Below are 46,848 nucleotides of genomic sequence, written 5' to 3'. Positions count from 1 at the left end.
CGTGATGGGCCCGGTCATGCGCAAATCCTACCTCGAATACAAAAATGACGAGTGGGAACGATACCACCAGTCCGTCACAGACTGGGAAGTCCAGGAATATCTGAGACTGTACTAATCTTATGAAATTTAACGCCCCGGTGATAACCAATCATCGGGGCGCATTGAATCCAGCAGTGAGTTTAGCGATGACAACGGAATTTCAGATTCTCGAACTGGGAGATTTCCCGCTTTTGTCCGGTGAAGTGCTGAAGGACGCCAAACTCGCCTATCAGACCTATGGTACGCTGTCGCCCGCGCGGGACAATGTCATCGTGCTGCCGACCTTCTATACGGGTACCAATTCGCGCAATGAAGGATTCTTTGGGCCGGGTCGGGCAATCGATCCGGCGCGGCATTTCATCGTCAGCCCGAACCTGTTTGGCAATGGCCGCTCATCCTCACCTTCGAACACACCCGCGCCGCAGGACGGCCCGCGTTTTCCTCTGGTGCAGATGTGGGACAATATCGCGGCACAGCACCGGCTGATCCACGACCATCTGGGCATCGAACAGATCGCTCTGGTGGCGGGCTGGTCGATGGCGGGGTGCCAGTCTTACCAATGGGCCGCGCAGTACCCCGATATGGTAAAAGCAATTTTGCCGTTTTGCGCATCGGCAAAAACCTCGCCGCACAACTTCGTATTCCTCGAAGGCGTCAAGGCCGCGCTGTGTGCTGATCAAAGCTGGAACGGGGGCGATTACGACAGCCCTCCGGTTGCGGGGCTCAAGGCATTTGGAAGGGTCTATGCAGGTTGGGCGTTCTCGCAAACCTTCTATCGGGAAGGTTTGTACAAACAGCTGGGGTTCGAGACCATCGAAGACCTGCTGCTGGATTGGGAGGTTGACCATGTCGAGGGCTGGGATGCAAATAATCTGTTGGCCAAACTTGCGACTTGGCAAGCAGGCGATATCTCGGCGGGGCCGCTTTACAATGGTGATTTCAATGCGGCGCTTGGCGCGATCACAGCCCATGCAATCCTGATGCCCTGTGCGCAGGATCTATACTTTCCCCCCGAAGACAACGCGATCGAGGCGCGGCACATGCCGAATGCCGAGTATCGCCCCTATGACTCGCCTTGGGGCCACTGTGCTGCCAATCCCGGCAACGATCCTGGATTCACGGCTGCGCTGGACGCAGGTATTCGCGAGCTTTTGCAGGAATGAGGTAAGCAAGGGCATAGGTGATAGTAACCGTCTGCCTGTTCAGCCGAACGCCTGAACAGAGCGAACTTCATGGCCGCTGACCTGCGCAGGTAATAGGGCGTTGGACAAGTTGGCCATGGCCAGCCTGAAAGAGGTTGTCACGGTTAAGGAAATCGATTTGATGTTTCGATAGTTTCGCCCCTATGATCAGGATTTGGATGCGGCGCCGCATGCCTGACGTAATAGAAGGAAGCGTTTGTGAACTTATCGCGAAAGCCAGGGTCGGAAAAACCTTCCCGCAACCGAGGCACGCATTCGGTCGAAGAACGTCTGAACAGCGAAATCGTTCAGATGCTCGAATTGGACGGACGGATGCCGTTTTCAGAAATCGCGCAGAAACTGGGCGTCTCTGAAGGTACTGTACGCAACCGCGTCAACGCCATGAAGGATGCGGGGCTGTTGCGAATTGTTGCAATCGCCGACCCGGCCGCGTCGGAATACAAAGCCGATGCGATGGTCTGCTTGAAGGTCGCCCCTGGCACAACCCCGCAAGCGGTTGCCGAACGACTGGGTGCGGTATCGAGTGTGGTTTATATCCTGTGGGTCACGGGACGGTTCGATCTGATGGTTGAGCTGGTCTGCGATGAACCGGATGACCTTGCGATTTTTCTTGAGGAACACATTCACGGTGTCGAGGATATTGTCGATGCTGAGGTGATGCTGGGCCTCAAGAACTTCAAGAACCAGTTCCTGCTCAAGCGCAATTGGGAAAACCAGCCCAAAGTTTAGCGGCGGCGAACGGATCAAATCTCGTCGGGGTCTTGCCGGGCTTCTGATCGCATAAGAGCCGTTATTTCCCGCTCGCATTCAAGGTAGCCGGGCAGGGCAATCAGTTCTTCCTTGCTGTGCAGTTTGATGCCTTTTTTGAACTCCAGATTCAGCGTGGTTTTCAGCCGTCCCGGATTGGCGGACAAAAACACGATCTTGTCGGCCAGAAAAATGGCCTCCTGAATGTCATGGGTGACAAGCAGGATGGTGGTATGTGTTGTGTCCACGATCTCCAGCAGCATTTCCTGCATGTGCCAGCGTGTTTCGGCATCCAGCGCGCCAAATGGTTCATCCATCAGCAGGATTTCGGGCTCGTTTGCCAAGGTCCGAGCAATGGCAACGCGCTGTTTCATGCCGCCTGAAAGGGTTTTGGGATAAGCGTCCCGAAACCGGGTCAGATGCACCAAATCCAGAAATTTCTCGGCGCGTGCGTAGCGCTCGGCTTTGGGAACGCCGTTCAGCTTCATGCCGTATTCAACATTCTGGATGACGGTTAGCCAGGGGAATGAGGTATAGCTCTGAAAGACCATGCCGCGTTCGCGCGCCGGCCCCAGAACCTCGTGCCCTTCAAGCTGGACCATGCCGCTGGTGGGATCTTCCAGCCCGGCCACGATATTGAGCAGAGTGGATTTGCCACATCCGGATGGTCCCAGCAGGACACACAATTCGTTCCGATTGACCGAGAAAGTCACGTCGCGCAATGCTTCGACAGTTCGGTTTTTGCTGCCAAAGGTTTTGCAGACATTCTGAGCGGTCAGGATTGTGTCGTCTAACGGCATGGCAAATCTCAGTGGTTCCAGATGACTATCGGGCGGTTAATAAACCGCCCGTGTGTTGCACGCTCAGCCTCGATAGCCGGCGTCATACAATTCGCGGTGCAGGTCGCATTCGATACCGGTTTCGGGCGGATTGACCTTTTCAATCAGGCTGAATTTGACCCACCATTCGCTGACCAGTTTCCAATGATCGGCCATTTGACCGTTGGACTGATCAAACGGGGGGTTCCCCGGTGCAGCCCCACAGAATTGCGCGGCCTCCATGAAGTCATAGACGTAAAGGCCCCCATCCGTGCGGCTGCCATCCTTGCCAAGAACCAGTTCGACATCCGCGACGCTCATCTTCATTCCATCGGCGATGATCTGATTGCCCTCGGTCGGGTTTTCCTGCCACCACGCGATGGCGTCATACAGCGCCTGGAGGGTCATTTTTGCGGTGTCCCGGCGCTCAGTCACGAACTTGTCGCTCATGTACAGGCCGTCGGCGATAACGCCCTGCTGCAGCCAGTATGGCTCGCGCGACTGGGCCAGGACGCTGGACCCCTCCAATGCCTTGAGCGTATTGGCTCCGTATGGCTCCCAGAATTCGGACGCGGCGATCGAGCCGCCGATCATCGCGGCAAAGGCGTCATCCGCGATGATGTTGCGATATGTCACCGAGTCAAAGGCCACCCCGTTCTGCTCCAGCCACATTGCCACGAAGATTTGCGACAGGCCGCCTTCCAGGACGGCGACTTCCTTGCCGACCAGATCCTCGGCGCTGCTGATGCCCGGAGCTGCCACGATTTTGTCAGTGCCATAGGACAGGTTGCCAAAGGCCACCAGTTTGATCGGCAGCCCGCTTTCAATGCCGACGGGGGTGAATTCAACGGTCGAACTGACGACATCCATCTGATCCGCAGCGACCAGATTGAAGCTTTCATACGGGTCCTCGATTGCCTGGTAGTCGATGTTCAGATCCGGCGCGAGGCCCTTTTCGATAGCTATGTACCAAAACCCGTATCCCGGCCAGGTGAAGCCCGATATCTTAACGTCTTCCGCCGCTAATGAGAGTGTCGGTGTCAGTGCCAAGACTGCGCCCGCTGCTGCGCAGCGTAGTTTTGCAAACTTCATTGTCTTCTCCTTCTCCTGTTGGCTGACAGCACCCAGCGTCTTCCGCGCTTTGGGTTCGGTGTGAATGGTTCAGGTCTTCTCCTCGAGATAAGGGAATGCGACCCGGTAAAGTTGTCTGAGCAGGAAGTCGAACAGCAGGCCAAGAATGCCTATCACCAGAATTCCGGCCATGATCTGATCCACATGCAGAAACCGTTTGGCCCGCATCATCATTGCGCCGATACCTGCGTCGGCCGCGGTGATTTCGGCGATGACCAGATAGGTCCAGCTGACGGCCAGCATCTGTCGCATTGCAATCATGATGTTCGGAAGCGAGGCGGGCACGACGACCGTGCGCAACACTTGAATTCGCGATCCGCCAAGAGTCATGGCTGTTCGGATCAGGTCGCTCGGGACTGCCTTGACGTGATCCATAATGAGCGTGATCAGAAACCAGACGACGCCAATGAACAGCAATGACAGCTTTTGCATGTCACCCGCGCCGAACCACATCAGCAGCAACGGGATGAATGACGGTGCGGGCAGGTATCGCCATGCGGAAACAAAAGGGCTGAAAAAGGCGTCGACCACACGGAAGGTACCCATAAGAATTCCCAGCGGAACCGCGACAGTACATGCCAGCGCAAAACTAAGGACCACGCGCCAGACGCTGATCAGTACGTCGTTGAGAAATCCGTTATCGGCAAACAAGGTATAAAGCGCCGACAGCACTTTGCCGGGACCGGGTAGCAGAATGGGGTTTGTCCATTCCTGCCTTACCGCCAATTCCCACAACCCGAAAAACAGCAGCCAGACAAGCAATCCCAGGCCGATCGACCAAGAGAATGGGATATCTCTTTTGAATTCGAAAACTCTCCGGCGGCGTACCGGGCGTGTCGGAGTTTTCCCTCCGGACGACATCCGCCTTTGTTCTGATGGATTGGTGACTGCTTCGCCCACAAAATCATCCCCCGCCTAATGCACCAGAACCGCGAACGTGTCCTGCTGTCGAAATAACAATATGATGAATCCACAAATTTGGAAACGAAAAATTTCAGTATTCGCAACTTAGAGGTATTGACTTAGCGCTAAGTGGCACTTGTATCTTCTATTAATGCTGAAACGGTAAACTTTGCGCAGCTTGCTTTCCCGCTTTGGCCCGCAGGGCTTTTGTCGCTGATCGACAAACCCCAAACCGTGAAGTCCGAACAGACAAATAGGGGAAAATTGTGAAGGCTGGACAATGGCTTGAAACCTATCTGGAGGGCTGGCGTACCGGAAAGGGCGCTACCAGCCTGACGGCAACCGTTCATGATTTTTATTATGACGACCCGGCAAACGGGCGAATCGACCGCGACGGATTTGTCGAGTTTGTGGAGGACTTCAAACGACTTGGGGCAGAACTGTCCGGAGGCAAAGTGCCGACGCCGTTTCTGGAATACACAGACATCGTGATCGGTAATACGAATCCCGCAACAGCATGGTGTTGGTGGCGGGTCTGCGGAACAGACTTTCAGGGGGCGGCCGTAATCCGGTTCAGTGACGCGGGGGTGATATCGGAACGCATCGCATATTTTACCTCTGACCCTGTCCCAACCCCAATTCAGGGCTTCAAGCACAACGAGGACTGAGGATTACCAAAATCACCTGTGTTGGGCACTCGGGCACCGTACAGGTCAAATTGAGCGAACAATGCCTCAGATTGTCAGGTATGAGGTGACTGGCCCATATCCTTTTACAATCAGGTCCCGGGTTTCAAACAGCCCCCCGGCCTGACCGACTGCATTTTTCGTGGCTTCTGAAATTTGAATGCGGCCGGGCTCTCCGGTCGCTTCTAGTCGGCTTGCAAGATTTACGGTTTCTCCCCAGACGTCATAAACGGACCGGGTCTGGCCCATCAGGCCCGCGATCACGGGGCCGGTGTGAATACCAATTCGAATGGTCAATCCCGCACAGGTGTTTTTGGCCTGAGGCATCACCTTGATCATATCCCTAGCGAAAGCCAGAGTCGCCTGCGCGTGATCGGGACGGTGCAAAGGTATGCCAGCGGCGGTCATGTATGCGTCCCCGATGGTTTTGATCTTTTCGATTCCGTGTTTCACTGTCAGTTCGTCGAAGGCCAGAAAGACCTCGGCCAATTCGTTCAGCAGTTGGATCGGATCACTGCGGGCCACCAACGGGGTGAAATCCACTATGTCCGCGAATAGGATCGTGGCGCTGTCGAAACGATCGGCGATCCGCGTCTCTCCGGCTTTCAGTCGCTCGATCACTGGATCGGGAAGCATGACCCGCAACAGCGCATCGGCGCGTTCTTTTTCATGTTCGATCCGGTCCACGAATTCCTGCTCTTTGCGGCGCCACACCAACTTTTCAAGGCAGGCGTCCACACGGGCGTGCAGCAGAATCGGGTCAATCGGTTTGGGCAAGTAATCCTCTGCCCCAGCGATGATACATCGCGCAATGGCATCGGTTTCCCGCAATCCCGACACCATGACAACGGGCATTTCACTAAGTTCCGGCTTACCTTTTAAGGTCTCCAGAACGACAATGCCGTTCACGTCCGGCATGAGTATATCCAGCAGCGCCAGATCGAAGCTTTCGTGGTTCAGCGCCTCAAAGGCTTCGGCAGCTGAACCCACGGCAAGCACGCTGTGGCCACGCTGCTCCAGAAGGCGGGTCAGGATGTCCCGATTGGCCGGAGTGTCGTCAACCACAAGGATGCGTCCGGTATGTGTGGCCTGACTGTTTTCACCTTCGGCCAGAATACGCTCCAGCCCGGCCGCAAGCGCCAGTTCCCGTTCTCGGTCGTGACTATCTCCATCGGCTGTGTCGTCAATCTTGGCTGCAAGATTTCGCGCTTCTTGCAGGAGTGCTGAAAGATCATTTCGGGCTGGGGGACTGATTGTCTCCTCAAAGTCCTCCAGCACCATTTCCCCGTAGCCGATGATGGCGTTGGTCAGGTTCCGAAGATCATGGCGCAGCTTTTTCTGCGCGTCCGGATCACCTTCCAGAGTGTCACCCGCCGCCGCCAGTTCTTCTAGTCTTTCGTTCAGGCCGTTCACCGCGTCAGAGATTTTTTCAAGATCCGGCAGCGCCGCATGTGGCCCTTTACTTGCAACGGCCTCGTGCAGCAGTGTCTGATAACCCAGGATAGCCTCGGCTGGTTCCGCCAGATTCCGGGCGAGGCGCATCGCGAAAGTCAGCTCTCCTATCCTGCTCTTACTCATTACGGGTCCTTCTGGCTCAGCAGTGAGTTGATGATTTCAAGCAGGCCGGGAAGCTCGATAGGTTTCGTGTAGAACGCGTCACAGCCGGCGGCCAACGCCATATCGCGATCACTGGTCAGCGCATGGGCGGTCAGCGCAACAACCGGGATCGATGCGGTGGTGTCATTGGCTTTTAGGCGCTTCGTCGCTTCATGGCCATCAATCCCCGGCAAGCTGATGTCCATCAGGATCAGATCGGGCCGGGATTCAGAGGCAACAGTGACACCTTCAAGACCGTCTTGGGCCGTTTCGATTTCAAACCCTTTGCGGGCAAGCCGTCTGGACAGCATGTCAAGATTCATGTCGTTATCCTCAACAATCAGGATCTTAACCATGATCGGCCACCTTTTCAGTCTGGTTCAGGTCTTTCAGGTGTCGCTGCAGGGCCGCGATCAACTCGGCGCGCCCGCCGGCTCCCTTGCGAATGACATCGCTTGCATGCGCCTTGAGCCAATCCAGCTCCTGACGTGACAGATCCTTGGACGTGATCACGATGACCGGCAAATCGGCCAGATCGCTTTGCCCCCTTAATGCCCTGAGAACGTCGAATCCGTCCTGCTCAGGCATCATGATGTCCAGCAACATCAGGGTAGGGCGTCTTGTCTGCAGCTGCGTCAGGGCACGGTGGCCGTCCGATGCCTCGTGCACGCGCCAACCCTCACGCACCAGTATGCGTCGAAACAATGTTCTGGTTGATGCATCGTCATCGACAATCAGAACATCGCGTGGATTGTTGCGGGCAATTCTGTTGAGCGTCGATACCAGTTGTTCTGCGCTGATCGGTTTCGTCAGATGCTCAACCGCCCCAAATGCAAGCCCCATGTCGCGGTCCGGAACGATGGTCACCAGAATGACCGGGATTTCGCACAAATCCGGGTCGCTTTTGATTTCCTTGAGTAAAGACCAACCGTCGCGGCCGGGCATGATTACATCCAGTATGATCGCATCCGGTTTATGCGCTCGTATCAGCTCCAACCCCATGGTTGCGCTGTTGGCCAACAAGGTGGCGTATCCCTCGCGCTGGACGATCTCCGCCAGCGCCGCCCTTGCGGGCTCTTCGTCGTCAATGATCAGCACAACACCCTGATCAGAACAGACAGGCTGGGATGTCTCCTCTGTGTCGACAGGGGTTTCAACAGCTTGGGCCGGAATTTCGAATGAAAACGTTGATCCGACACCGGCTTGGCTTTGGACGGTGATTTCCCCACCCATCATTTTTGTAAATTGCTGTGCAATCGCCAATCCCAGCCCAGTTCCCCCAAAGTCCCGGGTGGTCGATTGTTCCGCCTGAACAAAGGCGTCAAACAGCCTTTCTGTCTGTTCCGGCGTCATGCCGATGCCTGTGTCGGCAACGGAAAACCGATACCAGGTCAAACCGTCCTTAATGAACTGGTCGACATTCAAATCAATGCGCCCCTGCTTGGTGAATTTGCTTGCGTTGGACAGCAGATTGAAAAGGTTCTGGCGCAATTTGGTTTTGTCCGTCTCAATCTCGCCGTCGTCCAGTTCGAGTTTCACGCCCAGCTTGTTGCCATTCTTGTCGACCAGAGGTTTCACGGTGGCCACGACTTCTTCAAGCAATGACCTGAGCGAAAACGTCTCCACGTACAGTTCCATCTTGCCAGCTTCGATTTTGGACAGGTCGAGCACATCATTGATCAAAGCCAGAAGGTGGCGCCCGGATGACATGATCTTTTCCAGATCCTCGCGCGCTTCGCCAAAACCCATGTCGTCGGCATCTTCGGCCAGCATCTCGCTGTAGCCAATAATCGCGTTCAGTGGCGTGCGCAGCTCGTGGCTCATCGAAGCAAGAAACTGGCTTTTGGCACCGCTGGCGGCGACCGCTTCCAGTCTGGCATCCTCAAGCTGTTGCTGTTTGGTCTTCAGATCAGAAATATCGCTGAACACTGTCACCGTTCCGCCATCGGGCGTCTTGCGCTGGGACACGCGTACCCACGAGGGGCCAATCGCAACCTCACGGGAACCCTGCTGGCCCGCGCCATGCAACCGGAACTGTTCAGCGACCCACTCCTCTTCTGAGAGTTCACCCAGATCGTCCAGACCGTGCGCAACACGCGCTTTGAGCAGCTCGGAAAAGCTGGTTCCCGGTACCAGCATATCCTGCAAGGGGGCATACATTGCCCGGTATCGCTCGTTGACCATGACAAGCTGATCATTCGCGTCGAAAAGCACAAACCCGTCGGGGATCGTTTCGATGGCGGTCAGGATTGTGTTGCGCTGCTCGCGCGCTTCCTTTTCCAGCGATTTCAGCCTGTGCTGACTGTCTCGTAAAACCCGCAGGGCCTGACTCATCCGCCCCATTTCATGAGGCCCTTCCGGTGGAAGGTCGACATCGTGCTGACCACTTATCAACGCGTCAATCGCGGCACTGTTGGCCTGCATCGGTTTCAATATCGACCTCAGAACGATCCATGTCAGGCCCGTGCCCGCGACCACGATTACAGAGCATGCAAGGATGGCACGTCGCAACGCACGCCGCTCTTCTTCGGCCGCCAGCCGTTGCGTTTCGCTTGCTTCGGCTGACAGATTCTGCACCAACTGCGACAGGGCCTGATCAACCGCATCGCTACCCAGCCGGGCCTGCGCCAGCAACGTGTTGCCGATAATCCTGTTCCCATCGGTATAGGCATCAGCAGCCTTCAGCGCGTTGTCGTAATACGCTACCGCACCCTCCTGAATTGCAGCCGCAACATCAGGAGCAAACTCTGAAATCTGCTGAAGCCGGAGTTCGAATTCGTCGCGCGCAGCTTCAGCTCTTTTTTCCGAAAGGGTCAGAAGGCTTACGGATAGGTCCGTCAGCCAATACCGGATTTCGCCGAAATATCGGTCCGCCTCTGCGGCAACCTCAAGCCTTTGCACATCCTGATTGATGATTTTCATACGGTTCTGACTGCGAGTCAGATCCAGCGCCATAACCAGAGTACTGACAACTAACGTAACCAAAAGCCCGGCAGACAGCGCGCCGATGCGCACCGGGATCTGGTTTTCAGAAACCCAGGACCATCGGTTTTTGGATTGCTCACCCGAATTCATTTGAACAGGATGATCGAGATGGCCCCGGCCAGATCACCCACTGAACCGCCTTCTTTGGGGAAACCGGTAACGTCGGTCTCACCCGCTGGTGACCCGTGGCATGCCAGACAGGACTCGGAATAGTATTCGGGGATAAGCATTCGGAAGGCCGGATTGCCGTCAACCTCTACCTCTTCCGAGTACGCTTTGCCTGTCGGCCAGTCAGTGCTTTTGAATTTCCCCTCAATGACATTGTTTTCCCAGTCGTCAGGGCGGGCCACGCGGTTACGCACCAGATTTTCCGGGGCGGTGACTTTCACACGCGCCACCGTGTCCATTTTATCGCCAAAGTTCTCATTCACCTGCCGCGCAAAAGCCGCCGGAATGAAACCTTTGAAAGCAATGTCGGGCGCGTTGATCACATCCTGAGAGTCGTTGACCACTTCGACCATTGCGGCAAGCTGTGCTTCGGTAAGCTGGCGCTGCACAGGGCTTAGATCGTCATTCAAAGGTGGCGCGCCGTTCGCCTCGATAAAATTCTCGATGACGAGGGCACGGAATTTCTCCCCGGAAAGGCCCTTGTCTTGCTTCCCGGGATCGTTGATCAGGTCCTGATTGTTGGATACGACGCTTCGCCCGGCGCGCAGAACCGCAGCAAGATGATTGCCGATATCTATTGATGTGGTTGGATCGTTCGCGTGTACCGGATGTCCGGCACTCAGAAAGAACAAGCCTGAAATTGCGGCTGTTACGGTCGATCTACGCATCCTCCCCTCCCGTTGTCAGATCAGATAACGCGTGTCAGGGCACCCTAAGAAATGAATAAATCGCGCCCCGGAATCCGGCTGGCACATAATACGATGGGTGTCCGTTCGCGCTGCATAATTGTCATAGCAATAGCACGTCCTGCCGGATTTGTCGCCTGACGAAGACTGCGGCCATCATTGGTCCCTTGCGCGGAGACAGTATCAAGGCCCTGTGCTACGAATGAACGTCCGGCCAATAGACCTGGGCTTAAGACGCGCCACATCCTTGCTGCAGTGGACGATCACACCCGAAACAAAGTGGCGCCAGTTGCCAGATTCATCCTTATCCGCCTAGAGGTTCAGATGAGACCGGTCCGGATCATCGTGACCCGGAGAACGCCCGGCATCGCGCAAGTCCTGAACAAATAGCTCGACAGCGCGCCGGTGAACCTGTGCAGATCGGGTCGCAAGATAGAAGGTTGAACTCCAGTTTTCGCGATCGGCCCTGAGTTCGCGGAACCGGTCATTTTCCATCCATGCCCTGGCGAAGTGAACCGGAAGTAAACCCAGATAGTGCCCGGTTTCGATCAACAGTGCCATTGCCTCCATATTGGCGACCGTCACTTCGGACCCCGGCGCGCCGAAATCGTGTGAGCCAAGCATGTCATATGACAGCTGACAACGCGGGTACTGCAACAGATCTTCTGATCTGACTTCCGATGCTGGTACGTCAAACAGGGGGTGGTTCCTACCGCAATACAGTCGGTGCTCTTCGGTGCACAGCAGTTCATATGTCAGATCGGCAATCTGGTTGCGAAACGGAGCGACGGCGACGTTGAGTTCACCCGTGATCAGCTGTTGTGTCAGATCTGTCGGTGAGGCCACGATAATTTCCAACCGGACTTCGTTCGGTCGCGCAAGAAAGCGCTGTAGCGCATCCGCGAGCCGCAGCTCGGGCAGGCTGTTCACCGCATCCACGATGCCAATGCGCAAGTCACCGGTGACGGTATCCCTCAACTCCAGCAGTTCCGCGTCAAAATCCCGGGCGCTGCGCAGTATGTCGCGGGCTTTCTGATACGCAATTTCCCCGCGCTCAGTCAGTCGGAATCCGCCACGCCCGCGCTCGCAAACCCGGTAACCAAGAGCCGCTTCCAGGTCGCGGATTCGGATGCTGATGGCGGACTGCGTAATGCCAAGTGCATATTGTGCATCGGTGAATCCTCCGCAATCCACCACTGATACAAAAGTCTCCAAAAGTGTGTTTCGCAGCAGTTTCAAGGGCTTTCATTTCCGTGGGGTAAATCTGATCCGATAACATAAAAACGATTTATGTGAACATTAGCAAGATGATATTTTTTTATGCAAGATTCCGTGGTTTTTTTGATCGTGATCCAAACTCACAAAGATCAATGGGAGGAACCCAAATGACATTTAACCTCAGCCATGTGAAAACCACTGCTGCTGCCGCACTGCTCAGCATGGCGCCACTTGCCGCACTGGCCGAAGACTGGAAATTCGCGATCGAAGAAATTCCGGGTTCGATCATGGATGCCTATGCGCAAGAGTTCAAATCGCGCATCGAAGCAGCCACCGACGGCGAAGTGACTGTGACCGTCTATCCGATGGGCACGCTGGGCACGCCAACCGAAACGGTTGAACAAGCAGCCGATGGCGTCATCCAGTTCACCAACGTCTCGATCGGCAACCTGGGCACCGTGGTGCCGGAAAGCCAGGTGTTCCTGCTGCCTTATCTGCTGCCGTCCGACCCGGTGGCGATCTCGAACATTCTGAGCAGCTCGGAAACCATCTATGGTCCGCTGAATGAAGATTTCCGCAAGCGCGGTCTGGAAGTCATGACCATGTATTCCGAGGGCCCGCAGGTCTGGACCACCAACCGCGAGATTCGCACGCCGGAAGATTTTGACAACTTCAAGATGCGCGTAATGGTGTCGCCGATCCTGCTGGAAACCTACAAGAACATGGGCGCCAGCCCGACGCCGCTGCCGTTTGGCGAAGTGTTCGGCGCGCTGCAGCTGGGTGCTGTTGACGGTCAGGTCAACCCGATCCCGACCATTGAAGAGATGAAGTTCTACGAAGTTACCAGCCACCTGATCTGGGCCGGTGAGCAAGAGCTGGTGACCACCGTTGTCGCGGGTTCGGACTGGTTCGAAACCCTCAGCCCCGACCGTCAGCAGCTGGTGCGCGATACCATGGCGGATATGACCGGCTTCATCGATGGCGTCGTCACCGACTTCAACCAGAAGCGCCTGGACATCATCAAGGAAGCCAAGCCCGACATCGGTCTGGTGGTTTTGACCGAGGAAGAGCGTGACGTCTTCCGTGCCCAGAGCACCGATACTTCTGCCGCCTATGTCGAAATCGTCGGCGACCGTGGTCAGGAACTGCTGGATGCGCTGCAGGCCGAACTGGCAGGCAACTGATCCCAAGCACTTCTACCACTCACTCAAAACCACTGCCTCACGCGCGATGTTGCGCGTGAGGTCCACTAAAGGGGGGACACCATGCAGACCGGTACTTCCACTCCTTTCGGCTTTTTGGGAAAGATAGACGCCGTCATTGGACGGATCGAAGTCTGGATCCTGAGCTGGGGGATCATCCTGATGGCCGCGAACACCATCGCCAATGTCTTTGGCCGGTATGTGTTCAACCAGTCCATCTATTTTTCCGAAGAACTGAATGAATTCCTGATCGTGATCGTCACGTTCATGGGCTTGGGATATGCCACCCGCAAGGGGATTCATATTCGCATGTCCGCGATCTATGACGCGCTGCCCATCAAGGCACGCAAGGCGCTGATGGTTGTGATTGCCGCGACGACCGCCGTCGTGATGGCGGTGCTGGCCTGGTACGCTCTGGAATATGTTCAGAAGGTCGCGTCGCGCGGACGGATCACTCCGGCGCTGCAGATGCCGCTTTACCTGACCTATGTCTGGGTGGTGGTTGGCCTGACGCTGGCCTCGTTCCAGTATTTACTGACGGCAATCCGAAACCTGAATTTCGCCGAGGAGGAGGTCTATGTCTCCTACCTTGAGGTCGACAGCTACGAAGATCCCGAAACCGCTGCGGCGATCCAGCGCTACGAAGAATCCACGGAAGACTCCACGGGGGCAGACAAATGACCGAATTGATGCTGGCCGTAATGATCCTGCTGTTGCTGGCGGGCTTTCCGATGAAAATGCCGCTGATCTCGGCGGCGGTGCTGGGGTTCCTTGTCTACTTCCCCGACATGAACATGCAGATCCTGATCCAGCAGATGATCGGAGGGGTAAAACCCGCCGCGCTGATCGCGGTGCCGATGTTCATTCTGGCCGCCGATATCATCACGCGGGGCCATTCCGCGAACCGGCTGATCGATCTTGTGATGAGCTTTATGGGCCATATCAAGGGCGGGTTGGCGATTTCCGTCACCTCGGCCTGCGCGCTGTTCGGCGCGGTCTGCGGCTCGACCCAGGCGACCGTTGTGGCCATCGGTGGGGCGATGCGGCCCCGGATGTTGAAGTCGGGCTATAGCGACAGCTTCTCGATCGGCCTGATCGTGAACGCCGCCGACCTTGCCTATCTGATCCCGCCCTCGATCGGCATGATCATCTATGGTGTGGTCTCGGGTACGTCGATCTCGCAGTTGTTCATCGCGGGTATCCTGCCAGGGCTGCTGATCGTGGTACTGTTCTCGGCCTATTGCATGGTTTACGCATACCGCCATGACATCCCCGTGCTGCCGCGCGAGGGTTGGGGGCAGCGTTTCACCGCTCTGCGCAAGGCGCTGTGGCCGATGGGCTTTCCGGCCATCATCGTCGGCGGCATCTATGGCGGTGTGTTCTCGCCGACCGAAGCCGCCGCGATCTGCGTGCTTTATGCGGTTGTGCTTGAGGTGGTGATCTTCCGCTCGATCAAGCTGAGTGATCTGTTTGACATCGCGCTGTCCACCGGCGCCATCACCTCGGTCGTGTTCATCCTGATCGCGGCGGGTGCGGCGTTCAGCTGGACGCTGAGCTTTGCGCAGGTGCCGCAGGCGATCATCGAAAGCCTCGGGCTCAAGGATGCCGGACCGCTGATGACGCTGATCGCGATCAACATCGCCTTCTTCATCGGCTGCATGTTCGTGGATTCAATCGTTGTGATCCTGATCCTAGTGCCGATCTTTGCGCCGATGATCAAGGCTGCGGGTCTTGACCCGGTGCTGGTCGGCGTGTTGATTACACTACAGGTGGCCATCGGAGCCGCGACACCGCCCTTCGGCTGTAACCTGTTCACCGCCATCGCCGTGTTCCGCCGCCCCTTTGTCGAGGTGGTGCGCGGGGTGCCGCCCTTCCTGATCATCCTGCTGATCGTGACCGGGCTGCTGATGGCCTTCCCTCAAATCGCGCTGTTCCTGCCGGAACTGGCCTATCGTTAAACCATAAGAAACGGAGATAATCATGTCGGGACATGGATATGAAGCCGGTCGTCTGAACCTGCCTTTTGTCGGCATCTCAACCTTTGGCAAGAAGCCCTATGTCGAGAACTGGGACGAGATCGACGCCGATGTGGCGATCCTTGGTGCACCGTTCGATTTTGGCTGTCAGTTCCGCTCGGGTGCCCGGTTTGGTCCGCGCTCGGTGCGCGAGGCCTCGACCCTGTTCAGCTTTGGTCACGCAGGGGCCTATGACCACGAGGATGACGCCACCTATCTGGGCAGTGACGTGCGCATCGTCGATCTGGGGGATGCTGATATCATCCACACCAAGACCGAGGAAAGCCACGCCAACATCGAATACGGTGTCAAAAAGATCCTCGATGCCGGTGCCATACCGGTCACCATTGGTGGCGACCATTCCGTCAACATCCCCTGCATCAACGCCTATGCCGAAGATTGTGCCGAAAATGGCCCGATCCACGTGATCCAGATCGACGCGCATCTGGACTTTGTCGATGAGCGTCACGGCGTCACCGTCGGCCACGGCAACCCGATGCGTCGCGCCATCGAGAAAGACTATGTCTCGGGCATGACTCAACTGGGCATCCGCAACGTGTCCTCGACCGCGAAAGAGGGCTATGACGACGCCCGCGCCCGCGGTTCGGACATCCTGTCGGTGAGGCAGGTGCGCAAGCTGGGCACCGAAGGTGTGCTAGATCGTATTCCCGAAGGCAGCCGGTACTACGTCACCATCGACATCGACGCCTTCTGCCCCTCGATCGCGCCGGGCACCGGCACGCCCAGCCATGGTGGATTCCAGTATTACGACGTGCTGGAAATCCTACAGGGACTGAGCAAACGCGGCGATGTCGTGGGCATCGATCTGGTCGAGGTCGCCCCGGCCTATGATCCGTCCGAAAGTACTCAGATTCTTGCGGCGCAGTTGTTGCTGAACTTCATCGGCTTCATCTTCCACAACAAAAAATAAACTCCCTCCCATGGCGTTTGTTTCGTGCAGATGCCACGGTTTCCCGGTCCGCAGCCCACCTGCGGGCCGGGATTTTTTGGGAAATGCTGTCGATATTCGCGACTAATGCAATCAGGCTAAATCGGACTGAATCGGTGTCACGCGGCCCAAGGGCTCTGACATACCGGGCGCCGACGCGAGGATGGGGCTGCCTTGTACCAGAAATCTGTCTTTCGGCGCGCTGATGACCTGCCCACCGGCCTCGGAAATCATCGGGATCGCCGCAAAGGCATCCCAGGCATTCAAATGCGCCTCATAATACCCTTCGGCCTGCCCTGTTGCGACGGCCAGAAGGCTGATCGCGGCCGAGCCGTTGCGGCGGTATTCCATGCCTTGATCCAGCAGAGACTGGATGAGTTGTGTGTGATCCGCCACCGGGCGCCGTGCAGACCAGCCCAGCATCAAAAGCGCGCGGTTCGGGTCATCACAGTCTGAGACACTCAGGCGTGTTCCGTTCAACCATGCGCCACCTCCGGTCGAAGCCCAGGCCAACATGTCCAGATCCGGTGCGCAAATCACGCCCAGCGGGATCTGTTCGCCGTCATAATAGGCAATGCACACGCCCCAGTCGCGTTGTCCGCGCATGAAATTTGCAGTGCCGTCAATCGGGTCCACAACCCAAAACGCGGTGCTGCTGCCGGTTACACCGTCTTCCTCACCCAGCATGGCATCAGCGGGCCAGGTTTCGGCAATCCGGCTGCGGATCAGGTCCTCGACCGCGCGATCCGCAAAAGTGACGAAGTCCTGTGGGCCTTTTTCGGCAATGAATTCGGCGCTTTGGTCGTTTCGCAGGTGGACAGCCAGCGCGGCGGCCTCTTGCGCAAGGGTTTTGGCGAATTCAAGGCGGTTTGTGATGTCGTTCATGTCAGCTTCCAACTTTGGCCAGAACGTCAGACTTCAGAAACCGCTCGATGAACAGCATGAAGCCAACCGATGGCACAAGAAGAACAAGCGCGGTGATGGATGCGATCTGATAGTTACCCTCCATGGACGCCGTGAACAGCAATAGCGGCATGGTCGTGATGTCCGGCACACCGACAAAGAAGGTTCCGGTGAATTCATCCAGCGAAATCAGAAAGACAAAGATTGCGCTGGCCATAAGCCCGGGCAGGGCAAGCGGCAGGGTCACTGTCCGGAAAACGGTGAAGGGTGAAGCACCCATGTTTGCGGCGGCTTCCTCGAGCTCGCGGTCGACGGCGGCGAAAGCGGCGGTTGCGATCCAGACGGAAAACACCAGCCCCTGAATGGTGTGCACAAGTACCACGCCCGTATAGGTGCCGTTCAATCCCAACCCATAGAAGATGCGTGCGATGTTCATGTGCACGGCAATGGAAGGAAACGCCTGCGGCAGGAGAAACAGAAGCAGGAAAAACGCGCGCCAGGGCAGGCTGCCACGCCCCAGTGCCAGCCCGGCGGGAATGGCCACAGTCAGCGAGGCCAGCACCGTGAACAGGGCGATCAGAACCGAACTCCACAGTGACTCCATGGCGTTGCCCTGCGGACGGAACACGCGTTCCCAGAAGGAAAAGCCGTAGCTTTGCGGCAGTTTGGCCGGGAAATACCATGTCTCGGCCACGGACCAGATCAGCATATTGGTGATCGGGCCAAAGATGGCAAAAGCCAGCAGCGCCAGAATGATCGCGGTAAGAGTTGAACGCAGGATGGTCATGCCGGTTTTCCCCCTTCACGGACGCCCTGACGAAGATAGACCCACGCGATTACGGCGGTCATGGCGTATGAGATGAACCCAAGGGCGTTGGCGACGCCATAATCGGAATAGGCATTGATGCGCCAGGCCATATCCACCGTAATCATGGTGGGGGTCTGAGCATTGATCATCATCGGCACGGACAGGACCGACATCATGACAACATAGGACAGGATCAGCCCGACCATCAGGGTGGTTGCAACCTGTGGCACGACGATTTCCAGCAAGATGCGGAACCGGCCTGCACCAAGATTGCGCGCGGCTTCGATCGTTGAACGATCAAGCGACGCCATGGCGCCTGCCACCAGCAAGGCCACGAAAGGCGTTTGCTTCCAGACAAACGTGATGACGATGCCGCGCCAGTCCAGATAGCTTGCGGCCTGCAGCGGCTCCATCAACCCGGTAGAGACGATGATGTTGTTCATCATTCCGTTCTTGGCCAGAAAAGTGCGCATCAATTGTGCCGCTACCACAAACGGAATGAACAGCGGCCAGCGGTATAGCCAGCGCAGAACAGCCAGCGCCACCCGGTTTTCGCCCAGCGTCAGATAGCCACCGATGGCAACGGACAGCACACCGATAATAGCCGTTGAAAGTGTGACGATGATCAAGGTGAACAGAATGTCATTGGAATAAAGGCCAAAAGCCTTGATGAAATTCTGGAGGCCCCAGCCGCCCTGTTCCTCATCCTTGAAGGCCCAGATCAGCGAATATCCGAGCGGATACAGAAACAGCAGCCCAAGCAGCACCATCGCAGGGGCGACCAGTATCAGTGAAGTTTTGCGGGTGATCATACGTCTCGTCCGAAGATTTGAGACGCGGGCCCCTGGGAGGGTGGGCCCGCGTCATGGTTTCCACGAGGGGGTCTATTAGTTGGAAACCTTCAACTCATATGCTTCACGGATGTCGTCAAAGTAGGGACCCAGCGGGAAGGGCTTGCCTTTGGCGGCCAGATCCTCGGGGGTCACGTCGGTAAACAGCTTGTCCCAGACTTCTTTTTCCAGCGATGCTTCGACGTGCTGGGCATCGATGCCCGGATACCAGTTAAAACGTTTGACGATACCTTCGGCCTGCACATCGGGGCTGGTTGCCAGTGCGATGAACTTGCGGGCTGCATCGGCATTCTCGGCCTTGGCAGGAACTGCATAATAGTATGGCTGGCCCGGCATACCCGGTTCCGGCAACAACAGCTTGAGGTTCGGGTTCAGGCGGCCATCTGCTTGCCAAGTGTAGAACATGTCGACCCAGACCGGGCCCATCACGATCTCACCACGATTCATCATATCCAGCGTACCGGCATTGCCCGGTGTGAAGGTGACATTTTCGTTGAAGGCTTTCAGATCGGCCAGCGCCTGATCCCAGCTGTTTTTCAGCTCGGGGTCATAAGGGCCGTTCATCAGCTGTTCGGTGTTGCCCGCATAGGCGTACATCCACGCGGCAGTAAAGGCCACGCCCGACATGCCGTTCTTGATGCCATTGTAACCGAACGCGCCCTTGTTTTCGGCGGTCCAGGTTTTCAGTTCGTCAAAGCTGGCGGGCGGGTTAGCGACCAGATCGGGATTATACGCAATGGCGGTCTGGCTGTGGAACATCGGCATGACATAGCCCGTAACATCGGTGCCAAGCGCAGTTTTCGAGGTGTCGCGCGTTGCCAGTTTACCGGTGTCGATGTCGTCCACATATTTCTGCAGCAGACCTTCGGTCACCATTTCACCGGTCTTGAGCTGGGTCATCACCACGACGTCGGTGTCCCATGCTTCGTTGCCGGATTGCGCCTTGATCTTTTCCAGAATGGCCTGGCTACCGGCGTTACCGGGGCCGGTGCCGACTACGTTCACTTTCCAGCCGGGGTTTTGCTCTTCGAACAGGGGGCCAAGGTAATCGGTCACGTAATCGACCATGTTCTGGCTGCCGCCCGAGGCGACATTCAGCACGTTCTCGGCCTGCGCCGCGCCTGCGGTGACCAACGCGATGGCCGCCGAGGCGAAAAGGTTTGCAATCTTGGGTGTCATGGTGTTTCTCCAGAAACTCAGAGGTGTGTTGCGGCCTGGGTCGCCGCCTCGGGTCCGGTCACGGCTGTCTGGGACTTTGCAGGAAACAGACTTAGCGCCGTGGCCGGTACGCACACATCGACAGGGCTGCCGATGGGCATCTTAGCGGGATCATCCGCCATGATCCGGGTCTCGCCGACCTGAATCTCATGGCGATAAACCGATCCCAGATATGAATGTTGTACGACGGTTCCGGGCAGGCTCAGGCAATTGTCCTTTGCTCCGCCAAGCCGTGCCGCATCGCTGTGAAACAGAATGTCGACCGCGCCACTGGCAGGGTCCGGGAAATGCGCCCCTGATTGTCCCTGGTTAGCGATTGGCAGCCGTTGCGACCCTTCGGCCAGGTTCAGCTCGACCGTGCCTCCATCGACATTTGCGTGACCGTGAAGGGCATTCCCCGCTCCCATAAATCGCGCCACATAAGGGTTGGCCGGGGTGTGAAACACCTGCTCGGGTGTGCCGACCTGTGCGATGCGACCCTGATTCAGAATGACAACCCGGTCTGCCATCGACATCGCCTCTTCACGGTCATGGGTGACAAGGACGGTGGTCAGGCCCAACCGCTGCTGCAGGCTGCGGATCTCGTGCCGCATGTTGGCACGAATACCGGCATCAAGGTTGGAGAGCGGCTCATCCAACAGAAGAACCGGCGGATCAATGGCCAAAGCGCGGGCCAGCGCCACCCGTTGCCGCTGTCCGCCGGACAATGCACCGATCTTGCGGTGGATCAGGTCGCCAAGTCCGACCAGTGTCGCCATTTCCTGAACCCGGTCGGCAATTTGCGCCTTGCTTTTCCCGCGCAGCTTCAGCCCGTATCCGATGTTCTGCGCCACGTTCATATGCGGCCACAGCGCGTAGGACTGAAACATCATCGCCATCCCGCGCTGTTCGGGCGTCTTCCGACTCATGTCGCTGCCGTCGACAGTGATCGAACCGCCCCGAACCGGGACGAAACCTGCCAAGGCACGCAGCAATGTGGTCTTGCCGCAGCCGGACGCGCCCAGCAGCGCGATGAATTCCCCGGCCTGCACGTCCAGATCGATATCTGACAGCACATCCTGCTCGGCATATCCCACCCGCAGACCGCGCAAGGAAATCCCTGCTCCAAGGGTTGCTGAGGCGTTTTCGTAGTCGGCCGGAGCAAGGTTCATTTTGCGTCTTTCATATTTCTGCTACAAATTTTGTGCACACGTGTTCATATAACGGTAAGAAATGACACCTTTATGACGCAAGCCCGAATTTCGGATAATTGAAAAAAGATGCATCTGCAGATGGAAATGAGACCCGACTGAACGATGGAGACACGCAAAGATTCCAAACCGCGCCGCATCACTGCGGAACAGGTTGCGCAGGCCGCAGGCGTTTCGCGTTCGGCGGTGTCCCGTGCATTCACGCCCGGTGCCTATCTGGACAAGGATAAGCAGGCCAAAATTCTCAAGGTTTCCCAAGAGCTTGGCTATCGTCCGAATGCGCTTGCGGCCGGGTTGCAAAGCACCGGTCGATCCAACCTTGTGGCCATCGTGACGGGCGATCTTGTCAACCATTATGACAGTGAAATTCTGGCCAAACTGATGCAGGGATTGCATGCGATGGGCAAGTGGCCGGTGGTCCTCGGCGGATCTGAAGAAACTTCGGAGGCCGAGATACTCGGGGTGCTGGCCTATCCGCTGGATGCACTGATTCTACGTGGTGGCAGCGTCGACGAATCAGTTGCGACTCACTGCGCCAAACTGAATATCCCGCTGATCGTGTCCGGCCGCATCATGCAAGCCGAGCGTGTCGACAGTGTTTGTTGCGACAATGCGCGAGGTGCAGAACTGGCAGTGGCCGAGCTGATTTCACGCGGAAAAACCAAGCTGGGGTATCTGGGCGGACTGGAACATCTTTCATCAGATCAGGAACGCAAAGCGGGTTTTGAAAATGCCTTGCATCAGGCCGGCCTGCAACCGGTTGCAACCATCCATTCCGATTTCAGTTACAGGGGCGGTCATCAGGCCCTGACGGAGCTGCTGACTGCGGGGACAGATCTGGACGGCTTGTTCTGTGCCAACGATGCGATGGCACTTGGGGCAATGGCTGCGGCGGGCACGGACTTTGGCTGCATCATTCCGGACGATTTGTCGATCATTGGTTTTGACGACATCGCCATGGCCCGCTGGCCGGATTTTGAGCTGTCTACCGTTCGCAACGATATGGATCAGACCGTTTCACACATCCTGCGCATGTTGGGCGAAAGGTTGGACCATCCCGACAAGGCAAGTGAAACGGTGCTTATCGCACCGGAATTTATCTCTCGAGGAACACATTGAAAATGAAGGCAGATGTTGCGAGTTTTTCCGTCTGGATGGTACCGGATGAACCGGATCTGACGGACCTGCATACCTGGATCAAGAACTTTGGGGATACCAATTCCACACCGGTGTTTCTTCCCCACATGACTTTGATGGGCGATCTTGCGGGCGGTGAAGCGGAACTGTCTGAATGCGTGCGCTCCATTTCTACGGGGTTTTCAAGTCACACCGTGACTGTAACGGGAGTCGGCATTCAGGATCTGTTCTTCAAATCCTTGTATCTGGAATTGTCGCAGCCACCTCAGCTTGTCCGCGAACAGGCTGCATTGGCGCAGGGCTTGCCATCCTCCCAGGTTCCGGGGGCGTTTAAGCCGCATATCAGCATGGCATACGGACCGATTGCGGCGGAAACAAAAGCGGATGGCGCAAAGGCGTTGGGCCGTTTTCAGGGCAAATCCCTGCGCTTTTGCCAATTGCATCTGGTCAGGTCCAGTCAGACCGTGCCGATCGAGGAATGGAAGATCCTGAAGACATTCGATCTTGGGTAGTTCGAGTTCTTTTCTCTCCAACCCGTGCTTTCACCGGTCTGCCGGACTAATAACAACAACCTGTCCGGTGGGTGAAATCGGCCTGTCGGGCAAAGGACGCAGGCAGAATTGCCCCTGTACAAAGTCCAGCCATGTCATGTTGACCGTTCCATCCTGTTGCAACACGGGAACCGGACCTTTGGCCCGGTGCGCATTGGGAGAGAGCCGGGTCAACCAACCTTTCAGGTCTGCCTCAGTCATCGGTGCAGGGCGATGGACGGTTTGTGTGAATTCCGGTGACGGTTCCGCATCAGGAACAATCGGAGGGTCCACACGACTGCTGGTCCGAATGAACTCGTGCAGGTTTGCCACTAAAGGACGAGCCATCAGGCCGCGTTCAATGCCCGTACCGCTGCCGGGGCGGTTCACACTCAGCGCCTGTGCCTGATCTGTCTGCTGGCGGAAAAGGGTTCCGACAAATTTGTCGCTTGCCAACTGCCGGGCACGCGAGAGGTTCACGACGGTCAGACAACGGGCCGGTTGCACACCTGCGATACCGTGCAACAAGCTGGCAATACGGGCAGGCTGTGCAACACCACTGGCCTCGACCACCAGCAAATCGGGTCTGTTGGAAACAGCCGTTTGCGCCGCGCCCAGCAGGTCATCACCGATGCTACAACAGGCGCATCCATTGGTCAGCGCAATCGTGTCCGTTCCGGTTGCGGCAATCAGTTCTGCATCCAGATTGATCTGCCCAAAGTCGTTTACCAGCACCGTCGCGCGCAGCCCTTGTGGGTCTGTCAGAAATTCGCGGATCAAGGTGGTTTTCCCGGCACCCAGATAACCGGAGACGATTACAACGGGCAGCATCGGTTCAGCTTTCACATAGATGCACTGCGCCTTCGAACACAGTGGCATGCACCCGGATATTGCGGATGGTTTCGGGTGCGACCTTGTATGGATCATCATCCAGAACAGTGAAATCCGCCGATTTGCCCGCCCGGACGGATCCGATACGTGCCTCCTGTCCCAGAACATAAGCCGCGTCTATTGTGATGGCGCGCATGGCCTGATCGACGCTGATCCGTTCGTTCATACCCAGTACTGCGCCTGATTCAGCGATTCTGTTGACGGCGACCCAAACACTGGTGAGGGGCCGGGCCGGGGCCATGGTAAAGTCGGAATGCAGGGCGAACGGAACGCCTTCGCGCGCCAATGATCCGAGCCGCGCCATCTGACTTGCACGTTCGTGACCAAGGCTGTGCCGCCAGTATGCTTCACCCAGCTCGTGCAGATAGTAGATGTTGGCGGAGACCAGTGCCCCCAGCGCCTTGATCCGGCGCACCTGCTCTTCGGTCGCGACACCGAAGTGTTCGATGGTAAAGCGGTGATCGAAACGGGGGCGTTCGAACTGCAGCTTGTCCAGCACATCCAGCGCCAATTCCACCCCCAGATCACCGGTACAATGCACGTGTATCCGATAGCCTTGGTTCCAATAGGCGCGGGCGGCGGCTTCGAACTGCTCCGGGGCGGTCAGCCATTCGCCGTGATGTCCGTCTATAAAGCCGGGCTTCTGCACCTGCATCAGTTCCGAGAAGAAGGCGCCATCGGTGAACAGTTTTACATGTTTGTCAAAGCGCAGCCGATGGCTGCCCCGATCGCACAGCGCCTCAATCCGGGCCAGCGCGTCTTCGGGCGTGCCGGTGAGCTCGGCCTCGGGAATACCACGGGGGATCATCTGCACCCGGAACGGTGCCTCTGCCTGTTCGATGGCATAGCTGTAGGCCTGCCATTCAAGTTCGAAATCGAAAATACCCCAAGCCATATCCCCAACGGTTGTGTGACCACCCGCATGAAGCAGCTTTTTCAGGTCATCCAACCCACGCCCGAACCACGCCGGTGCAAACAGATGTGGCCGAAGCGCGTTCAGCGCCACAGCGCCTCCGGTTTCAAAGAAAACGCCCATATCGGCGTCGATCTGCGGATGATCTTCCATCATCTGCCGGCCCAGCCCAAGCAGATCGATGGCTGCGTCGTTCATGATCAACTCGTGAAAGGACCGGTGCCACAGGATCACAGGGGTATCCGGTGCGATCCGGTTCAGGTCAAGCCGACCCACGATGCCGTGCCAACTGCGGTGATATCCATAGCTGACAAACAGCTTTTGTTCCGGGTCCCGCTCGTCAACCGCCTCTGCCAGAGCTGCCAGATAGTCTTCATTTCCACGGGTGGCTGCCACCTTTCGTGGTCCCAGATCCCATTCGAAGGCAGTGATGAAATGACATGGCAGGATGGTCGCCCCTAGCGAAGGGTGCAGATGCGGATCGATGAAGCCGGGAAACAGGATCTTGTCGGCAAATTGCTCGTCCACCCGCACCTCGGCCCCGTCAAGCCAGGGCTGCATATCTTCAATCCGCCCGGCCTCAAGTATGATGCCGTCACGAACGGCGACAGCTTCGGCCACTGGATTGGAACGGCTCATCGTGTGGATACGGCGGGCGGGATATATGGTTATGTCGGACATGGGCAATTCCTCACAGCAGGGCAAGCGATAGGGCAGGGACAAAGGACACGATCAACAACCCCACCAGCATCAGCGCGATAAACGGCAGCACGCCACGCGTGATCAGGCCGAACTTTTCCCGGAAAGCGGTCATGGCGACGATAAGGTTGATGCCAACTGGCGGGGTCAGCAGGCCGATCTCCAGGTTCACGGTCATGATGATGCCCAGATGCACCGGATCGATTCCGTAGACCCGGCCAAGTGCCAGCAGCAGTGGGGCGAGGATCAGGATGGCCGAAACCATGTCCATCACGCATCCCACGATCAGCAGCAGCACATTGACCGCCAGCAGGAACGTGATCTTGGATGTGATGAAGGTTCCGATCCAGTCCGCCAGATAGGTAGGCGCCTGATGCGTGGTCAGCAGCAAGTTCACCGAAAGGGCAATGGCCAACACAGGGAAAATTGTGCCCATCATTACGGTGGTTTCAACGGCTATGTCCCGCAGATCCGGCAGGTGCAGTTCCCGATGCACGAACAGCTCGATCACCACCGCATAGGCCAGCGCCACCGCTGCGGATTCAGTGGGTGAGAAATAGCCCGAGTAAATTCCGCCAAGCAGGATGACAGGCATCAGCATCGACCAGACGCCAGTGCGAAGCGCAGTAACCAGTTCACCGGCCGAAAAGTTTTGCCGGGGCAGATGGCGGTTCACAATCAGCGAGTACCCAGCCAGAAGGCTCATCAACAGCAGGCCCGGCAGGATACCAGCCGTGAAAAGGTCGATGATCGAGGTTTCGGTCGCGATGCCATACAGGATCATCGGGATGGAAGGTGGAATGATCACCCCAAGCGTTCCGCCGGATGCCAAAGCACCCAACGAAAACTTTTTGTCATAACCCTGCGCCAGCAGGGCCGGGTAAGCGATGGAACCAACGGCAATCAGCGTTACCGCTGACGACCCGGAAATCGCCGCGAAAACGGCGCAGGTCATAACTGTTGCGATTGCCATACCGCCGGGCAGGGGGGCGGTCAGGGCTTTCATGATCCCGATCAGGCGCGCGGCGATCGCGCCGCGACCCATGACTGCGCCGCAAATCAGGAACAGAGGGATCGACAACAGGACTTCTTTGTCCAGTGCGATCCACATGTCTTCGACCACATACAGCAGTTCTGCATCGCCCCAGACCAAATGGATGAAACTGCCGACAACCAGAAGAACGACGACCAGATTCACCCGCAGGGCCAGCAGCGCGACGGTCAGACCGAATAAGATAAGGGCGTAGGTCATTCCGAACTGACTTCCTCGGGGCGAAGGGGGGGGTAAAGCGCGAACAGCGCATAGCGCAAGGCCGTTGCGGCAAAGGCGTAGGGGACGATCAGATGCAGGTACCAAAGCGGGATGTCGATGACACGGGCCATGTCTTGGAATTCTCGCGCCTCAAGTACGAATCGCACCCCGATCCAGGCGAATGTCAGCAGAACCGCAGTCATAAGCACATCGCCCAGCCGGGTCGCTGCCTCTGCGAACCGGGTAGGGATCAGGCCATCGGCAAACCGGGGCCGCAGATGGCGGCCCTGTGCGGCCGCCAGCCCGAGACCCAGAAAACCGGTGACAATCATGATATAGACCGACACGCGCTGCGCACCGTAGATAGAGGTGCCAAACAATTCCCGCAGCGCGACATCCAGTATCAACAGCGTTGCCACGATGGCGTAACCAGCCACTGCGACTGTGGATTCCAGCGCGAATACTCCCGCCAGAATCCGAGTGGCCCAGTTTGGAGGCGTCATTCGTCGCAGGCTGCCTTGGCTTCAAGAAGCTCCGGCCACAGCTCCTCGGCCTTCCCGCCAAGACCGGTCACAAAAGCAGGCCAGTTCGGTTCGACCTTGTCCTTCCACGCGGCGCGCTGTTCGTCAGTCAGGTAATGGACGGTGCCGCCTTCGGCATATTTGGAAACCATGCCATCACCCAATTCGCGGATCGTGTCGCGCATCGCCTGTGTGTCGGGCAGGCTGTCGCGCAGAATCTGCTGCTGTTCCGGCGTCAGCTTTTTCATCGTGCGGTCCGAGATGAACAACCCGCCGGCCTGATGCATGTTGTAGGACATCATCAGGTGAGGCGCCACTTTGCCGATCCCGAAGGCAATGTAAGAGATCGAGGCTGACTCACCACCTTTGACCAGGCCGGTCTGTAGTGCAGCGGGCGTTTCTGCATAAGGCAGTTCGGTGCCGTTGGCGCCAACCGAGTCCCAGATCAGGCGCGACATGTCATGCGGCGCGACCCGGATCTTGTAGGCTTCGGCCGACGCGACATCGGACAGATCGTCCTGCGCATAGTTGTGTACCCATCCGGTTTCACCCCATTGCAGCAACTCGACATTCTTTTCGCCGATCAGCTCTTTCATCTTTTCGCCCAATGGGCCGTCATAGACGCAATCGACGGTTTCGGTCTTGCCAAACAGAAACGGCGTGGACATCAGCGACAGCTCAGGCACGTAGGCACTGATCGCGCCACCCGACAACGAGGCCGCATCAATTCGCCCGCGCTGGACCTGCTTGAACGTGTCATACTCGTTTCCCAGCTGGCCGGACGGGAAGATAACGATGTCGATTTCGCCTTTCGAGGCGGCTTCGACGTTTTTCTCCCAGGCTTCCAGATGAGTAATCCAAGGTGTCCCTGCAGGTGCGACCGAGGCCAGCCTGATCTCGACCTGGGCAAGCGCACCAGTTGCCAGACATCCGGACGCAATCGCCGCCGCCATCAGATTTTTCATATTCGTCTCCCTGTCCAATTCAGCTGGGCCCGAATGTCGGACCATCAATATTAGAAGTTTTATTCTATTTATTGAAATCGTCTGATTAATCTGCTTTTGTCAAATAAAATCTTAGCGGGATGCCAGAGAAAGTGACCGAGAACCTATCGGATAAAGGGTACAAACCGGCCAAACAGGCGCGCAGCCGACGTACAGAACAGAAGTTTCTGCAAGCGGCTGAGGTTGCTTTTGTACAATCTGGTTTTGCGAAAGCCCGGGTGGCGGATATCATCTCGGCTTCGGGATGTTCGACGGGGTCATTCTACCATCGGTTCGCAGACAAACGGGACCTGTTCGACGTGATGCTGGAGCGCCACTACGAGGCTCTGGCAACAGATTCCCGGACTATGGATCTTTCACGGGCCACGCACGGGGATGTCAAAACCCTGCTGACCCACTATGCCACCGTCTCGTTTGAAACTGTGTTCGAACACAGAGGCTTTTATCGCGCTTCTTACGAAATATCAGCACTGGACCCTTCGGTTTGGGAACGTCTGCAAGGTTTGACGATGCTGGCAGGTGAACGTTTTGCCAAAGTCGCCGAAGAGTACTCAGATGAAATTCCGGCCCAGGACAAACCGCTGGCCATGAAACATGCGGTTCAGGTCATCATCACCATGGCCGTCCATATTTCATTGGGTTCCGGCCCTCTGTTCCCTGCGGATAAAAATGGGTTGAGAGAGGTGGTTGTCAAAGCCGCTTTGGGTGTTCTGAAGTGAAGGATTGAGTTGTGGAAGAACAGCGAGGAGCAACTGCTAACGCTCTCAACATTAAGCTGTTTATCAACAGCTTAATGTGGGTGCCGGTCGCTAGTCTCGGCAAGCCATGGCCCTTGAGAACGTCATCTAAAACTTAGAAAATCCAGGGTTCCGCCTTCTTCAAGTGTTTCCATATCGGCGGGCAAAATCGCCAGACCATCTGCCTGAGCCAGCAACGCCACCCGTCCGCTAAATGACGGCGCCAGAAGATGCAGTCGCGGACGACCATCACTGGTCATACCTTCGATTCGTGCAGGACGGTATTCCTGCCGCCCGGGGCGGCGGTTCAGGGGTTCGGTCAACACGGCCTGCGCTGTCACATCCGGGCGATAAATCAGCCCGGCCCGCCGTGCCATCATATGGGCGCCAACGATCAGCCAGGTGACATAGGCCGAGACCGGGTTGCCTGGCAGACCTACATAGAGGGCATTGCCCCGCCGCCCGAACATCAAAGGCTTGCCGGGCTTCATCGCCACTTTCATCACATCTGTTTCGCCACCTATGGCCGTGAACAATCGCGGCATGTGATCCTCATCCCCGACCGACACGCCCCCGGTGGTAACGATCAGGTCAGACATGTCGCACGCCTTTCGCAGAACACGCTCCAGTGTGGCGGGATCGTCTGCAACAGGCCCGGAATCGGTCAGCTCCACCCACGGCTTGTCCAGCAACGCCCGCAGCATGAAGCGGTTGGAATTCCAGATCTGGCCGGGTTCAAGCGGGTCGCCGGGATGGCGCAGTTCATTACCGGTCGAAAATATGGTGACCCTCAGCTTACGGTAAACGGCGATCCGTGCGTAACCAGCGGCGGCCAAAGCACCCGCTTCGCGAGGACCGATTTGGCAACCTCGGTTCAGAATAGGGCTGCCCGCCGGCAAATCCTCACCCTTCCGGCGAATATGTTGTCCGGGTTCGGGGCGGCGAGTGAAACTGATGCCATCCGCCGTTAGCCGGCAGTCTTCCTGCATCACCACCGCGTCAAAATCCTGTGGCACAGGCGCTCCGGTCAGAATGCGCAGTGCGCTGCCTGCAGGGGCCGCGTGCCGCCCGCTATCCCCGGCCGCCACGCGCCCGGCGACGGGCAGATCAAACCTGTCATCGTTGCCCAGATCAGCTGTCCGCACGGCATAACCATCCATCGCCGAATTGTCGAAGGCGGGCATACACTCTCGGCTTACACAATCCGCGGCCAGCACGCGCCCAATGGCGTCTTCCAGAGCAAGCTCTTCCACCTCTTCCACGGGTTCGGCAACGGCCAATCCGCGGTTCAGTGCGTCAGAGACCGACAGATATGTGTGGGCGTTTCTGTCACAGGCGCATCCGTCAGCCATCCTGTACCTCCAGTTCCGCGAACAGAGCTTCGAACTCTACTCGTTCTGCATCGGACAACTTGGACACATGGGCGCGGGCCGCATCCAGATTGCCGGTTGGATCACCCACGACCAACAACATGACCATACCGTGACGACCGTGCACGCGGCAGCGGATGCCATACACCCCCTCGTTCTCAAAGGTCAAATCCAATTCGGGTTTTCCCCGGATTTCAAAGCTGCGAGCGCCCTCAGGGATCATTGGCCGGATCGAAGACACGGTATGGCGCCCCGTCGAACCCTTGAACCGGACCGTGGCGCCCGCCGGTACCCGAAGGAATTTGGGATCGAAACGGAACGCGTCAGCCGGAGTTTGTGCGGTTATGTCTATGATCTGATGCACCACCGCAACTTCGGGCAAATCCTCTGCCTTGGCTTCAACGCCCGACCAAATCGACCCGGCAATGACCATGGTTGCAATCGCCTTCTGCAAGTACCGCATATTTCTCTCCGGTTCAGGCCGCCTGCTTTGGGGATGCCAGCAGGTCGGCCAGTGCATTGATCATCACTGGCCAATGCGTTCGGCGTTCCCGATTCCGCAACTCGGACAGCAATGTTTGCCCTATTGAGCCGACGGTCTGCGCGTTGTCATTGATATAGGTCACGATCCGCTGCTCGGGGTTGGCCAAGAGGAACTGCACGATTTCTGTGCCAGCCTGATCCGGCGCAACGTCTGCGATCAGCCGCATCGCTGCCTGACGGACCGGTGCAGAAGGATCTGACAGTAAGCCACGCGGCACATCGACAGAGCCGTCCCAGCAACACAGGATGTGCATCGCATCTATGCGAAACGGAACCTCGCTGCTTCGTAACATCGCCCGCAGCTTGCTGCGTAACGCGTCCTGCGGCGGCAGAGCGGCTTGATGCAACAGTCTGAGGGCTTGGAGCGAGAGGCCGGATTCCGCGTTCGAAAGGCCGTGGGTGATCAGTTCGACCAATTGGTCCTCGCCCAGTTCGGCCCCATGGCGGACAATCGAAACAGCCAGAGAGGACAGGGCTTGCTGCGCAATATCGGAATCCGGGTCCATTGCGATCTGTGCCAGCGTGATCTGCATGTCCTTCACCTCGCCCAGCAGACGAATGGCAGACATGCGAGTTTCCTGCTCCAGTGCTTCAGCATTGTCGTCCAGGGCAACGCGGCGGCGTTTTGGGTGGCGGGTGGCCTTGGCCAACAATGCCTGTTCGCGCGGCGTCAGCGGCTGCATCTCGTCTTTTTCGGCTTCCTGCGTCATCTCGGCGGCGATCGCATTATGTCCGAGGATGGCGCCAAGGCTTGAGGTCGGGCCATTTTCGCCCCCATCCGAGACATCAAGACCGGCCTCTTCCAACGCCCCGAGATCGGTTTGTGGGGCTAACTCAGGTTCCTCATCGGCCGCGACCGGCATCGCGGCCAGTGCGAGTGACAGCAACAACTCTCTCCCGTGCTGCTGGTTCACATGCGGGCGGGCGTCGTCGGCCACGATCATCGCAAGCGACGCCACAGCCTTGAGCCGCACCGATCGGAACGGAGATCGACACGCGCGTTGCAACCATTCCACCGCCCCGCGCAAGGGTGAGGTCGCCAGCGCATCCACAACGGCCCATTGTACACGCTCGGCCTTGAGGTCATCCGCCACAGCAGAAAACAGCGTGTTCAGGCGATCCGCCACAAGTTCGGGGGCCAATGCTGCCAACAAGCCTAGCGCTTGCGCTGAAACCTCAGGCTGTTGGCCAGTGGCGAGAAAGTCGAGCACCTGCCAGCGCAGGTCCTCCTGATCGGTGATCGGAGTGCTCCGTTCCAGCCGTTCGATCAGGGCCAACTGCATCTTGGCGCCGGGATCACGCATCATGCGATCCAGCAGTTCCGGTTCCGAAAAGCCCGAAAGGGTCAGCGCGGCGATGCGGATGTCTTCAACTGGATCGGTCAGGGCTCGTGCGACCAAATCTGGATCATTTGGCATCAACGCTTCGTAGGCGATCATCCGGACAGCGCCATCTTTGTCGCTCAGCGTCTTGCGCAGAATTGTTTCGGCCTCTGCCCCGCCAATTTTGGCCAGCGTTCGCAGGGCGCGGTGGCGCAGGCGACGGTTCGAGGATTGCGCGAACACACCCAGCGTCGGCACCGAAGGCTGACCAATACGGCCTAGCGCCTCACAGGCCACGTCGCTCAATTCCTGCCCGTCTTCGTCCATCAGGGCCAGAACGATGGGTTCAATCGCGGCCTCATCACCCATGGTGCCCAATGCCCTGATCGCCGCGATCTGGGTGTCCAGCCAGTCGTCCCATTCATCAAGATGCAACTCATCCTCATCCCAGATGATCTCATCTCCGCGCCCGGTGGCCAGTGCGCGTAGATACGGCATGGCCTCCTTGGCCTTCAACTCGGCCAGAGCTGTCACGCAGGCCAGTTTCACCTCACCACAGGGATCGTTGATCAGATTTTCGAGCAGTTGCGGCGCGGCCTCTTTCACACTCAGCGCACCCAGCGCCTGAGCAGCATCCTGACGGACGTCTTCATCATCATCCAGCAGCGCCTCGACCAACGCGGGGCTGTTCCCTGCGCCGATTGTGGCCAGCGCCTGAACGGCGCGCAGCCGGATCACGTCATATTCGGATTTCGCATATTCGGAAAACAGGCCGATGGCCTCATCGCGCAGGGCAGTATTGGAATGAACTTTCATATCGTTTGCCATGTAACGGTTGGGACAGTCGGGTGAAGGTGGAAGGCAGGTTTCCCAACGATACCTGCCTTCCAGGCGAACCGGGGGGTTCCGGTTCACGGCCCATTCTGCAGTTGGGCCGATCCGAAGGGCGGCATGGCGTCCGCCCCTCGAAATTTCATGATCAGGCGATGTCGCGCGGTGCAAAGGACATCGTGCGGAACGAGGTTTTGTAGGGGCTCGGCCCCAGTTTGCGAACCTTGGCCACGCCCATCTTGTAATTGTAATTGCCGCTGATCCAGTCGACGATCCGGCCCTCAAGCGCATTTGCAGGCTGCTGCATGTGCAGGAAATCCATGTAAACCACGCTTTTCTTGATGGCGGGCGTGACCATGGCCACGGCAGTAATCGCCGCTTTGGTCAGTTCGATATGCCCGTTCTCCATCAGTTTCGAGAACTGAAAGTCGTCGCCTTCCACACCCAGCAGCGTGGTCTTGTTGCCCGGAACGCGTTCCGAACAAACCATTACATAGTCGCCGCTTTCGATCCCGCGCTCGGCCGCATCGTCGGGGTGAATCTCGACCCAGTTTTCCGGCCAGCGCTGCACGATATACGGGCGGCGGCGGTCGTCGAACCCGGACTGCCAGCGTTCGTTGATCCGACCGGACGTGGCCCAGAGCTCGCCTTCGTCCTTGTTGGGTTTCAGCCATTCCCAATAGTCCGAGAACAGCCCCCAAGGCGATTTCTGGATATTGCACTTGCCGGTCTGGCTGTTGAAATGGGTCAGCTTCTTGTTGAACACGTCCTTACCTGCGGCGCCGGTATCGGGCAGCGTACGGGTCGTGTCGTGAAGACGCTTGGTTTCAATCAGCGTGACCCCGTCAGCATCCAGCATGACCGGGCACTGTACCCCGTCGGTGCCGAATTCACGGACCTTGGCATGCAGGGTTTTCCCCTCGGCCTTGGCCAGACGGTGAACCGCGTGGAAGTCCTTGCGCGACCCGCGGGTAAAGCGCACGGCCTCTTCCGCGACCTCGTTCGAGTTCTGCCAGTCGAACCCGTCAAAGCCCATCCGGGTGGCAAGCTGCGCGATGATCCACCAGTCCGGTTTCGCCGATCCGGGCGCGTCGTAGAACTTCTGATACAGACGCAGGCGGCGCTCGCCATTGGCGCGCAGAAAGTCCTCTTCGCCCCATGTCGCTGCCGGGAACACGATATCGGCGTAACGGTTGCCAATCGGGTCCTGCAGATAGATGTCCTGATTGATCACCACCATGCCCCCGCTGTCGGCACGGGCCTTCAATGTGTCGATCATCTCTTGCTTATCGAACGAGGCGATCTGATGCGGATTGCGAACGGTCAGTTCCTCAAACTTGTCGGCCAGCTGTTGCGAACCGCACATGGACTGAATCCATGTGGTGCCGATCACGTGGGCCATACGCGTGTGACCTGCGATCAGGTACCGGTCGGTGTCCATGGCACGGCGACGGCGGCCCGGCAGCTTTTCGGGCGATTTGTTGCGTGGGTATTTCCCGCCCTTCACGCCACCCCGCTGATGACCACCGGCCCGGCCAATGACCTGACCCGGACGCCCACCGCAACCACAGATGATGCCCAACGCGGAAATCGCCTGAGTGTTGCCGGTATTGTTTGACCAATAGAACCCTTTCTCGATCATGATCGAGGTTTTCGGGCGCGAGCCATCCGCCTTGGGTTTGGCCAGCCATTCGGCAGCCGTATAGATCTTCTGCACGTCAATCTCGGCCATGGCGGCGGCAGTCTCAGGTGCGAATTCGTCTTGTGACAGCAGCCACTCTTTCCAGTCCTCGAAACCCTTGGTCTGGAACTTGCCCCATGTCGTGCGCCACTGCCATGGCGTATTGCGGGTGCCCTGACCGAAGCCGGACGAGCTTTCCCACTTGTTGTTGACCCATTTCTTGATCCAGTCGCTGTCTTCCCAGCCGTTTTCAACGATGACACGGGCGATGGCGTTGACGACCAGCAGGTCGGTACCCGGCAGCACGTCGATATGCAAACCGCCCATCTTTTCCGCATGGGCCACTCCGGCCGAGCGGCGCGGGATCAGATAAATCTCTCGCTGACCGTTCTGCATCCCTTTCATCATCCACTGGGTATAGAGGATGGTCTTGGTCTCGTACGGGTCGGTGCCGCAGACCAACAGGGTTTCCGCATCCCGCCAGTCCTCATAGGACGGGCCGAAGTTGTCGAACCCGGCATCCCGGAAACCGGGGGTCGACGTCACGTCGGACGGCGTATCGTGGAAGGTAAAATTCGCGGTGTTGATATGGCGCAGCGCGTATTTCGAGATCGCATAGGTGTTCTCGATATACTGATAGCTGAAGGTCTTTACACCATAGGCATTGGTGCCGTGCTTGGCGATCACGTGATTGCCCACCTCGGCTGCTACATCCAGCGCCAGATCCCAGGGAACCGGCATCAATGTGCCATAAATCCGCATCAATGGTGTCTTCAGGCGGTCGCGTGTGGGCGTCTGCGGGTTATAGCACTTCTGCGCAATACAACCGCCACGCAGAGAGCTGTCGCCGTCTGTGTTGACGGTCTGATTATCCTTGTCGGGGATGATCACCACATGGTGAGGCTGACCCTTGTGCAGTACGATATTATGCTGGTTCGGGGCCACCCACGACCCCAAAGATGCCACGGGAAAGTCCTCGCCAAAGGCGTTTTCTTGAGCGCCGGGTCCGCCGGATTTGGCCGTCACAGGCCAGCGATAGACCTTGTAACCACAGGCCACGATGCAATAATCGCAGGCTGTCGAGATGACTTCGGCGCCTTTGGGCGGAAGCGGGACGTTGGTTTCAGGAACGTAATACGGGGTTGCCATGCGTCAGTTTCCCCTTATGCGATGAGATTGTCGTAGCGGCCGTAGATCAGGCCGAACATGCCGACAGCGTAGATATCGTCGCCATCCAGTTCCAAAAGGACCTGCGGCAGTGATTGATACGCCTGACCGGACACAAGGATGCCATGCCGGGTCACGTCATAGGTGGACAGGTGTAGAGGGCACGGGCCCAGCACCTTATGTTCCGGCTTATAGGTGTCATACATCGAGCCGCCCTGATGCGTGCAGGTCAGGTTGAAGGCCACAACGTCCCGATGCGGCCCGATGCCGCCGCCGCTTTCCACACCGGTCTTGACAAGGATCGAGTCTGAATAGTCGCCTTCATCCGGGTAATAGAATTCGACCGGCATGTCCTGTTCCAGCTCGGACAGTTTGCCGATCAGCTTGCGCGGATAGGTCGACACAAGGGCAGGCACCTGTTCGGCTTGACCGTGGCGGGTGGGCATCACCACCATCACGGTAAAGGTTGTGGCACCCGAGGCGAACAGGAACTGGCGACGGTTCACGGTGCAGGCCTTTTTGGCCTCGCCCGAACAGCTGCATCCGGTTGCACTATGATCTGTCATGACGCTTACTCCTCTGCTGCAACCGCAGGAAGCGGCTGGTAATCCGGCAGGATGGGTTCCTCGATCAGGATTTCCGCGCCGGACAGGGATTTCAGGAAGGCCACCAGATCCGCTTTTTCCTGATCATTCAGGCCAAGAGGTTGGATCAGCTGGGATTTGTTTTCTGCAAACTCATTCTCACCGCCGCCCTGGTTGTAGAATTCAACCACATCCTCAAGCGTCTCAAGCATGCCGTTATGCATGTAGGGTTCGGTATAGAGGGTGTAGCGCAGGGAAGGCGTGCGGAACTTGCCCTTGTCGGCCTTCTCCTTGGTGCGGAAGTAGAAGCCGGGATCGTCCTTGCTGTGGCGATACATTTCTTCGGTCGAGCCTTTGGCATAAAGCTCATACCGGAAGGTGACTTGCGCGAGACCTTCATCCTGCCAACCGTCATAGGGCGGCACGCCGGTGTTGTAGTATTTCTCATCCGACAGCAGCGCGCCGTTATGACATTCGGAACATTGCGCCTTGCCGGTGAACAGTTTCAGCCCGCGTTTCTGTTCCTCGGTCAGCGCCGCATCATCCCCGCGCAGATAGTTGTCGAAGGGGGTGTCTGTCTGAATGATGGTCCGTTCAAACGCGGCGATGGCCCGCCATGCGTTGCTGATACGCGGCCACTGATCGCCGAAGACGTCGTTGAAGCGTTCAACGTACTCGGGCACGAAGGCCAGACGTGCCTCCATCATGTCGGCCTCACCATTGCCTGCGACTGCGCCGCCTGCGGCGGATTTGGCCTGACTTTCAAGGCTTTTGCTTGATCCCGCCCAGAACAGTTTTCCGTAATAGGCCGAGTTCACAATGGTCTGGCTGTTGCGCCAGTGGGTCGTGCCGGGATAGCCGAACGAGATCGGAGCCTCGACATCCCAGCCCACATAGGGGTTGTGACAGGCCGAACAGGGCGTGGACGGGTTACCACCCAGACGCGGATCGAAAAACAGCATCTTGCCCAGTTCGATCTTGGCTTCAGTCTGCGGGTTGTCCAGCGGGACAGGCGGTTCCCCCAGCGCCACCAAAGGCGCATCCGTGTCGGGGTCAGCACCCCCGATACCGGCCTCAATCACCATGCTATCTGCTGCTATTGCCTGCAACCCAAGAACGGCAAACAAGGCAGCGGTGGCGATTGTGCCTGTAAGGTAAGACGAAAGGTCTTTCATGGGTCCGCTCCTCAGTTTGCCGCGTCTTGCCAGTTTTCGATTGGCGCATAGTCCGTATCGATGCCGTCGGCGACGAATTCGGGGCCGGTCAGTGGCTCGCCGGAGAGTGCCATGAGAAAGGCCACCAGCTGCGCCTGTTCGGTCTCGGAAAGGTACAGGGGCTTGATGCGCGGATCTTTGTTTTCGTCTTCGCCGCCACCGGCATTGTAAAAGGCCACCACATCCTCAAGCGTCGCCATTGTGCCGTTGTGCATGTAAGGGGCGGTGTAGGTCAGCTCGCGCAGCGTTGGGGTCAGGAACGTGCCGTAAGTGTCGGTCGTGTGAGTTCGGATATAAGCGCCCGGATCACGGCGGACGTTCATGTAATTCTCAAGCCCGAGGAATTTCATCATTGCTACAAACGTGATGTGCCGTTCAGGGGTCGCCCAAATTTCAGGGTTGTCCGGAACACCGATGTTATGCGGCAGGTCATCCGTGAACCGCTCGCCAGAGTGGCACGAATTACAGCCCTTGGCCTTGAACAGTTCGTACCCTGCTTTGGCGTCTTCAGACATCTCACGGGTGTCAAATGGCGCACCGCGCGAGATCAGCGTTTTCAGATATTCCGGGATCGCGTTGCGGACACCGCCGTTCGAAGGCTCGCCAAATCCGGCAGCTTGAAACATCTCGACATAGACCGGGTCCTGCTTGATGCGTTCCTGCATCAAACGCATGTCCATGTTCATGGAGTAGGTCTCGGTTATGCTTTCGCGGGTCACGTCGTTGAGATTGGTGCCGATGCGCCCGTCATGGAACCAGGCTGAACGCTTGGCGCTATTGATCAAAGTCGGCACATTGCGGAAATGTAGGTTGCCCGCATAGGCGTCCGACAGGGCCTGACCATCGGTAAATCCGTGCTCCGGCTGGTGGCAGCTGGCGCAGGACAGTTCGGTATCGCCAGACAGGCGCGGATCAAAAAACAGCCTCTTGCCAAGCTCGGCCTTGGCAGAATCAAATTCAATTGCTTCGACCGGCCCGGGCTGATCCGCCCGGGCCTGCTGAACCGGTAGCGTGGCACTGATTGCCAGCAATGACACCGCCGACAGTATCCTGAACCAAGTTCTGGCTTTGATCATCATCTAAAGGCCCCTTTGTCGCCAATCCGGCTGGCGGGGGAACTTTATGACGGGATTGCTTTATTCCGACTTGATCCAGGTTAAGTGATGTGAAGGAAAATGAACTACTTGGTGGACATCACTTGCATGTTTGCTGGGTCAAACTGACCAGCTTTAGATCTCGCTTGGTTTTACACCATGTCGGGGCGTGCCTGCCCGCATTGTTTCGGTCAACCCAGTATCGTTGGGATTGGGTCACTGGAGACTACGCCACGGCCGCGGAAAACTAACTCTGCGACTAGATCGCCTTCTTCGTATAATCCGTCTTATGTTAACTAATGGTGACACTGCAAAGTGATAGCGTCACCCGTGAGGCATTCAGAAATGATACGTTCCTCAAATTACACAGCGAGAAAAACCAGTCGTGGGCAACATCATCGGATTTTCCTATTATTATCAGCGTCCTTGCCCTTTTGGGTAATTCTCACATAAGGGCGCCTTGGTGCTGTATTACCTTGGCCGCGTGTTTTGAGGCAAAAATCACAGACTCTTCCAGCCCTTTACCTGCAGCCCGATGACTCAGAAATGCTGCGTTAAAGCTGTCACCGGCAGCGGTTGTGTCACACACATCCTGAACCGGTTGAACCGGTATATGTATAAGCGTTTCCCCAAGTTTCCTAAGGCATGTGACATCTGCCGCCCCATTCTTTACGACGACGAGACCTTTGTTCAGCGCGTGATATCGCATCGCAGTAGATGTGGGATCAGCATCTTCGAAATGCGTCTGCTCATCCTCGAACGAAGGTAAGACTATGTCTGCGACCTGCGCGCCGGCTTGAACCCAGTGGTGCATCTCTGGCGTATTATTCCAGAGCCTTGGCCGAATATTGGGATCAAATGCTACTTGGACACCTGATGCCCGTGCCTGCTCGAGTATACGGATCAACGTTTCACGGTCCTGTTCGGGAAGGACAGCAAGGGTAATTCCGGAGAAATAAGCCAGATCGCTGCTTGAAACCGCCGTTTCCAGGTGATCGGGATCAGATGCAAGCTGCCGTGCCGCGCTTTGTCCCCGCCAGTACGAGAAACTGCGCTCTCCGTTGTCCAGTTCGATCAGGTACAGGCCCATTGTGTGGTTCGGCAGACGGCGGATCGTGGCTGTCTCGATCCCATTATTTTCCGCGAAATCGGCAAACCGGTTCGAAATGCTGTCCTGACCGATGGCGGAATAAAAGGCGACGGTCCAATCGCCGGCCAACAGTTTTCGTGCATACCATGCGGTGTTGAATACGTCCCCGGCAAATCCTTGTTGGAACATGCCGCCACCACGCGGTGACATTTCGACCATGCACTCACCAATGCACAAGAGCTTTTTGGGTCTCTGGTTCATAATCAAACGCCAAGAGCATTTAGCGTGTGCGCAACGCCTCGAAGTTCAGCCAGACCCCGCAAGCGCCCGATAGCGGGATAGCCCGGAGTTGATATCGTTTCCTGATCATTCAGAATCTGATGGCCGTGATCGGGACGCATGGGGATTTCAAAGCCAGTTGAGTGTTCAATCCGCAAAAGCTGGCGCACGATTGATACCATGTCCATGTCACCTGCCAGATGGCAGTCTTCGTGAAAATCCCTCGGGTCGGTCTCACGGCGAACTGCCCGCAGATGCGCAAAGTGAATGCGCGGCCCGAGGCTTTTGGCTATCGCCAAAAGGTCATTTTCGGCCCGCACACCCAACGAGCCTGTGCATAACGTAAACCCATGCGCCGGCGACGACGACCGGGCCGCGATCCATTCCAGATCTTCCTGACTCGATACAATGCGCGGCAATCCGAACAAATCGCGCGGAGGGTCGTCGGGGTGCAGGGACAACCGGACCCCTTCGGCCTCGGCAACCGGAAGTACAATGTCCAGAAAAGACGCAAGCTGGTTTCTGAGTGACGCGTGGTTGCATGAGCGATAGGCGGCAAGCCGGGCGCGCAGCGTTTCAAGGGTATAGCTTTCCTCCGAACCTGGCAGGCCGGAAATCACGGTCTGGATCAGCCTTTCGCGGGTCTGGGTGCTTGAGTTTGCGTACCACGCTTCAGCGGCAGCCAAATCTGCAGGTGAATAGTCCTGTGCCGCCCCCTCGCGTTCCAGAATGAACACATCGAATGCAGCATAGGCCGTGAATTCGAACCTGAGCGCAAGAGAACCGTCCGGTAGGGCATAAGCGAGGTCTGTCCGGGTCCAGTCAAGCACCGGCATGAAATTGTAGCAGACGTTTCGTATTCCCTGACGCGCCAGATTGCGAAGGGTTTTGGCCCAGATTTGCGCATAGTTTTCCCAGCCGGGCGCGCCCAGCTTGATATCTTCGTGTACTGGAATGCTTTCGGTTACGACCCAGTTCAGCCCGGCTGCCTCGATCATGTTGCGGCGGTCCGCGATCGCATCCTCCGGCCATTCCTGCCCGTTGGGAATGTCGTGCAGGGCTGTGACAATTCCCTTTGCCCCAGTCTGACGGATATGAGCAAGCGGAATGGGATCACCCGGCCCAAACCAACGCCAACTTTCCAGCATGAATGCCCCCTTTGTCCGCGTTCAGCCCGAAACTGCTTTGGAATACAGATAGCCGTCGAATTCCGGGTCTTCGACATCCGACAGATCCAGAAGCGTCAGCCGTACATTTTCAAGGTGTTGCCACATCGCCTGCCGCGCGCCGTCCGCGTCGCGACGGCGCAACGCCTCAAGGATTGCCGCGTGATCGTCCAGCCATTTGCTGCGATAGCTCAGATCAAAGATCCGGCGATGCAGCCTGTCCCACATCGAGCTCGATTCCCGCAGATGCCACAGCTCATCGATCTGGTTGACCAGAACCGAGTTTTGCGTGGCCTCGGCAATTTGCAGGTGAAACATACGATCGGCGCTGTAATCATCCTCGGCGCTTTCAATGGATCGCCGTTCTAGATCAAGCGTCTCACGTAGCCGCAGGATATCGGCCTTTGTCACGGTCGTAGCCGCAAAGCCTGCGATACTGCTTTCCAGCAATTGTCGTGCCTGAAGCAGTTCAAATGGGCCAAAGTCACTGGCCGTTACACCCGGCCTGCCGGATTTGCGCTCGCACACATAGCTTCCGGACCCCTTGCGAACGTCCAGATACCCTTCAATCTCGAGCATTATGAACGCTTCTCGTACCAGTGACCGGCTGATCCCCATTTCCTTGGAAATCTGCCGTTCAGTAGGAAACTTGTCGCCGGGTTTGAAACCGTCCTGCGCAATCCGTTCTATCAGTTGCGTAGCAACTTCCTGATAGGGACGTTTTGAGACGTCGTTCATACGGCCTCCTCATTAGTTCTTTCGTTCGCGGCCTCGTTGGCGATCTGATGATAATAGTCAGCCAGAATATGGAAGGCCCGCTTTTTTGTCGCCTTGTCCGCCGCAATCAGACCCTTGTGGTTATACCCGTTCTGAAACTTGTTCTGACGGCGTTCGACCCTGAAATCATACAAAATCCACGGTGACATGCCTTTGATATAGTCAAGCCTCCGCAGCGCATCGATCTGTTTGCGATACACTTCGGCCATATAGTCCTCACTAAACAGGCCGGTTTTTGGCCCTTTGGGGCCAATCACCCCGTCCGCCCCTGTTTCCGAAATCACGACCGGCTTTTGCGGAGCAGAGTTTGCTCCGATCCGTGCCAGATCGTCGAAATCCTCTTCGTACCAGCCGTAATATTCGTTCAGGCCGATGATATCGATATAGTCGGCCAATCTGTCCTCGATCCTGTTCAGGCTGTGGTTGACTAGACAGGCAGCCGAGGTCAGCCGTGTGGGATCGAGCGATTTGGCGGTCTCGGCAAGACGGCGCATAAAGTCCAGACGCGCGTCGGTGTCGGGGTTTTCATTGCCCACCGACCAGATGATGACCGAAGCCCGGTTCCGATCACGCAGGATCAGTTCACGCAGCTGATTTTCGGCATCGCGATATGTGGCGGGATTGGCAAAGTCGATGGCCCAATAGACCGGGATTTCCTCCCACAGCAAAAAACCAAGCTCATCGGCCAGTTCCGCCGCGCGTTCATGATGCGGATAATGCGCGAGCCGCAGGAAGTTACAGCCCAACTCGCGTGCGTGTTCGAACCTGCGGCGCAAATCTGCTTCGGTCGTCACCTTGCCCAATGTGGCGTCATCTTCGTGTACCGATATTCCGCGCAGAAAAACCGGCTCGCCATTCAGCAAAATCTCGGTTCCGCGTCGCTCGATCTGGCGAAAGCCGATCCGGTCAGTGACACTGTCTGTGCCCAGCGTAACGTGCACATCATAGAGTTTTGGGTTTTGTGGCGACCAGAGCAAAGGCTGCGCTGCAATCTCAGCTGTGCCCTGCCCTGCGATCAGCTCGACCTCCTGTTCAACCCCCAGCTCCGGAATCCGGATACGTGCATGTCCGGCGTCAGGTCCGTCGACAAGTATATCAGCCCGCAGTCGGGCATAGGTTCCATCCGGCACCAGATGCAAAGAAAATCTTTGGATCACAGTGGATGGTGTTTCGTATAACGCGATCTCGCGATACAGCCCGCCATAGTTGAACCAGTCGGTATTGCGCATGGGCACCCGGTCGCGTGTGCGGGTATTGTTGACACAGGCCATCAGCCAATTGCGCCCCTGCTGCAGCTTACCCGTCAACTCCACACAAAATGGCGTCGAAGCGCCGTAGTGATTGCCCAAAAACTCTCCGTTCAGGAAAATCTTGCAATCATAAGACGCCGCGCCGACACGCAGGAACTGACGCTTTGACGGGTCAATCGAATCCATGTCCAGCGCGCGCGTATACCAGACGCTGCCCTCAAAGAAATACCACTTGTCCTTCAGCATTGCCCAGTTTGATGGCACTGGCGCGGTTTCACCATCAAATGGGTCATAATCCCAAGGCCCGGTCCGGTCTTCGGGGGCCGAGGGCTGCATAGCAAACCATTTCTGTCGCAGCCCCGTATCCAGAAGATCGACACAGAAGTTCCAGTCCCCATCAAGAGGACGCGATGCCCGCCCGGCTGTGAACAGCAGCGTATCGGCATTCAGGTTCTGCAGGTTGAAGGGTACATCGTACTCTTCATCATGCAGCGCCTGTAACGCGTTATCCGCAAGTTCCGATCGTTCGAGCATCGCGCAAACCCCGTCTTAGTTGGCCTCGGCCTTGATGCGTTCGATCAGATCGGCAACGACGGGTGAATTCGCTGCTGCCTCCTCATGCATCGGCAGGACCGCTTCGATGAACGGGCCTTTTTCTACCTCGATGAACTTGACGCCCAGTTCGGTCTTGGCCTGTTCAACGGCTGCTGCGCTCATAGCGTCCCACTGATCGCGGTGAAACACCATCGAGTCCTTGGCAGCCTGACGCAGCGCCTTTTGATGATCTTCGGACAGATCATTCCAGCTTTGGGTTGAGATCATCACGACCGACGGGATCATCGTATGGCCATCGTCGGAATAGACTTTGGAGACTTCGCCATGCCGCGCGCTGGTCAGCGCCATCGGGTTGTTTTCCGCTCCGTCAACGACACCCTGCTGCAGTGCGCTGTACAGTTCACCCCAGGCAATCGGGGTCGGGTTGCCACCCAGCAATTCGACCATACGGATTGCCGACGGGCTGGGCTGCACACGGATCTTCATCCCCTCAAGATCGGCCGGTGAGCGGATTTCCTTGTTCGCATAGAACGACCGCGCGCCTTCGATGTAATAGGTAAGCCCGATAAAGCCCTTGTCCGCGGATGCATTCAGAATGTCATCGCCGATATCGCTGCTGAGAACGTCAAAATAGTGATCTGCGCTGGTGAAGATGTATGGGAGGTTCAGCGCGCCGTATGACTCTTCAAAGGCCTCAAGCTCGCTGGCATTCGACCGCGCCATATCAAGCGAGCCGTTTTGCATCAGCTCCATCGACTCGCGCTGCGTTCCCAGCTGAGCGTTGGCAAAGATGCGGATTTTCAGGTCGCCATCCGTCAACTCGTCGACACGTTCAGCCATGAACTCCATCGATTTGTGCAGCGGATGGTCTTCGGGGTTGTTGTGGTTCAATCGCAGGGTCTTGGCCTCGGCCGCGGCCGACATCGCCAACAGGCTGACAGCCATTGCTGCGGTGATCTTCGAGAATTTTGACATTGTCTCCTCCAAAACTCGCGGGCCAGTGCCGCAGATTCCCTGAACCTGCATACGGACGGATTCGGCGTCGCGGCCCGCCCGCCGGCCCGCAACCACCAATGTGATCGCCCAGTTTTTTGAATTAGTCAACCAAATTTGACAAATTGGTTGACCAATACGATTTATTGAGGCAAGAGCGATTGCGGGACAGGCCCCACAAGATACTCTGCAGGTGCCGACCCGTGGGAGGAGGGCCCATGAAACAAGTTACCGCCGCTGTCGATGCGGTTCTGCGCGTCGTGATCGTAATCGCCTTTGGCGTGCTTGTGGCCTGTGTGATCTGGCAGGTATTTTCCCGATATGTGCTTGGCAGCCCAAGCACCGTTACCGACGAGATGGCGCGCTTTCTCTTCATCTGGGTCGCGCTTCTCGGGGGCGCTTATACGCTTGGACAGCGCCGGCATCTGGCAATCGATCTTTTGCCCAACATCACCCATGGCGCGACAAGGACCATCGTCAACGCTGCCATTATCTGCGCGGTGGCGGCATTTGCCTGCGTGGTCATGATCTATGGCGGGTACAATCTGGTTTCGAGAACCCTGGAAACGGGTCAGGTCTCTCCGGCTTTGCGGCTGCCGATGGGGCTGGTCTATGTCGCCATTCCGGCATCCGGTCTGGCAATTCTGTTTTACTGTTTCGGGTTCGTATTCGACCTCGCGCGCACCGGGCAAGGACCGAACGAGCGCCTTGGGCCGACATCGCCCGGCGGACCGTTGGACTAGGACTGCATCATGGATATTCAATCGGTCGCCACCCTGTTCGGAACCTTCGCGCTGCTCATGGCGCTTGGTGTGCCAATCGCCTTTTCCATCGGCCTCTCGGCGCTGGCCACGTTCCTGCTGTTCATGTCATTCGATCAGTCGGTCTATATCGTCGCGCAACAGGTCGCGTCGGGCCTCGACAGTTTTACGTTGCTTGCGATCCCCTTCTTCATTCTGGCCGGAAACATCATGAACCGGGGTGGCATTGCGTTGCGTCTGATCGAATTCGCAAAGGTTCTGGGCGGTCGTCTGCCCGGCGCTTTGGCCCATTGCAACGTGATCGCCAACATGATGTTCGGTTCGATCTCGGGTTCGGCCGTGGCATCTGCGGCGGCGGTTGGTGGCGTCATGTCACCACTTCAGCGCAAGGAAGGGTATGATCCGGCGTATTCGACAGCGGTGAACGTTGCCTCATGTCCGACCGGTTTGCTGATCCCGCCCAGTTCAACATTCATCGTTTATTCTCTGATCACCAATGGCACCTCGGTCGCAGCCCTTTTTGTTGCGGGGTATATCCCGGGTATCCTGATGGGTGTCAGCCTGATGATCGTCGCGGGCATCATCGCCAAGCGGCGCGGATATCCGGTGGCCGAGCGGCCGTCACTGCGCGAAACCGCTGAAAAGGCGCTGAACGCAATGCTGCCGCTGGGTCTGATCGTCATCGTCATGGGCGGCATCGTCGGGGGCATTTTCACCGCCACCGAAGCATCTGCAGTGGCAGTGGTCTATACTCTGTTTCTGGCGCTGATCTGGTACCGTGAAATCTCGGTCCGGGAACTTCCGGGGATCATTCTGGAAAGCGCCGTGACCACTTCGATCGTGCTGCTTATGATCGGGTGTTCGATCGCGATGTCCAAGGCCATGGCCTTTGCCGACATTCCCTATTCCATTTCGGATGCACTGCTTGGCCTTTCGGAAAACCCGATCGTTCTGCTGCTTATCATCAACATCGCGTTGCTAGTGGTGGGAACCTTCATGGACATGACCCCTGCCCTGCTGATCTTTACCCCGATCTTTCTGCCCGTGGTCAGCGATCTGGGCATGGACCCGGTACATTTCGGTGTGGTGATGACGTTCAACCTGTGCATCGGTATCTGTACCCCACCCGTAGGTTCGGCGCTGTTTGTCGGTTGTTCAGTTGGTGAGGTGAA

Annotated in this window: 42 protein-coding genes (1 of these 42 only partly in view); 12 read left to right on the top strand and 30 right to left on the bottom strand. The window is 57.3% G+C overall.

What is annotated here, in order from left to right; all coding sequences use genetic code 11:
- Positions 1-185: 185 nt before the first annotated feature.
- The gene (locus tag ACR0NW_RS11405) at positions 186-1,202 is read left to right on the top strand and encodes an alpha/beta fold hydrolase (RefSeq protein ID WP_480791863.1); all 1,017 of its coding nucleotides are present in this window, start codon (positions 186-188) and stop codon (positions 1,200-1,202) included.
- Positions 1,203-1,439: 237 nt separating this feature from the next.
- Complete coding sequence (locus ACR0NW_RS11400; protein ID WP_480791862.1) at positions 1,440-1,970, top strand: Lrp/AsnC family transcriptional regulator; 531 nt, start codon at positions 1,440-1,442, stop codon at positions 1,968-1,970.
- A gap of 14 nt (positions 1,971-1,984) precedes the next feature.
- Here ACR0NW_RS11400 and ACR0NW_RS11395 read toward each other — a convergent pair whose 3' ends face one another.
- From ACR0NW_RS11395 to ACR0NW_RS11385, 3 genes are all read right to left on the bottom strand, one after another.
- Positions 1,985-2,788: an ABC transporter ATP-binding protein gene (locus ACR0NW_RS11395; RefSeq protein ID WP_480791861.1), complete on the bottom strand. Its 804-nt coding sequence runs from the start codon at positions 2,786-2,788 to the stop codon at positions 1,985-1,987.
- 63 nt (positions 2,789-2,851) lie between these two features.
- The gene (locus ACR0NW_RS11390; protein ID WP_170656914.1) at positions 2,852-3,898 is read right to left on the bottom strand and encodes an ABC transporter substrate-binding protein; all 1,047 of its coding nucleotides are present in this window, start codon (positions 3,896-3,898) and stop codon (positions 2,852-2,854) included.
- 69 nt (positions 3,899-3,967) lie between these two features.
- Positions 3,968-4,837, bottom strand: a complete 870-nt coding sequence (locus ACR0NW_RS11385; RefSeq protein ID WP_480791860.1) for an ABC transporter permease — start codon at positions 4,835-4,837, stop codon at positions 3,968-3,970.
- A 269-nt stretch (positions 4,838-5,106) separates the two neighbouring features.
- Between ACR0NW_RS11385 and ACR0NW_RS11380 the strand changes: the two genes are divergently transcribed.
- Positions 5,107-5,508 (top strand): hypothetical protein, encoded by a 402-nt coding sequence (locus tag ACR0NW_RS11380; protein WP_480791859.1) that lies wholly within the window; start codon positions 5,107-5,109, stop codon positions 5,506-5,508.
- A 66-nt stretch (positions 5,509-5,574) separates the two neighbouring features.
- Here the strand turns inward: ACR0NW_RS11380 and ACR0NW_RS11375 are convergent, their stop codons facing one another.
- The 5 genes from ACR0NW_RS11375 to ACR0NW_RS11355 form a co-directional block, all read right to left on the bottom strand.
- On the bottom strand, positions 5,575-7,104 hold the full coding sequence (locus tag ACR0NW_RS11375) for an adenylate/guanylate cyclase domain-containing protein (protein ID WP_480791858.1): 1,530 nt from the start codon (positions 7,102-7,104) through the stop codon (positions 5,575-5,577).
- Positions 7,104-7,478: a response regulator gene (locus tag ACR0NW_RS11370; protein WP_480791857.1), complete on the bottom strand. Its 375-nt coding sequence runs from the start codon at positions 7,476-7,478 to the stop codon at positions 7,104-7,106. Before ACR0NW_RS11370 ends, ACR0NW_RS11375 begins: the two co-directional genes overlap by 1 nt.
- Entirely contained in the window at positions 7,471-10,137 is a 2,667-nt protein-coding gene (locus ACR0NW_RS11365) for a response regulator (RefSeq protein WP_480791856.1), read from the bottom strand. Before ACR0NW_RS11365 ends, ACR0NW_RS11370 begins: the two co-directional genes overlap by 8 nt.
- Positions 10,138-10,193: 56 nt before the next feature.
- The gene (locus tag ACR0NW_RS11360) at positions 10,194-10,943 is read right to left on the bottom strand and encodes a Tll0287-like domain-containing protein (protein WP_170656901.1); all 750 of its coding nucleotides are present in this window, start codon (positions 10,941-10,943) and stop codon (positions 10,194-10,196) included.
- A gap of 330 nt (positions 10,944-11,273) precedes the next feature.
- Positions 11,274-12,200 (bottom strand): LysR family transcriptional regulator, encoded by a 927-nt coding sequence (locus tag ACR0NW_RS11355; RefSeq protein ID WP_170656899.1) that lies wholly within the window; start codon positions 12,198-12,200, stop codon positions 11,274-11,276.
- A gap of 146 nt (positions 12,201-12,346) precedes the next feature.
- Here ACR0NW_RS11355 and ACR0NW_RS11350 point away from each other — a divergent pair, with 146 nt between their 5' ends.
- From ACR0NW_RS11350 to speB, 4 genes are all read left to right on the top strand, one after another.
- Positions 12,347-13,363 carry a TRAP transporter substrate-binding protein gene (locus tag ACR0NW_RS11350; RefSeq protein ID WP_480791855.1) on the top strand — a complete coding sequence of 339 codons (1,017 nt, stop codon included), beginning with the start codon at positions 12,347-12,349 and terminating at the stop codon, positions 13,361-13,363.
- A gap of 81 nt (positions 13,364-13,444) precedes the next feature.
- Entirely contained in the window at positions 13,445-14,062 is a 618-nt protein-coding gene (locus ACR0NW_RS11345) for a TRAP transporter small permease (RefSeq protein ID WP_170656897.1), read from the top strand.
- Complete coding sequence (locus ACR0NW_RS11340) at positions 14,059-15,339, top strand: TRAP transporter large permease (RefSeq protein ID WP_480791854.1); 1,281 nt, start codon at positions 14,059-14,061, stop codon at positions 15,337-15,339. Before ACR0NW_RS11345 ends, ACR0NW_RS11340 begins: the two co-directional genes overlap by 4 nt.
- 22 nt (positions 15,340-15,361) lie before the next feature.
- Positions 15,362-16,327, top strand: coding sequence for an agmatinase (gene speB / locus ACR0NW_RS11335; RefSeq protein WP_480791853.1), 966 nt, complete (start codon positions 15,362-15,364; stop codon positions 16,325-16,327).
- Between the two features lie 111 nt (positions 16,328-16,438).
- On the opposite strand, the gene ACR0NW_RS11330 is transcribed toward speB, so the two are convergent.
- The 5 genes from ACR0NW_RS11330 to ACR0NW_RS11310 form a co-directional block, all read right to left on the bottom strand.
- Entirely contained in the window at positions 16,439-17,230 is a 792-nt protein-coding gene (locus tag ACR0NW_RS11330) for an inositol monophosphatase family protein (protein ID WP_480791852.1), read from the bottom strand.
- A gap of 1 nt (position 17,231) precedes the next feature.
- Positions 17,232-18,035 (bottom strand): ABC transporter permease subunit, encoded by an 804-nt coding sequence (locus ACR0NW_RS11325; RefSeq protein ID WP_170656889.1) that lies wholly within the window; start codon positions 18,033-18,035, stop codon positions 17,232-17,234.
- Positions 18,032-18,868 carry an ABC transporter permease gene (locus tag ACR0NW_RS11320; protein ID WP_480791851.1) on the bottom strand — a complete coding sequence of 279 codons (837 nt, stop codon included), beginning with the start codon at positions 18,866-18,868 and terminating at the stop codon, positions 18,032-18,034. The genes ACR0NW_RS11325 and ACR0NW_RS11320 overlap by 4 nt, the downstream gene beginning before the upstream one ends.
- Before the next feature lie 75 nt (positions 18,869-18,943).
- Positions 18,944-20,086: an extracellular solute-binding protein gene (locus ACR0NW_RS11315; protein WP_170656885.1), complete on the bottom strand. Its 1,143-nt coding sequence runs from the start codon at positions 20,084-20,086 to the stop codon at positions 18,944-18,946.
- A gap of 17 nt (positions 20,087-20,103) precedes the next feature.
- Positions 20,104-21,276 (bottom strand): ABC transporter ATP-binding protein, encoded by a 1,173-nt coding sequence (locus tag ACR0NW_RS11310; RefSeq protein WP_480791850.1) that lies wholly within the window; start codon positions 21,274-21,276, stop codon positions 20,104-20,106.
- Between the two features lie 144 nt (positions 21,277-21,420).
- Between ACR0NW_RS11310 and ACR0NW_RS11305 the strand changes: the two genes are divergently transcribed.
- Positions 21,421-22,434 carry a LacI family DNA-binding transcriptional regulator gene (locus ACR0NW_RS11305; RefSeq protein WP_480791849.1) on the top strand — a complete coding sequence of 338 codons (1,014 nt, stop codon included), beginning with the start codon at positions 21,421-21,423 and terminating at the stop codon, positions 22,432-22,434.
- A 2-nt stretch (positions 22,435-22,436) separates the two neighbouring features.
- Positions 22,437-22,964 (top strand): 2'-5' RNA ligase family protein, encoded by a 528-nt coding sequence (locus ACR0NW_RS11300; RefSeq protein ID WP_480791848.1) that lies wholly within the window; start codon positions 22,437-22,439, stop codon positions 22,962-22,964.
- A 30-nt stretch (positions 22,965-22,994) separates the two neighbouring features.
- On the opposite strand, the gene ACR0NW_RS11295 is transcribed toward ACR0NW_RS11300, so the two are convergent.
- Genes ACR0NW_RS11295 through ACR0NW_RS11275 form a run of 5 tightly spaced genes read right to left on the bottom strand, consistent with a single transcriptional unit; the run spans position 22,995 to position 28,223 of the window.
- Positions 22,995-23,813 carry a CobW family GTP-binding protein gene (locus ACR0NW_RS11295; protein ID WP_480791847.1) on the bottom strand — a complete coding sequence of 273 codons (819 nt, stop codon included), beginning with the start codon at positions 23,811-23,813 and terminating at the stop codon, positions 22,995-22,997.
- 4 nt (positions 23,814-23,817) lie between these two features.
- Complete coding sequence (locus ACR0NW_RS11290) at positions 23,818-25,467, bottom strand: amidohydrolase (RefSeq protein WP_480791846.1); 1,650 nt, start codon at positions 25,465-25,467, stop codon at positions 23,818-23,820.
- Between the two features lie 10 nt (positions 25,468-25,477).
- Entirely contained in the window at positions 25,478-26,737 is a 1,260-nt protein-coding gene (locus ACR0NW_RS11285) for a TRAP transporter large permease (protein ID WP_480791845.1), read from the bottom strand.
- Positions 26,734-27,240, bottom strand: a complete 507-nt coding sequence (locus ACR0NW_RS11280) for a TRAP transporter small permease (RefSeq protein ID WP_480791844.1) — start codon at positions 27,238-27,240, stop codon at positions 26,734-26,736. The genes ACR0NW_RS11285 and ACR0NW_RS11280 overlap by 4 nt, the downstream gene beginning before the upstream one ends.
- Entirely contained in the window at positions 27,237-28,223 is a 987-nt protein-coding gene (locus tag ACR0NW_RS11275) for a TRAP transporter substrate-binding protein (protein WP_480791843.1), read from the bottom strand. Before ACR0NW_RS11275 ends, ACR0NW_RS11280 begins: the two co-directional genes overlap by 4 nt.
- 131 nt (positions 28,224-28,354) lie before the next feature.
- Here ACR0NW_RS11275 and ACR0NW_RS11270 point away from each other — a divergent pair, with 131 nt between their 5' ends.
- Entirely contained in the window at positions 28,355-28,981 is a 627-nt protein-coding gene (locus ACR0NW_RS11270) for a TetR/AcrR family transcriptional regulator (RefSeq protein WP_480791842.1), read from the top strand.
- A 122-nt stretch (positions 28,982-29,103) separates the two neighbouring features.
- Here ACR0NW_RS11270 and ACR0NW_RS11265 read toward each other — a convergent pair whose 3' ends face one another.
- The 12 genes from ACR0NW_RS11265 to ACR0NW_RS11210 form a co-directional block, all read right to left on the bottom strand.
- Positions 29,104-30,351, bottom strand: coding sequence for a molybdopterin molybdotransferase MoeA (locus ACR0NW_RS11265; protein WP_480791841.1), 1,248 nt, complete (start codon positions 30,349-30,351; stop codon positions 29,104-29,106).
- A complete protein-coding gene (locus ACR0NW_RS11260) occupies positions 30,344-30,832 on the bottom strand; it encodes a plastocyanin/azurin family copper-binding protein (RefSeq protein WP_170656862.1) in 489 nt (162 codons plus the stop codon). The genes ACR0NW_RS11265 and ACR0NW_RS11260 overlap by 8 nt, the downstream gene beginning before the upstream one ends.
- Before the next feature lie 13 nt (positions 30,833-30,845).
- Positions 30,846-33,050 carry a HEAT repeat domain-containing protein gene (locus tag ACR0NW_RS11255; protein ID WP_480791840.1) on the bottom strand — a complete coding sequence of 735 codons (2,205 nt, stop codon included), beginning with the start codon at positions 33,048-33,050 and terminating at the stop codon, positions 30,846-30,848.
- A gap of 163 nt (positions 33,051-33,213) precedes the next feature.
- Positions 33,214-35,895 (bottom strand): arsenate reductase (azurin) large subunit, encoded by a 2,682-nt coding sequence (locus ACR0NW_RS11250; RefSeq protein ID WP_480791839.1) that lies wholly within the window; start codon positions 35,893-35,895, stop codon positions 33,214-33,216.
- Positions 35,896-35,909: 14 nt separating this feature from the next.
- Complete coding sequence (locus ACR0NW_RS11245) at positions 35,910-36,479, bottom strand: arsenate reductase (azurin) small subunit (protein WP_480791838.1); 570 nt, start codon at positions 36,477-36,479, stop codon at positions 35,910-35,912.
- 5 nt (positions 36,480-36,484) lie between these two features.
- Positions 36,485-37,672: a cytochrome-c peroxidase gene (locus ACR0NW_RS11240; protein ID WP_480791837.1), complete on the bottom strand. Its 1,188-nt coding sequence runs from the start codon at positions 37,670-37,672 to the stop codon at positions 36,485-36,487.
- Positions 37,673-37,683: 11 nt separating this feature from the next.
- A complete protein-coding gene (locus ACR0NW_RS11235) occupies positions 37,684-38,790 on the bottom strand; it encodes a cytochrome-c peroxidase (RefSeq protein ID WP_480791836.1) in 1,107 nt (368 codons plus the stop codon).
- A gap of 460 nt (positions 38,791-39,250) precedes the next feature.
- Complete coding sequence (locus ACR0NW_RS11230) at positions 39,251-40,156, bottom strand: sugar kinase (RefSeq protein ID WP_480791835.1); 906 nt, start codon at positions 40,154-40,156, stop codon at positions 39,251-39,253.
- 2 nt (positions 40,157-40,158) lie between these two features.
- Positions 40,159-41,322, bottom strand: coding sequence for a mannonate dehydratase (gene uxuA, locus ACR0NW_RS11225; RefSeq protein ID WP_480791834.1), 1,164 nt, complete (start codon positions 41,320-41,322; stop codon positions 40,159-40,161).
- Positions 41,323-41,343: 21 nt separating this feature from the next.
- Complete coding sequence (locus ACR0NW_RS11220) at positions 41,344-42,078, bottom strand: FCD domain-containing protein (RefSeq protein WP_480791833.1); 735 nt, start codon at positions 42,076-42,078, stop codon at positions 41,344-41,346.
- Positions 42,075-43,901: a glycoside hydrolase family 2 protein gene (locus ACR0NW_RS11215; RefSeq protein ID WP_480791832.1), complete on the bottom strand. Its 1,827-nt coding sequence runs from the start codon at positions 43,899-43,901 to the stop codon at positions 42,075-42,077. Before ACR0NW_RS11215 ends, ACR0NW_RS11220 begins: the two co-directional genes overlap by 4 nt.
- A 15-nt stretch (positions 43,902-43,916) precedes the next feature.
- Positions 43,917-44,897 (bottom strand): TRAP transporter substrate-binding protein, encoded by a 981-nt coding sequence (locus ACR0NW_RS11210; RefSeq protein WP_480791831.1) that lies wholly within the window; start codon positions 44,895-44,897, stop codon positions 43,917-43,919.
- A gap of 236 nt (positions 44,898-45,133) precedes the next feature.
- On the opposite strand from ACR0NW_RS11210, the gene ACR0NW_RS11205 reads away from it, so the two are divergent.
- Together ACR0NW_RS11205 and ACR0NW_RS11200 are read left to right on the top strand one after the other, a co-directional pair.
- On the top strand, positions 45,134-45,658 hold the full coding sequence (locus tag ACR0NW_RS11205) for a TRAP transporter small permease (protein WP_480791830.1): 525 nt from the start codon (positions 45,134-45,136) through the stop codon (positions 45,656-45,658).
- A 9-nt stretch (positions 45,659-45,667) separates the two neighbouring features.
- A protein-coding gene (locus tag ACR0NW_RS11200) for a TRAP transporter large permease (protein ID WP_480791829.1) crosses the window boundary here: on the top strand, positions 45,668-46,848 show its 5' portion. 121 nt of this gene lie beyond the right edge of the window; the window shows 1,181 of its 1,302 coding nt (coding positions 1-1,181); the start codon lies at positions 45,668-45,670; its stop codon lies beyond the right edge, outside the window.

The organism is Ruegeria sp. CF5 (assembly GCF_056537325.1).
This window is presented reverse-complemented; position numbering and strand designations above follow the sequence as displayed.

Bases quoted from the DNA above. Each gene is read 5' to 3' on its own strand.
- ACR0NW_RS11405 (WP_480791863.1), top strand. From the start codon at position 186: ATGACAACGGAATTTCAGATTCTCGAACTGGGAGATTTCCCGCTTTTG.
- ACR0NW_RS11395 (WP_480791861.1), bottom strand. From the start codon at position 2,788: ATGCCGTTAGACGACACAATCCTGACCGCTCAGAATGTCTGCAAAACC.
- ACR0NW_RS11390 (WP_170656914.1), bottom strand. From the start codon at position 3,898: ATGAAGTTTGCAAAACTACGCTGCGCAGCAGCGGGCGCAGTCTTGGCA.
- ACR0NW_RS11375 (WP_480791858.1), bottom strand. From the start codon at position 7,104: ATGAGTAAGAGCAGGATAGGAGAGCTGACTTTCGCGATGCGCCTCGCC.
- ACR0NW_RS11370 (WP_480791857.1), bottom strand. From the start codon at position 7,478: ATGGTTAAGATCCTGATTGTTGAGGATAACGACATGAATCTTGACATG.
- ACR0NW_RS11360 (WP_170656901.1), bottom strand. From the start codon at position 10,943: ATGCGTAGATCGACCGTAACAGCCGCAATTTCAGGCTTGTTCTTTCTG.
- ACR0NW_RS11350 (WP_480791855.1), top strand. From the start codon at position 12,347: ATGACATTTAACCTCAGCCATGTGAAAACCACTGCTGCTGCCGCACTG.
- ACR0NW_RS11345 (WP_170656897.1), top strand. From the start codon at position 13,445: ATGCAGACCGGTACTTCCACTCCTTTCGGCTTTTTGGGAAAGATAGAC.
- ACR0NW_RS11340 (WP_480791854.1), top strand. From the start codon at position 14,059: ATGACCGAATTGATGCTGGCCGTAATGATCCTGCTGTTGCTGGCGGGC.
- speB (WP_480791853.1), top strand. From the start codon at position 15,362: ATGTCGGGACATGGATATGAAGCCGGTCGTCTGAACCTGCCTTTTGTC.
- ACR0NW_RS11330 (WP_480791852.1), bottom strand. From the start codon at position 17,230: ATGAACGACATCACAAACCGCCTTGAATTCGCCAAAACCCTTGCGCAA.
- ACR0NW_RS11325 (WP_170656889.1), bottom strand. From the start codon at position 18,035: ATGACCATCCTGCGTTCAACTCTTACCGCGATCATTCTGGCGCTGCTG.
- ACR0NW_RS11320 (WP_480791851.1), bottom strand. From the start codon at position 18,868: ATGATCACCCGCAAAACTTCACTGATACTGGTCGCCCCTGCGATGGTG.
- ACR0NW_RS11315 (WP_170656885.1), bottom strand. From the start codon at position 20,086: ATGACACCCAAGATTGCAAACCTTTTCGCCTCGGCGGCCATCGCGTTG.
- ACR0NW_RS11310 (WP_480791850.1), bottom strand. From the start codon at position 21,276: ATGAACCTTGCTCCGGCCGACTACGAAAACGCCTCAGCAACCCTTGGA.
- ACR0NW_RS11305 (WP_480791849.1), top strand. From the start codon at position 21,421: ATGGAGACACGCAAAGATTCCAAACCGCGCCGCATCACTGCGGAACAG.
- ACR0NW_RS11300 (WP_480791848.1), top strand. From the start codon at position 22,437: ATGAAGGCAGATGTTGCGAGTTTTTCCGTCTGGATGGTACCGGATGAA.
- ACR0NW_RS11295 (WP_480791847.1), bottom strand. From the start codon at position 23,813: ATGCTGCCCGTTGTAATCGTCTCCGGTTATCTGGGTGCCGGGAAAACC.
- ACR0NW_RS11290 (WP_480791846.1), bottom strand. From the start codon at position 25,467: ATGTCCGACATAACCATATATCCCGCCCGCCGTATCCACACGATGAGC.
- ACR0NW_RS11285 (WP_480791845.1), bottom strand. From the start codon at position 26,737: ATGACCTACGCCCTTATCTTATTCGGTCTGACCGTCGCGCTGCTGGCC.
- ACR0NW_RS11280 (WP_480791844.1), bottom strand. From the start codon at position 27,240: ATGACGCCTCCAAACTGGGCCACTCGGATTCTGGCGGGAGTATTCGCG.
- ACR0NW_RS11275 (WP_480791843.1), bottom strand. From the start codon at position 28,223: ATGAAAAATCTGATGGCGGCGGCGATTGCGTCCGGATGTCTGGCAACT.
- ACR0NW_RS11265 (WP_480791841.1), bottom strand. From the start codon at position 30,351: ATGGCTGACGGATGCGCCTGTGACAGAAACGCCCACACATATCTGTCG.
- ACR0NW_RS11260 (WP_170656862.1), bottom strand. From the start codon at position 30,832: ATGCGGTACTTGCAGAAGGCGATTGCAACCATGGTCATTGCCGGGTCG.
- ACR0NW_RS11255 (WP_480791840.1), bottom strand. From the start codon at position 33,050: ATGAAAGTTCATTCCAATACTGCCCTGCGCGATGAGGCCATCGGCCTG.
- ACR0NW_RS11250 (WP_480791839.1), bottom strand. From the start codon at position 35,895: ATGGCAACCCCGTATTACGTTCCTGAAACCAACGTCCCGCTTCCGCCC.
- ACR0NW_RS11245 (WP_480791838.1), bottom strand. From the start codon at position 36,479: ATGACAGATCATAGTGCAACCGGATGCAGCTGTTCGGGCGAGGCCAAA.
- ACR0NW_RS11240 (WP_480791837.1), bottom strand. From the start codon at position 37,672: ATGAAAGACCTTTCGTCTTACCTTACAGGCACAATCGCCACCGCTGCC.
- ACR0NW_RS11235 (WP_480791836.1), bottom strand. From the start codon at position 38,790: ATGATGATCAAAGCCAGAACTTGGTTCAGGATACTGTCGGCGGTGTCA.
- ACR0NW_RS11230 (WP_480791835.1), bottom strand. From the start codon at position 40,156: ATGAACCAGAGACCCAAAAAGCTCTTGTGCATTGGTGAGTGCATGGTC.
- uxuA (WP_480791834.1), bottom strand. From the start codon at position 41,322: ATGCTGGAAAGTTGGCGTTGGTTTGGGCCGGGTGATCCCATTCCGCTT.
- ACR0NW_RS11220 (WP_480791833.1), bottom strand. From the start codon at position 42,078: ATGAACGACGTCTCAAAACGTCCCTATCAGGAAGTTGCTACGCAACTG.
- ACR0NW_RS11215 (WP_480791832.1), bottom strand. From the start codon at position 43,901: ATGCTCGAACGATCGGAACTTGCGGATAACGCGTTACAGGCGCTGCAT.
- ACR0NW_RS11210 (WP_480791831.1), bottom strand. From the start codon at position 44,897: ATGTCAAAATTCTCGAAGATCACCGCAGCAATGGCTGTCAGCCTGTTG.
- ACR0NW_RS11205 (WP_480791830.1), top strand. From the start codon at position 45,134: ATGAAACAAGTTACCGCCGCTGTCGATGCGGTTCTGCGCGTCGTGATC.